This window comes from Dactylosporangium sp. CS-033363 (genome assembly GCF_050942475.1).
GTDB lineage: Bacteria > Actinomycetota > Actinomycetes > Mycobacteriales > Micromonosporaceae > Dactylosporangium.
The window spans coordinates 4,356,980-4,412,962 of record NZ_CP192032.1; the positions used below are offsets into that span (position 1 = coordinate 4,356,980).

Sequence of the window (55,983 nt, forward strand, 5' to 3'; positions counted from 1 at the left end):
TCGACGCCGTCGTCATCGGCGGCGGCGTCGCCCAGGCCGGTCCGGCGTTCCTGACCCCGCTGGAGCGGGCGCTGCGGGCCGAGGTGCTGCCCCCGCTGCGCGCGATCCCGATCCTCGGCGCCGCCCTCGGCGCCGACGCACCGATCGTCGGCGCCGCACTGCTCGCCGCCGACGCACTGGAGGACACGACCCGATGAACCACGACGAGTTCGCCGCGGCGGTCCGCGGCCGGCTGATCGTCTCCTGCCAGGCCGGCCCCGGGCACCCGCTGCGCGACACCGCGACCCTGGCCCGCCTGGCGCTCGCGGCGGCCGCGGGCGGGGCCGCCGCCATCCGCTGCGGCGGCGTCGGCGGCCTCGCCGACGTGGCCGCGATCGCCGCCGGCGTGACCGTACCGGTCATCGGGCTGACCAAGGAGGGCGACGACGGGGTCTACATCACCCCCACCGTCGCCTCGGCCGTCGCCGTCGCCGCGGCGGGCGCGACGGTCGTGGCCGCCGACGCCACCCTGCGCCCGCGGCCGGACGGCGCGCCGTTCGCGGCCACGGTCCGCGCCGTGCACGACGCGGGAGCCCTGGTCATGGCCGACGTGGCGACCCTGGAGGAGGGCATCGCGGCCGCCGCGGCCGGCGCGGACGCCGTCGCCACCACGCTTGCCGGCTACACGCCCCAGAACCCGCGCCGGGACGGTCCCGACCTGGGGCTGGTGGCCGCGCTGCGGGCCGCGCTGCCGGACGTCCTGCTGGTCGCCGAGGGCCGCCTGCACACGCCGGACCAGGCCGCCGCGGCCGTCGCCGCCGGGGCGGACGCCGTCGTCGTCGGCACCGCGATCACCGACGCGGCGTGGATCACCGCGGCCTTCGCGGCGGGCGTCCGCTCGGCCGCCGACCACCTGGCCTGATCCGGTACCGCCGGCCCCGGCGCCGGTCGCGCCGGTGGGCGGCGGGTCGCCGGGAGTGGCAGACTCGGGCGGGCCGGCCACTCCCGCACGGGCGGCCGGCGACGCGCCACAGGAAGGTACCCACCGGTGATCGCCCTGCCCGAAGCCGTCCAGCGGCTCGCCGACGCCGTCCACCGGGCCGGGCCCGATGACCTGGCGTCGCTGGCGAGCCAGGTGGGCGCGGACCTCGGCGCCCTGGGCATGACGGTGTACCTGGTCGACTACGCCCAGACCGCGTTCACGCCGTTCGCACCGCCCGGCGCCCCGCCGGGGGAGCTGGTGGCGATCGACGGGACCCTCGCCGGGCAGTCCTACGGCACGGGCACGATCCAGCATGCGGCGATCGGCGGGGTGTACCACGTCTGGGCGCCCCTGATCGACGGCGCCGAACGGCTCGGGGTCCTGTACACGGTCACGGCCGCGGCACCGGACGCGGCCGCGCTCACCGCCTACGGCACCGTCGCCGCGCTCCTCGCCGAGATCCTGGTGACCCGCCGCCGCTACGGCGACGCGATCGAGCGGACCCGCCGGCGGCTGCCGATGCAGCTCGCGGCCGAGATCATCTGGACCCAGCTCCCGCCGCTGACGTTCGCCAGCCGCGACGTCGCGGTCAGCGCCGTCCTCGAACCCTGCTACGACGTCGGCGGGGACGCCTTCGACTACGCGATCAACGACGGCATCCTGCACGTCGCGATGTTCGACGCGGTCGGCCACGGCATCGCCGCCAGCGCCACCACCTCGCTGGCGCTCAACGCCTACCGCAACGCCCGGCGGGTCGGCCTGGACCTGGCCGACACGTACCGGTCCATCGACAAGTGGGTCGCCGTCCAGCACCCCGACAGCTTCCTGACCGCCCTGCTGGGCGAGCTGGACACCCGCACCGGCGTGTACCGCCGCATCAGCGCCGGCCACCCGGGCGAGCTGCTGCTGCGCGACGACGTCCTGGTCCACCCGCTGCCCGCGCCGACCGCCATGCCACTGGGCCTCGGCCAGCTCACCGACCCCATCCCGGACGTCACCGAGACCGTCCTGCGGCCTGGCGACAACCTGCTGCTGTACACCGACGGCGTCATCGAGGCCCGCACCGCCTCCGGCGAGTTCTTCGGCATCGAACGGCTCGCCGCCTTCGTCGCGCGGGCCCTCGCCGACCACCACTCCACGGCGGAGACCATGCGCCGCCTGGTCCACGCCATCCTCGAGCACCAGCACGAGCAGCTGCAGGACGACGCCACGGCCGCGCTGCTCACCTTCCGCCCCGCCGCCGCCTGACCCGCGGCACGAACTGGGGAGCAGCGGTGGACAGAGCCGCGCGTACCGTCGATGCAAGACCGGCTGAGGAGGCCTCGGACATGACCGACCACGACTTCACCTCCGACCACATCGACGACCCCTACCACGCCCACACCTACGACCTGGGTGAGCAGCACCCCGGGCTGTCCGACCACATCGACCAGGCGTACACGCCGCACCACTACGGCCCCGAGGTCCACGAGCAGGACCTCAACCACGACGGGCGGGTCGACGTGGTCAGCGCCGACACCGACGGCGACGGCAAGGACGACGCCTGGCAGTACGACCTCAACGGCGACGGCACGATGGACATGACCGGCTACGACACCAACCACGACGGGTCCATCGACCAGAAGGAGTACGACCACAACGAGGACGGCCGCATCGACGAGGTGCGCCTCGACGCGGACCACGACGGGCACCCCGAGCTGCGCCAGACCGACACGAACAACGACGGCCGCCTCGACACGATGGACCGCGACAACAACGACGACGGCACCTACGACCAGCACGACCGCATCGACACCGCGAAGACCATGCCGCACTGGGGCCCCAACGCCACCTACGGCAGCGTCTGACCGACCGCGGCCTAGACCGGCGCGGTCTGGTGCAGCATGGTGAGGTCGACCGGGCGGCGCATCTTCTCCGGGACGTTGCGGATCACCGGGCGCAGCACCTCCAGCACCGTCAGGATCTCGCGGCCCACCTCGGCCGCGGTCCGGGTGGCGTCGACCGTGACGAGGATGCCGCGGAACGCGTACCAGGCCAGGATCGGCTCCGTCATCTCGTGGTAGAGCGCCAGCCGGCGCTGGATCGCCGGCTCGGTGTCGTCCGAGCGGTGCTCGATCGCGGCGCGGGCCAGCATGCGCCGGGTGACCGTCTCGTCGTCGGCGCGCAGGTGCAGGACCACGTCGGCGGCCATGCCGAGTTCCGAGGAGACGCGGTGGATGGTCCGCGCCTGCTCCATGGTGCGCGGCATGCCGTCGAGGATGTAGTCGCCCCCGGCCGCGATCGCGTCGCTGAGGGCCTGGTGGATGGTGTCGCACAGGATCTCGTCGGGGACGAGGTCGCCGCGGTCGAGGTAGTGGCTCACCTTGCGGCCGGTGTCGGTGCCGCGGCTGACGTGGTCCCGCAGGATGTCACCCGTGCAGATGTGGGGGATGCCGAGGTGCGCGGCGATGCGCGCGCTCTGGGTTCCCTTGCCGGCGCCCGGTGGTGCGACCAGTCCGATTCGCATGATGGTGTCGCGCTCCTCTTCCACAAAGCTTGTGCGAACGTTGAGTGATGCCGTCAACGCTAGGAACGCGCGGCTTGGCGGGCATCGGTGCCGCTGCCTAATGCGGGAAGGCCGGCGGTCTAGGCAGATCCCGGGAGTTGCCGATGACGAGCATTCCGACAGGTGGGCTGCTGTGCACCAAGCTGCTGGCGCCGCGGCCGTGGCCCGGGTGCCTGGAGCGTCCGGAGCCGACCCGGACCCTGGCGGCGCGCGCCGGGCCCGGGCGGCTCACGTTCGTGGAGGCGCCCGCCGGGTGGGGGAAGTCGACCGCGCTCGCCGCGTGGGTGCGGACCCTGCCCGGGGCCGTGGCGTGGTACTCCGTCGACGAGTCCGACAACGATGTCCGCCGGTTCTGGGCGTACGTGCTGGCCGGGATCGGCGGCGGGCTCGACTGCCGATCCCGGCGCCTGCTGGCCGCGCCCGGCACGAGTGTGCTCGACGACGTGGTGCCGGCGCTGGTCAACGAGCTGTGTGCGCGGGCCGCGCCGGTGACGCTGGTGCTCGACGACTACCACCTCATCGACGATCCATCCATCCACGCCTCCCTCGAGCGGCTCATCGAGCACCTGCCGCCGACGCTGAGCCTGGTCATCGGCAGCCGGTTCGGGCCGCCGGCCGCGTGGCCGATCAGCCGGCTCCGCGCGGAGCACGTCCTCGTCGAGGTCGGCCCCCGGGACCTGCGTTTCACCCGCGCCGAGGCGGGCGGGCTGCTCACCCAGGAGATCTGCGCCCGGCTGACCGACGCCGACGTCGACCTGCTGTACGAGCGGACCGAGGGCTGGCCCGCCGGGCTCCACCTGGCGGCGCTCTCCCTGCAGGGCTGCCCGGACCCGCACGGCCTCATCGCGGTCTTCTCCGGCACCGTCCGGCACATCACCGACTACCTCGTGGGGGAGGTCCTCGACCGGCAGCCGCCGCCGCTGCGGACGTTCCTGCGGCGGACCTCGGTCCTCGGCCGGGTGTGCGCGTCGCTCTGCGACCGGGTGACCGGCGGTGACGACGCCGCCGGGCAGCTGCACCGGGCCGAGCGGGAGCTGCAGTTCATGAGCGCGCTGGACAACGAGGGAACCTGGTACCGGTACCACCACTGCATCGCCGACGTGCTCCGGCGCGAGCTGGAACGGACGGAGCCCGAGCTCGTCCCGGTCCTGCACCGGCGGGCGGCGGCCTGGCACCAGGAGCACGGGCTGCCGGTCGAGGCCGTCCGGCACGCCCTGGCCGCCGGGGACCTCGACGCCGCCGGCGAGCTCATCGCCGCCGACTACTTCCGGGTGGCCAACGACGGCCATCTCGCGACGGTGCTCGGCTGGTTCGAGGCCGTCGGCGAACCGGCCGTGCGGGCCGACACCAGGCTGCTCGGGGCCCGCGCGATGACCGCGCTGATCGCCAACGACCTCAGCGTCGCGCAGTGCTGGATCGACCTGGCGGTGCGCGCTGACGCCGACGCCGGCGGGCCGTCGCGGGCCGACCTCGGGGCGAAGGAGGCGCTGGTCCGGCAGTTCCACAGTTACTCCAGCGGCGACATGGGCCGGGCGCTCGACTGGTCGCTGGAGGCCCTCGGGCGCATTCCGCCGAGCGAGGTCTGGTACGAGCTGAGCCGTTCGAACGCGGCGTTCGTCGAAACCCGCCTCGGCCATGTCGACGAGGCGATCGCGGGACACCGGCGCACCCTGTCGCGGGCCGGCGAGACCGGCCACCACCTGCTCGCCGTGCGGGCCATCGGCGGGCTGTGCGAGGCGTTCGCGCTGCGCGGCGAGCGCGACGCGGCGCGGGAGTGGCTCGAGCGCGCGGACCGCGACGAGCGCTTCGCCCTCCTGGACGAGCACTACCAGACCCACCGCCGGCACCTCGTCCGCGGCTGGCTCGAGCTCGCCGACGGCCGGGCGGAGCTCGCCGAGCCGGCGCTCACCCGGGCCTATCAGCTGGTCCGCCGGGGATCGGCCCGGCCGGAGTACGTCGAGGTGCTCACCAACCTGGCCTGCGCCCGCGACCAGCTCGGCCGGCAGGACGACGCGGCCGGGCTGCGGACCGCGGCGGATCAGATCCTCAGCACCTGCGCGCATCCGGGACAGCTGTTGAAGCCGCCCACCGGCGCGAGACCGCCGCTCACCCGGCGGGAGGTGACCGTGCTCGCCGTCCTGGCCACGGGCGCCTCCAACGGGCAGATCGCCCAGCGGCTCTACCTGAGCGACCGCACCGTCGAGGCGCATCTGCGCTCCATCTACCACAAGCTCGGCGTGCACAGCCGCAGCGCGGCCACCAGGTACGCCGTGGACAACAACCTCACATGAACGGGCGGGCACATCCTGGCCGACCGGTACTAGAGATTAATGTCCGGCTATGGTATGATATACGCGGGTGATGGCTACGGTGGCCGCATGCAGACACAGCCCGACGTTCCCGCGTTCCTCGCCGCCCTGACCGGTCCCGGCGCCGCGGACCTCTTCGCCGACCCGTTCCTGTTCGCCGACGCGAGCGGCGCCCGGCCGATCGCCCGGGCCGACTTCCTCGCCGGTCTGCCCCGCCGGGCCGAGATGTTCGCCGCCGCCGGCTACGGCCGGGCCCAGCTCACCGCCGTCGACCAGCAGCGCCTCGACGAGCACTACCTGCTGGTCCGCACCGACTGGACCCTGCCCAGCACCACCGGCGGCGACCCGGCCGACCTGTCGTCCTCGTACCTGATGTACGAGGACGGCGCCGCGCTGCGCGTCGTCGCCTACCTCAACCACAAGACCGTGCCCGTTCAGTGATCGCACGTCTCGGGCGGCGTGCTCGGGATGGTCGCCAGTAGCGTCGTGCCGGCCCCGGCCGGGCTGCTGACGGTGAACTGCCCGCCGAGGGCCTCGACCCGGTCCTGCAGCGCGGTGAGGCCCGCACCCCGCCCGGGATCGGCGCCGCCCACGCCGTCGTCCCGGATCGACAGGTGCAGCGCGGACTCGTCCGACACCGCCCGCACCTGGACCTCCGTGGCGCCGGCGTGCCGGGCCGCGTTCGTCAGCGCCTCGGACACCACGTGGTACGCGGCCACCTCCAGGACCGGCTGCATGCGCGGGCAGGCGTGCAGGTCGAGGTCGACCGGCACCGGGGACCGGCGGGCCAGGGCCTTGAGCGCGGACGGCAGGCCGCCCGCCGCCAGCATCGTCGGGTGAATCCCGCGGGCGACCTCCCGCAGGTCGTCCACGGCGCTGTTCAGGCCGGACACCGCGCGGGACAGGTCCCGCCGGGTCTGCTCCAGCTCCGGCGGCAGGCCCGCCTGGATGATCCCGAACTGCATGGCGACGGCCAGGAGGTGCTGCAGCGCGGTGTCGTGCAGGTTGCGCTCGATGCGCTCGCGGGCCTGGTCCGCCGCGGCGACCAGCCGGGCCCGGGACGCGGCCAGCTCGGCCCGGCTGTCGGCGTTGGCGATGGCGGTGGCCGCGAGGTCGGTGAAGGCCGCGATCCGTTCCGCGGTGCCGGCCGGCAGCGGCTCGGGCCGGGTCCACGCGACGGCCGCGACGCCCCACAGCCGCCCCTCGACCAGGATCGGCACCCCGACCGAGGAGCGCACACCCAGGTCGCGGGCGAACGCCGCGACGGGGCCCGGCATGTCCGCGAAGTCGTCGACCCGGGCGGCGCGACCCGTGTCCCGCACCTTGATCAGGACGTTGTCGCCCTCAAGGGTCCAGTGCGCCAACTTCGCGCCGGGGTCGGTGAGGCTGGTCGCGACCACGCTCGCCGCGTCGCCGGGCTCGTAGCGGCACAGCCAGGTGCTGTACTCCGGCAGCAGGCCGTGCAGCTCGTTCGTGATCGCGGTGAACACGTCGAGCGGGTCACAGCCGGCCGCGACGAGCTTCGCCACCCGGCCCAGCGCGGCCTGCTCGGCGGCCAGCCGGCGCAGGTGCTCACGGCTCGCCGCGAGCTCGCACCCGGCGTGCAGCAACGACGTCAGCGCGGGCACGACCCGCAGGCGCAGCCGCCGGACGGTCGGCTCGGGCAGGCCCGCCGGCACGACCAGGGTGCCGAGCCGGTCGGCCCCGGCCTGCAGCGGGAACGCCGTGTGCCGGTCGTCGGCGGGTACGGCGGTGCGGTGCAGGGCCGCACCAGGCAGGTTGAACGAGCGGGCGATGCACCGGGCGACCGCGGGCAGCGCGGCGGGGAGGTCCTCCGCGCGCAGCAGCAGCCGGGCCATCTCGGCGGTGCAGTCGGACTCCTCGGCGTGCGCGGCCCGCAGCCGGGCCAGGTGTGCCACCGCGCTCGTGGCCACCGCGAGGACGAGGAACATCACCAGCCCGACGATGTCGCGCACGTCGGCGACCGCGAACCGGCCCATGGGCTGGACGTGGAAGAAGACGAAGGCCAGGGTGCTCGCCGCCGCGGTGGCGATGCCGAGCCACATGCCCCACATCATCGAGGCGATCAGGACCCCGGCGATGTACACCATGCTGGGGTCGAACGGCGTGACGATCCGCCGCAGCGGATACACCAGGAAGGTCTCCGCGACGATCAGCAGGGCGGCAACCGTGATCCCCAGCCATCGCGGCGAGGTTGCCGGTCGCACCAGCCACGACAGCGAGCCGACGTGCACCGCAAAAAGTCTAGTCGGGGCCTCGGTTACCGGGCCGTGGCTGGGTAGTCGGCGGTGGGTCGAGAGGAGCGCCCGTGCCCGACGCGGAAGCGATGATCGCGGAGGCGGTGACCCTGGCGGCGGACCAGGGCGCCGACCCCGAGCTGGTCGCGCACTACTGGCGCCTGATCCCGGACGAGGAGCTCACCGGGTGCGAGGTGGCGGACCTCGTCGCCTCCGTGCGGGCCCACGTGGAGCTGGCCCGGCAGCGCTCGCCCGGCGAGGTGAAACTGCGCCTGGGCACGGGGCTGTCCGGCGGTACCGCGATCGACATCGCCACCGACGAGATGCCGTTCCTGGTCGACTCGGTCTCCAGCGCGCTGTCGGCGCGCGACCTCGACGTGCGCATGCTGGTGCACCCGCTCTTCGTCGTGCGGCGGGAGCCGCTGGGGGAGATCGAGCAGATCCGGGTCAGCAACGAACCGCAGGACGGTGCGCAGGGTGATGTCGTCGAGTGCTGGATGCACATCGAGGTCGACCGCATCCGCGACGAGGTCGAGCTCGAGCGGCTGCGCACCGGCCTGACCCGGGTGCTCGACGACGTCCGCGTGGCCGTCGAGGACTGGGCCGCCATGCGCCGGCAGGCACTGGCGCTGGCCGACGAGCTGGCGGGCGAGATGGCCGGCGCGCGGCCGCCGGTGCCGGACGAGGAGGTCACCGACGCCGTCGAGCTGCTGCGCTGGCTGGCGGACGAGCACTTCACGTTCCTGGGCTACCGCGAGTACGGGCTGGCGACCGGCGCCGCGGGGGAGCACGTGCTGCAGGCGGCGCCCGGCTCCGGCCTGGGCATCCTGCGCGCCGGCCGGATCCGCCCGCGCGTGCTCGGCCCGGTGCCCGCCGACGTGTACGCCCGGGCGCAGGAGCGGCGCCTGCTCGTCATCAGCAAGGCCAACTCGCGGGCCACCGTGCACCGCTCCACGTACCTGGACTACATCGGCTTCAAGGTGTTCGACGCCGACGGCACCGTGGTCGGCGAGAAGCGCTTCCTGGGCCTGTTCTCCTCCGCGACGTACCGCACCAGCGTCCGCGACCTGCCCGTCGTGCGCCGCAAGGTCGCCGAGGTGGTCGCGTCCTCCCGGCTGTCCCCGCGCAGCCACTCCGGCAAGGAGCTGCTGGAGACCCTGGAGACGTACCCGCGCGACGAGCTGTTCCAGATCACCACCGGCGAGCTGTACCGCACCGCGATGGGCGTCCTGCGGCTGGCCGGGCGGCGGGAACTGCGGCTGTTCGTGCGCCGCGACGCGTACGGCCGGTTCGTCTCCTGCCTGGTGTACCTGCCCCGGGACCGGTTCACCACGGCCAACCGGCTGCGCATCCAGCAGATCCTGCAGGCGGAGCTCAACGGGATCGGCGTGGACTACACCACCCTGGTCGGCGAGCAGAAGTTCGCCCGGATTCACCTCGTCGTCCGCCTCGACCCCGGCAACCCGCCCGGCGTCATCAACGTCCGCCGGCTCACCGAGCGGCTGTCCGACGCCACCCGGCTGTGGGACGACGACTTCCGGCTCGTGCTGGAGCGCGAGGTCGGCGACGAGCACCAGGCCAAGGCGCTGTACCGGCGGTACTGCCGGGCGCTGCCGGACACCTACAAGGACGAGCACACCCCGTTCGAGGCGGTGAAGGACATCGCCAAGCTGGAGCTGCTGGACGAGCCGGGGCAGCTGGCCATGCACGTGTACCGGCGCCGCCAGGCCGAGAGCGACATCCGGTTCAAGGTGTTCCGCCTCGCCGACCCGATGCCGCTGTCCGCCGTCGTGCCGCTGCTGCACTCCCTCGGCGTGCGGGTGACCGACGAGCGGCCCTACGAGATCGAGCGCGCCGGCGGTACCGTCCACCTCTGCGACTTCGGCCTGCAACTGCCGCCGGACGCCCGGGCGATCGTCGGGGTCCGCTGCCACCTGGAGAACGCGTTCTCGGCGATGTGGCGGGGCGAGACCGAGATCGACAACTTCAACACCCTGGTCTCCAAGGCCCGGTTCACCTGGCGCGAGGTCGTCATCCTGCGGGCCTACGCGAAGTACCTGCGCCAGGCCGGCGCGACGGTCTCGCAGGACTACATGGAGACCACGCTGCTGGCCTACCCGGCGATCGCCGCGAAGCTCGTGGACCTGTTCACCGCCCGCTTCGACCCCCGGCTGCAGCTGTCCGAGACCGCGCGCTCGGAGTGGTCGAAGAAGATGGTCGCGGCCATCAACGCCGACCTGGACGAGGTGACGAGCCTCGACCAGGACCGGATCCTGCGGTCGTTCCTGCACCTGATCCAGGCGACGCTGCGGACGTCGTTCTTCCAGCGGGGTGATGGTGGGCGGCCGAAGTCGTACACGGCGTTCAAGTTGGATCCGCAGTCGATTCCGGATCTGCCGGCTCCTCGGCCGCGGTTCGAGATTTTCGTGTACTCCCCGCGCTTCGAGGGTGTCCACCTGCGCTTCGGTTCGGTGGCCCGGGGCGGGTTGCGGTGGTCGGACCGGCGGGAGGACTTCCGGACCGAGATCCTCGGGCTGGTCAAGGCGCAGATGGTGAAGAACGCCGTGATCGTGCCGACGGGGGCGAAGGGCGGGTTCGTGCTCAAGCAGAACCCGGGGGACCGGGACGAGGCGGTGGCCTGCTACCAGCTGTTCATCTCCGCCCTGCTCGACGTGACCGACAACCTCGACGGTGGCAAGGTGGTGGCGCCGCCGGACGTGGTGCGCCACGATCCGGACGATCCGTATCTGGTGGTGGCGGCGGACAAGGGCACGGCGACGTTCTCGGACATCGCGAACGAGATTTCGGTGCGGTACGGGTTCTGGCTCGGTGACGCGTTCGCGTCGGGCGGGTCGGCGGGGTATGACCACAAGAAGATGGGGATCACGGCCAAGGGCGCGTGGGAGTCGGTCAAGCGGCATTTCCGCGAGCTCGGCGTGGACACCCAGACGACCGGGTTCACGGTGGTCGGCGTGGGGGACATGTCCGGCGACGTGTTCGGCAACGGGATGCTGCTGTCGGAGCACATCCGGCTGGTCGCGGCGTTCGACCACCGGCACATCTTCATCGACCCGAACCCGGACGCGGCCACCTCGTTCGCCGAGCGGCAGCGCATGTTCGCGCTGCCCCGCTCCTCCTGGGACGACTACGACCGGTCGGTCATCTCGCCCGGCGGCGACGTCTACCCGCGCACCGCGAAGTCGGTCGACCCCTCCGACGAGGCGCGGGCGGCGCTCGGCATCACCACCACCGGCCCGCTCACCCCGAACGACCTCGTGCACGCGATCCTGTCGGCCCCCGCCGACCTGTTCTGGAACGGCGGCATCGGCACCTACGTCAAGGCGACCGGGGAGTCCCACGCCGACGTCGGCGACAAGGCCAACGACCACGTCCGGATCAACGGCGCCGAGCTGCGGGTGAAGGTCGTGGGGGAGGGCGGCAACCTCGGGCTGACCCAGCGCGGGCGGATCGAGTACGCGCTGGGCGGCGGCCGCATCATCACCGACTTCATCGACAACTCGGCCGGCGTCGACTGCTCCGACCACGAGGTCAACATCAAGATCCTGCTCGACCGGGCGATCGCGGACGGGGTGCTCGACCCCCGGGAGCGCAATCCGCTGCTCGCGGCGACCACCGACGAGGTCGGCGAGCTGGTCCTGCGCGACAACTACGACCAGGCGACCGCGCTGGGCAACGCGCGGGCGCAGTCGCGGTCGCTGCTGCCGGTACACCGGAGGCTCATGTCCGATCTTGAGCGGCGCGGGCAGCTCGACCGCGCGCTGGAGGACCTGCCCACCGACGAGCAGCTCGACGAGCGCGCGGCCGGCGGGGTCGGGCTCACCTCACCCGAGTTCGCGGTGCTGCTGTCGCACGTGAAGATCATGCTGCAGCGGGAGATCCTCGACTCCGGCCTGGCCGCCGACGACTGGACCAACGACGTCCTGGTCGGCTACTTCCCGACCCCGCTGCGCCGCCGGTTCGCCGCGGCGATGGCCGAGCACCCGCTGCGCCGCAAGATCATCGCGACCCAGCTGGTCAACCGGGCCGTCAACTGCGGCGGCACATCGTTCTTCTACCGCGCCTCGGAGGAGGCCGGGACCGGCGCCGCGGACATCCTGCGGGCATCCGTCGTCATGCAGCAGGTGTACGGCCTGAGCGACCTCCGCCACGCCGCCGAGTCCCTCGACAACCAGGTCCCGACCGAGGCGCAGACCGCGGTCAACCTGGAGCTGCGGCGGCTGCTCGACCGGGCGGTACGCTGGCTGCTGTCCAACCGGCGGCTCCCGATCGACGTGCCCGGCGAGACGGCCCGCCTGCGCCCCGGCATCGCGCACCTCCTGCCGCGGCTGGAGACGCTGCTGCACGGCCAGGAGCGCGAGGCCTTGCACGCCAACGCCCAGCGCCTGCGGGACCTCGGCCTGCCGGGCGAGATCGCGGACCGCACCACCCGCATCGCGTACGGCTTCGGCCTGCTCGACGTCGTCGAGGTCGCCGCCCGGACCGGCCGGGACGTCGGCGAGGTCGCCGCCGTCTACTACGTGCTGTCCGACCGCTTCCGCGTCGACGACCTGCTCTCGCAGATCTCCGCCCTGCCGCGCGAGGACCGCTGGCAGACCCTGGCCCGCCGGGCGCTGCGCTTCGACCTGTACGCCGCCCTGGCCGCCCTGACCGCCGAGGTCCTCGACGCGACGGCGCCCGGCGCCGACGCCGTGGCCCGCGTCAACGAGTGGGAGCAGGGCAACATCACCTCGATCGCCCGCACCCGCGGCGCGATCGGCGAGTTCGGCGAGTCCCCGGGCGACCTGGCCGCCATCTCAGTGCTGCTGCGCCAGATCCGCACCCTCGTGCGGACCTCCGCCGCCTGACCGGGTGGGTTTGCCCGGACCGGCCCCGGGCAGGCTGGATCGGTGCCCGACCCTCTCCGGTCGTGCGGCGTTCAGCGAATTCTCATGTCGTTCGCGGACCCTGACCGCATGCGCGCTGGGCTCGTCCGCCGGCGGCCCTGGATGGGGCTCGTCATCACCCTCGGGGTGGTGACGCTCGCGTTCGTGCTGCTGCGCCGCTCCCTGCCGGAGCCGCGCGCCGTGCTGGCCACCCTGACCGGCGCCCGCTGGTGGTGGCTGGCCGCGGCACTGGCCTTCGCCGCCGGCTCGCTCGTCTGCTACGGCACGCAGCAGCGCCGGCTGGTCGCCGCGCTCGGCGGTGCGATGTCACTGCGCCGCGCGACCGGGCTCGCCCTGGCCCGCACCACCCTGTCCACGGCGATGCCGGCCGGTGGCCCGGTGTCGACGGCGTTCGCGGTGCGGCAATACCGAAACCACGGCGTCGGTACCGCACGAGCCCTCGCCGTCGCCGCCCTGACCAGCGTGCAGGCCAGCGCCGCGGTCGCGGTGCTCTACCTCGGCTGGATCGCCGTCGCCGGGCTCGGCCGCCTGGCCGTCGCGCTGGTCCTGGCCCTCCCGGTCGCGCTGCTCGCCCGCCGCGTCACCTGGCGGCGGCTGGTACCCCGCCGGCGGGTCGAGCCGGGGCCGCGCGGCCGCTGGGGCCGGCTGGCCGGCTTCGGGGCGGACGCGGCCCGCGCGTGCGGCTCGCTCACCCGCCGAGACTGGTTGGTGTCGGGCGGCTCGGCGGTCGGCCGGCGGCTGCTCGACCTGGCCTGCCTGGCGGCCGTCGCCGCCGCCTACCGCCTCGACGCCGGCGTGGTGGCGCTCGTCGGCGCGTACCTCGCCGGGCTGCTCGTCCGGCAGATCCCGCTCGTCGCCGGCGGGGCCGGGCTGGTCGAGGCCAGCCTGCTCGCGGCGCTCGTCACCGTCGGCGCGAACGGCTCGGCGGCGGCCGCGGTCGTCGTGGCGTACCGGCTGCTGTCCTGCTGGCTCGTCGCCCTGGCCGGGCTGCCCGCGGTGTTCGCCCTCGGCGTCACCTGGCCGGCCCCGGCCCTTCGCTCAGACCCGGCAGACGGTGCCGTTGAGCGCGACGGCGGTGGGCGGGGAGACGATCGGCTGGGAGGTCCCGAGGAACCCGGTGTGGAACGGCACGCCCGTGGCGAGGCTGCTGTTCCAGGGCGCGTTGCTGGCCACGGTCACCGTGCCGCTGCCGACCGGCTGCGTGAAGGTCACCGGCCAGCCGCTGGTGATCCGCTGCCCGGCGGTGAAGGTGAACGTGAGCGCCCACCCGCCGGTGATCGGGTCCCCGGTGTTGACGATGTCGATCGTCCCGGAGAAGGGGCTGAACGAGGCGACGTTGAAGTACATCCGGCACCCGGCGGCCGCGTACGCCGCCCCGGACCCGGCGAGGGCGGCGGCCCCGCTGAGCACGACGGCGGACCCGGCCAGCGCCGCGACTCTCGTGAAGGTCTTCATGGCGGCCGATCCTCTCGATCGCATGCGCACCTGTCGATGCGCTGAGGATACGGCCCGGACCGCCGCCCGCGAGCGCGTGCAGCGGTCCGGCGCCCCTTGACCGTGCGTCCGGTGTGGAACTTGCATCGGCTCACCCGCCGGTGCACGTCCACACGACGGGCAGCGGGGTGCCGCCGACCTGGCCGGCGAGCCTGGTGCCGTCGTCGCTCAGGGCGTACACCTCGCTGCCGCGCGGGTCGTCCCCCGCGTTCAGGCCCGGCAGTGTCACCTTGTCCGTCGCCGTGACGAGCCCCGAGGACCCGGCCATCCAGCCCCGGCCGTTGACCGCGGTGTACAGCCCCGGCGTGCCGGTCATGGCGCCGGTGCGCCGGTTGCGGACCACGCCCTCGAAGCGCTTGCCGCCGGGCTGGTCGTACAGGGCCTTGACGAGGACGTAGTCGCCGCGGATCGCGATGCCCCGGTAGTCCTTGCTCGTCGCGCCGTCACCGGTCGGGGCGGGCAGCGTCTCGACCCGGCCGTCGGGGTGCCACAGCACCGCGACGTTCTCCCAGCCGCCGCCCGATGCGGTGCCGACGATCGTGCCGTCCTCGCCGATGTCCGAGGCCGTGGTCTTCCAGCCCGGCACCGGGTTCGGCAGCGACACCGGAGCCGCGGCGGGGGAGTCCCAGCGGGCCGCCCCGTTCGCCGTCGAGCCGACCATCGTCCCCCGGTCGTTCAGCGCCACAACCCTGGCCGCGTTGCCCTTGAGCCGGGTCACCGTGCCGCCCTTGTACACCCAGGAGGCGAACACCTCGTGCACCAGGCTGGTGCCGACCGCGTCGCCGGTCGCGTTGACATCGGTCAGCATGGGGTCGTCGCCGGAGATGGCCACCGGATGGGGGACACCGTCGACCCAGATCACCGGACTGGGATGGTTGTCGTCCGGATACGTCCGGCCGGCGATGTACCGACCGCTGGCGTCGGCGCCGGTCACGACGCCCTTCGGCGGCTGACCGGCCGGGGTCGTCAGCTGTGCCGCGCGGCAGACCGGCGCCGCGCTCGCGGGTGCGGTCGGCGCGCCCGGCATCGAGTCGGCGGGCTGCGGCGCGGCGGGACCGCGCCAGCCCGTGGTCACCAGCCAGCCGGTGGCCAGGATGCCGAGCACGGCCGTGGCGACCCCCGCCGAGCCGGCCAGCCGCACCCGGCGGTGGTGGCGCTCCCCGTCGGCGACGGCCCGCATGACGTCCACCGCGGACGCGCCGGGCTCCCCGTCCAGGGCACGGAAGACCGCCACGCCGTACTGCTCGTCGGTACCCATCTGCCTCAGCTGTCCTTCCGTACGGTGATGTCGTCCCCCAGGACGCGGCGCAGCGTGGCCAGCCCCCGGGAGGACTGGCTCTTGACGTTCCCGGTCGAGCATTCGAGCGCGATGGCGACGTCCTCGACCGACATGTCGCACAGGAAGCGCAGGATGAGCACGGTCCGCTGCCGCGGCGGCACCTGCCGGAGCGCGGCCCGGACGGTCACCGCGTCGACCACGTGGTCGTGCGGCGACCGGCCCGGGTCGGGCCGGTCGGGGGCATCGCCGGTCAGCACCGCCCGGGACCAGGGGCGCCGCTTCTCGTCGACGAACGCCCGGACCAGCATCGTCCGCACGTACTGGTCGAGGTGCTCCACGCCGCCGACCCGCCGCCAGCGGACGTAGAGCCGGGTGATCGTCTGCTGCACGAGGTCGTCGGCGCGATGCCGGTCCCCGCACAGCACGTAGGCCAACTTGCGCAGCGCCGGCATGCGGCCGGTCACGTACTCGACGTACTGCTGCTGGATCTCGGTTCGCACCGGTAGGCATCCTTCCGCCCGCGTCCCGACAATAACGGCGCGCCCACCGCGGGAGGTTGCATCACCTTGCGACAAGGCTTCGGGCCCAGCGACCGGCCGGCGCGCTTACCGGGGGCGGTCGCGGGTAGACCCGCGCCATGTCGACCTCGGACGCGACGGCGACCGTCGTCGACCCGGTCGCGTTGCGGCGGACGATCGTCGCCACCGCGGCCGGGAACATGGTGGAGTGGTTCGACTTCGGGGTCTTCAGCTACATCGCCGTCACCCTCGGCGCGGTGTTCTTCCCCGAGGCCAGCGCGCCCGCCCAGCTGCTGTCGACGTTCGCCACCTTCGCCGCCGCGTTCCTCGTCCGGCCGCTCGGCGGGCTCTTCCTCGGGCCGCTCAGCGACCGGATCGGGCGCAAGCGGGTGCTGGTGCTCACCGTGCTGATGATGGCCTTCGGCACGTTCGCCGTCGGGCTGCTGCCGGGCTACGCGCAGATCGGGGTCTGGGCGCCGATCCTGCTGCTCGTGGCGCGGCTCGTGCAGGGCTTCTCGACCGGCGGCGAGTACGGCTCCGCGATGACGTTCATCGCCGAGCACGCCCCGGACCGCCGCCGCGGGTTCATGGGCAGCTGGCTCGAGTTCGGTACCCTCGCGGGCTATGTTCTGGGCGCGGCCCTCGTCACCTGGCTGACGGCGGTGCTCCCGCCGGAGGACCTGCTGGCGTGGGGCTGGCGGGTGCCGTTCCTGGTCGCCGGCCCGCTCGGGCTGGCCGGGCTCTACCTGCGGCTGCGGCTGGCGGAGACGCCGGCCTACGGGCACCTCGAGCGGCGCACGCCCCACCGCGACACGCGGATGTCGAACGAGCTCAAGCAGATCTTCCGGTACCAGCGGCGCCCGTTTCTGGTCTGCGCCGGTCTGGTGCTGGTGTTCAACGTGACCGCGTACATGCTGACGTCGTACCTGCCCAGCTTCCTGTCCGAGGAGATCGGCCTGTCCACGGCGACCGGGCTGGCCGTGGTGCTGGGCGTGATGGTGCTGCTCATGGCCCTGCTGCCGTTCGTCGGTCACCTCTCCGACCGGGTCGGGCGGCGGCCGGTGCTGCTCGCGGGGTGCCTGCTGCTCGTCGTCGGCGCGGTGCCCGCGTTCCTCGTCATCCGCGAGCGCACCGTGCCGTCGGCGGTGATCGGGTGCCTGCTGGTCGCCCTGATGTACGTCTGCTTCGACAGCACCATGCCCGGCACGCTGCCGGCGCTGTTCCCGACGGACGTGCGGGCGGGGGCGCTGTCCATCTCGTACAACATCTCGGTCTCGCTCTTCGGCGGGACGACCCCGTTCGTCACCACGGCGCTCGTCGACGCCACGGACAACCTGCTGGTGCCGGGCTTCATCCTGGCCGCGGGCGGGGCGATCGGCGCCGTCGCCGTCCTGCTCATGCCCGAGACGGCCGGCAAACCGCTGCCGGCCGCCCCGCCGGTGCTCGCCGCGCTAGGAGACCGCGCCTGACTGGGTGAGCAGGGTGGTGTACCAGCTGTCGGAGGGATGGTTCGTCGCCGGATAGTTGGCGATCGGGTTCGTCGCGTACGAGGCGCTGTCGAAGTCCCAGCCGCGCACGATGTGCCCGGACTGGCGGCTCGCCGTGATGAAGGTCTTGTTGGACGCGGTGGCCGCGTAGAACAGGGCGCCCTCCTGCAGGATGGCGGCGTCGCCGGACTGGTACTCGTCGAACGCCGTCTGCGGGTAGCGGATGCGGTCGGTGGCGATCGGGCCGGTGGAGTACAGCAGCGTCTGGGCGGGTGCGGCCCCGTCGGTGCCGGTGCGCACCGAGACCCGGGTGCCGGCGGCGTTGGTCGAGGTCGCCGCGTCGAACAGGGCGTCGGCGGTCTTCGCGTTCCCGCTCCACGCGACGGTGCCCGCGGCCGCGTTCAGGGTGCCGGTCCACGTCCAGTTCTGGCCGCCCGACTTGGCGCGGTGAATCTCGCGGAGGGTCGTGCCGCCGCCGGTGAAGCGGATCGTCGGGGTGACCCCGCTGTCGTACTGCCGGCTGGCCGACCAGGTGATCTCGCCGTCCGCGCCGAGGGTTCCGGTGTGGTACCAGAGCGTGTCGGCCGACTGCGACTTGTGCACCTCGACCAGCTGGCCGCTGTCGTTCAGGGCGATCGCCGGGGTGGTGCCGGTGTCGTATTTGCCGTGCCGCAGCCAGGTGATCCGGCCGTCGGTGCCGTAGGAGCCGGTCCAGTACCAGAGCGTCCCGGAACCGGAGTCGTGGACCTCCACGACCTGGCCGCGCGCGTTGACCGCGACCGCGGGGTGGTAGCCGACGTCGCGGCGGTACTCGGTGCGGGTCCCGGCGTCGCCCGACAGCAGCGTCAGCACCCGCCCGCGCAGCGACCCGATGGTGCCCAGCGCGCCCGGCACGTCCTTGGCCATCAGCAGCCGCGACCCGAACGCGTCGCGCAGCTCCTGGTTCAGGGCCAGGAGGTTGCCGGCGGCGTACGACGGGTTGTCGGTCAGGTTGTCCTTGAGGTCGAGCATGACCACGATCGGCGCGTGCGCCGGGTGGGCCGCAGACCACGTGTTGACCGTCTGCAGCCAGTCGCGCAGCAGGTTGGAGCCCGGGTTCCCGGTGTGGTCGACGGCGTCCCCGGGCCCGTTGTGCCCGATCGAGTAGTCGCGGTTGGCGGCGTAGTCGTTGTCGTGGATGTCGAACTCGATGAACCGCACGCCGCTGTCGAGCTGCGCGGTGATCGGGCCCTTGCTGCCGTCGACGTTGCCCGAGTAGCTGTTGTGGGTGGCCCGGAACACCGCCGACGCGAACGGCAGGCTGTCGCCGGGCGCGGCCGCCAGGCTCGCGACCGGCACGGCAAGTGTTGCGGCACAGGCGATGCCGAGCGCGGCCGCCAGACGAAACTTCATGGTTCATCTATGTCACGGGCACGGCGACGGCCTCAATGCGCGCCCGGTGAACGTTCAAGGTCCATCGTTTCGCCGGGCCGTTGTCGGAAATTCATTGATTATGGTGGATGCGGTAGATAGCCTCGGCGGACCTGATCAAAGGAGTGTCCGATGACGCATGGTCTCAGCCGCCGCGGTGTGCTGCGCGGCGCGGCCCTGACCGGCGGCCTGACGGTCGGCGGCGCGCTGTTCGCCCGGCCCGGCACCGCGTTCGCCGCGCCGGTGATCTACAACCCGTTCGCCGGGTACACCATCACCCAGACCTGGGCCCAGCACCGCGCCAACGGCTCGCTCGGCGGGATCGACTTCGCCATGGCGGTCGGCACCGCGCTGCCGGCCTGCGGGGCGGGGACCGTCACGAACATCCCGAACAACGGCACCGGCGGGCACACGGTGACCATCGCGCACGCGGACGGGTACAAGAGCCAGTACCTGCACCTGTCGGCCTTCGTGCTGGCCAACGGCACCGCGGTGGCCTCCGGCGCGACGGTCGGGCGGTCCGGCGGCGCGGCCGGGGCGCCCGGATCGGGCTCGTCCACCGGCCCGCACCTGCACTGGCACATGATCGATCCGAGCGGCGTGCGGATCAACCCGCTCGAGTACGTGGCGGCCCACCCGCCCGCCGCCGGCCTGCCCAAGACGGCCACCGAGACCTCCGGCACCCCCGACTCGACGTGCTACAAGCGGATGCAGAACTGGCTGCGGCTGACCAACGGCTACACCGGCCCGATCGACGGCGTCCCCGGCACCAACACCTGGGCGGCGCTGCAGCGGGCGATGCGCGGGTACGGGTACACCGGCCCGATCGACGGCGTCATGGGCCCGAACTCGTGGCGCGCCGTGCAGCAGCTCGCGTCCGGCTACGGCTACACCGGCCCGCTGGACGGCGTGATGGGCCCCAACTCCTGGCGCGGCTTCGCCCGCTTCCTGAACCAGGACCGCTGGAACTGAGGGCGCGGGCTCCGGACCGATGCATGAACCGACCGGCAGCGGGCACTGGCCCCTGACGGCGGTACGGCGGAGGGAACCGGACGATGGCGACCAGGGACGCGAACGCCGCCGGGCCGGGGCGCGGGGTGACGGTCGTCGGCGTGGACGGGGCCGCGGAGAGCGAGGTCGCCATCCGCTGGGCCGCGGCCGACGCCGTGTCGTCGGGCCGGCGGCTGCACCTGGTCCACGCCTGCACCGGCCCGCCACTGGTCCATCCGCCCGCGGGCCTCGCGATGCCCGTGCCCGCCCCGTCGCGCCCGCTGCCCCACGCCGAACGGCTGCTCGCCGCCGCGGCGGACCTGGCCCGGCAGGTCGGCCCCGACCTCATCGTCTCCGCGGAGGCCGTGGGCGGCCCGCCGGTCCCCACGCTGCTCGCCGCCGCCGCGGACGCCGTCCTGCTCGTCGTCGGCCGGCGCGGCGCCGGGACGCGCGGCCGGACCCTCGGCGGCTCCACCGGCGCCGAGCTCGCCGCCCGTGCGGGCTGCCCGGTCGTGGTCGTCCGCGAGCAGCGCCGACCGGCCGGGCCCGGCGCGGGGCGGGTGGTCGTCGGCGTCGACGGATCGCCGGCCTCCGCCGCGGCCATCGCCTTCGCCGTCGAGCAGGCGGCGGCGCGCGGCACCGGCGTGACCGCGGTCCACGCGTTCCAGGTGCCGGTCGATCCGATGCTCGGCCAGCGGCTGCCCGGCTCCTTCGACCTCGGCGCCAGGCACGCCGCGGCCGACCGGCTCCTGGAGGAGGCCGTGGCCGCCTGGCGACCCGGCGCCGACCTGCGGGTCCGGGCGGAGCTCGGCGGGGCCACCGGCGCCCTGATCCGGGCCGGGTCCGGCGCCGATCTGGTGGTGGTCGGGGCGGCCGGCCACAGCACCGTAGGCCGGCTCCTGCTGGGATCGGTCAGCCGGGCGGTCCTGCACCACGCGTCCGGCCCGGTCGCCGTGGTGCACCCGGCCCCCGGCGCGACGGCAGCGACGCTGCACCACCGTGCGCCGATCGGGAGGACGCCCGCCGCCCCCATAGGGTGGACGCATGAGTGACGACATCGACCAGCGGATCGAGCTGGCGGCCGAGCGCGGCGACCTGGACGAGCTGCGCCGCCTGGCCGCGGCCGGCAGCCGCGACGCCGAGGACCAGCTCGTCGAGCTCGCCCAGGAGCGCGAGGACCTCGACGAGCTGCGCCGCCTCGCCGCGGCCGGCAACCGGGACGCCGCCGACATCCTGCTGGAGCTGGACGAGGAGGCTTAGCGCAGCGCGGCCAGGGCCTCCCGCAGGATGCGGTCGCTGAGCTCGGTGCCGGCGGTGGCCCGGGCCAGGATCAGCGCGCCCACCGCCATGCTCACCGCCGCCGTCCCGCCGAGCTTGCCGGCGAAGTCCTCGACGCCCTCTGCGTACGTGGCCGTCAGCTCCGCGTCCGCGGCCGGCATGTCGCGGGCGAAGCCGGCGATCGGGCACCCGTCGCCCGGGTCGTCGCGGTGCTCCGCCGACAGGTAGTAGTCCAGGAAGCCGGGGCGGGCCAGCCGCTCGCCGATGTCGGACAGCCCCAGCGCCAGCGCCTCCACGGCCAGGGCGTCCTTCGACGTGAACTGCTTGTAGAAGCCGCCGTGGGTCAGGCCGGCGCCGGCCATCACGTCGGCCACGCTCACCTGGTTGACGCCGCGCTCGCGGAACAGCCGCGCCGCCGTCTCGACGACCCGGCGGCGGTTCTCCCGTGACTGTTCCTGTGACACCCGGCTCATGCTGCCATCTTAGATTACGACCCTAATCTAAGGGTACGGTCACCACCATGGGTACCGACCTCACGTACGCCGACGCGACCGCGCTCGCCGAGCTGATCCGCACCGGACAAGCGTCCTCCGCCGAGGTGGTGCGGGCTCACCTCGATCGGATCGAGGCCGTGAATGGGCGTACCAACGCGATCGTCACCCTCGCCGACGGCGCGCTGGACGCCGCCGAGGAGGCCGATCGGGAGCTCGCCGGCGGTGCCGATGTCGGGCCGCTGCACGGCGTGCCCTTCACCGCCAAGGACTCGTTCGACACCGCCGGGGTGGCGACCCAGCGCGGGTCGCCGATCTTTGCCGGGCGCGTGCCGGAGACCGACGCGACCGCCGTGGCGCGGATGAAGCGGGCCGGCGCGATCCTGCTGGCGAAGACCAACCTGCCCGAGTTCTCGTACTGGATCGAGTCCGACAACCTCCTCACCGGCCGGACCAACAACCCGTGGGACCTCGGCCGGTCCTCCGGCGGCTCCAGCGGCGGGGAGTCCGCGGCGATCGCGTCCGGGATGTCGCCGCTGGGGCTCGGCAGCGACCTGTCCATCTCGCTGCGCGGGCCCGCCGCCGACACCGGGATCGCCGCCCTCAAGGCGACCCACGGGCGCGTGCCGATGACCGGGATCTGGCCCCGGGAGCCGCGCCGCGACTGGCACGCCGGACCGATGGCCCGTTCCATCCGCGACCTCGCCCTCGCGTACGGCCTGCTGGCCGGACCCGACGGCGCCGACGGCTTCTCCGGCGTGGCGAGCGACTACGACACCGGCCTCGGTGCCGATCACAACAAGACCGTCAGGGTCGGCTGGCTGGTCGACTCCGGGCTCGGACCGGTCGACGGCGAGGTCGCGGCGACGGTCCAGGCGGCCGCGGAAGCGTTGCAGGGCGCCGGAGTCCGGGTCGAGCCCGTGCACATCCCGGCCCTCGAGCGCGACAACCCGCTCGACCTCTTCGCCCGCCAGCACGTCATGGAAATGAAGCCGCCGGTCCGCGAGGTCACCGCGGGACGCGAGGAGCAGATGTTCGCGTACTCCAGGACCCTGCTCGGCACCCCGGACACGTCCACAGTGGACTACGTCGACGCCGAGGAGGGCGTGGAGCGCCTGCGGGACGGCTTCGCGGACTACTTCCGCCGGTACGACCTGCTGCTGCTCCCGGTCACGACGATCCCCGCGCACGCCCACGGGCTCGGCACGTTCACCATCGACGGCCGGACGGTCGACGCGTTCCACGTGAGCTCGACGACCGTACCGTTCAACCTCACCGGGCTCCCCGCGCTGTCCATGCGCTTCGGCACCACCGGCGACGGCCTGCCGATCGGCGTGCAGCTGGTCGCCACGTGGCACGCCGAGTCCACCATCCTGCGCGTCGCGGCGCTGCTGGAATCCCTGAGCCCGGTCCGCGACGAGCACCCTCCCCTGTAGAACAAAGGACGCCGCATGTACAGCAAGGCCGACCTGACCGACGCCGTCACCCGCCTGTTCCGCGACAACGAGCGCGGCCCGATCCTGCCGATGCTCGCCGACGACGTCGTGCTGACGCTGCCCGCCACCCTGCCGTACGGCGGCGTCTACACCGGCCGCGCCGCGTTCGACGACTTCTTCGCGCACAGCCCGGGCGGCGGGCCGGTCTGGGCCTCGTTCGACATCGCGGTCGACGAGGTGCTCGCCGCCGACGACCACCTCGTCGCCCGGCTCACCAACACCGCCGTACCCCGAGCGACCGGCGAGCCTGTGGTCTTCCAGAACCTCTGGCTCTTCGGGCTCGCCGGCGGGCGGATCGTGCGGGTCCAGCTCTACGCCGACACCGCGGTGGTGGCCGGCCGCTAGGGCGTCACGTCCCGCTGGAACGCGAGCCCGATCTCGGCCGGCCCGGCCGGCACGAAGCCCGTCTTGAGCAGGACCCGCTGCGAGGCGACGTTCGCGCGCGAGGTGGCCGCGCGCAGGGTGCGCAGCCCGTGCTCGGCCGCCGCCAGCCGGCACAGCTCCCGCACGGCCACGGTCGCCAGCCCGCGCCCGACGGCATCGAGCCCGACCCGGTAGCCGAGGTTCGCCGCGCCGTCGCTCAGGTCGTAGAGGTTGAACCGGCCCAGGATCCCGCCGTCCTCGGCGACGAGCAGGTAGTAGGCGCACTCGCCGGCCTCCTGCTCGGCCAGGGCCGCGCGGTGGCGGTCGGCGAACTGCTCGAAGTACTCGTCGCCCCGGTCGGAGATGGTGCTGGTGAACCAGGCTCGGTTCGCCAGCTCGAAGGCGAGCACCGCCGGAGCGTCATCGGCGTGCAGCCGCCGCAGTTCAGGCACGGCCAGACCCTACCGTCCCGCCCGCCGGACGGCGCGGAGTTTGGGCGTGGGCGGGCCGGGCAGAGCCCCGGGACGTTCCGCCGCAGGAGGTCGCCCGATGCGAGTAGTCGTGAATCTCACCCGCTGCCAGGGGTACGCCCAGTGCGCCTTCCTCGCGCCGGAGGTCTTCCGGATGCACGGGAACGAGGCGCTGCTGTACGACGCGGAGCCCGACGAGGCCTTCCGCGCGCACGTCCAGCAGGCCGCGGCCGCCTGCCCGGTCCAGGCCATCCTCGTCGACCGGCTCGGCGCCCGGGAGGCGGCGCGGCCCGTCACGGCGGGCGAGGGACCCGGCCGCCTCGACGCCGGCCTCGAGGCGCTGCGCCGCGACGGGCGGATCGTCATCGTGGGCGCCTCCCTGGCCGGCACCCGGGCGGCGGCGGTCCTGCGCCGCGACGGCTTCCGCGGCCGGCTGACGCTCATCGGCGACGAGCCGTTTGGGCCCTACGACCGCCCGCCGCTGTCCAAGCAGGTGCTCGACGGCTGGCTGCCCGCCGACGGCACCGAGCTGCCCCGGCGCGAACAGCTCGACGCCGAGTGGATGCTCGGCACCCCGGCGACCGGCCTGGAGCGCGCCGCACGCCGGGTGCGCCTGGCCGACGGGCGCGCGGTCGACTACGACCGGCTGCTCATCGCCACCGGCGCCCGGGCCCGGCCCTGGCCCGACGCCGGCGAGGCGGCCCTCGACGGCGTGTTCGTGCTGCGCGGCCGGGACGACGCCGCGGCCCTGCGCCGCCGGCTCGACGCGCGTCCGGACCGGGTGCTGGTGATCGGGGCCGGCTTCACCGGCTCGGAGGTCGCCTCCGTCTGCCGGGAGCGCGGGCTGGCCGTGACCGTCGCCGAGCGGGGCGAGACGCCGCTGGTCGGCGCGCTCGGCGCGGTGGTCGGGGCGGTCGCCGCCGACCTGCAGCGGTCGCACGGCGTCGATCTGCGCTGCGGCGTCACCGTGTCCGCCCTGGAGGGCGACGGGCGGGGCCGGCTGCGGCGGGCGCACCTGTCCGACGGCACCACCGTCGACGCCGACGTGGCCGTGGTCGCGCTCGGCGCGGTGCGCAACACCGAATGGCTGTACGACTCGGGCCTCGCGGTGGCCGCCTGGGGCGTGGGCTGCGACGCCGGCTGCCGCGCCTTCGACGTCAACGGTCTCGTCACCGACGACGTGTTCGTGGCCGGGGACGTCGCCCGGTTCCCGCACCCGCTGTACGACTACGAGTTCCTGGCCCTGGAGCACTGGGGCAACGCGGTCACGCAGGCCGAGGTCGCCGCGCACAACATGATCAGCGCCGCCCCCGAGCGCTGGCCGCACCTGGCCACCCCGGTCTTCTGGTCCTCGCAGTTCGGCGTCAACATCAAGTCCGTCGGGGTGCCGACCTACGCCGACGAGGTGCTCATCGCCCAGGGCGACCCCGAGCGCCGCCGGTTCGTGGCCGTGTACGGCAAGGAGGGGCGCATCACCGCCGCGGTCGCCTTCGACCAGGGCCGGTGGCTGGAGCACTACCAGCGCCTGATCGAGCGGTCGGCGCCGTTCCCGCCGGACGCCCGGGCCGTCGACCCGCCGGCCGATCGCCGCGCCGTCCCGCCCGGCGTGCCGGACCGGGGCACCCGGGAGCTCGAGGCGACGGTCATGGTCACCGGGCACGCGCCCAGCGAGCGCCGGGCCGAGCTGGTCCACCACCACTGAAAGGGTCCACCATGGCCGACACGGCGCTCCTCGACCGCATCCTCGACCAGGCGGGACGGGCCGACCCGTACCCGCTCTACGCCCGCCTCCGCGAGACGCCGGTGCTGCGGCGGCCGGACGGCACCTACGTGGTGAGCACCTACCACGAGGTGGTCGCCCTGCTGCACGATCCGCGGGTCAGCTCCGACCCGCGCCACCATCCCGGCGGCGAGGCCCTGGCCGAGTCGGGCGAAGGGCTGCCGATGGAGTTCATCCGGCTCGACCCGCCGGCCCACGACCGGCTGCGCGACGCGGCGATGCGCCCGTTCGGGCCGCCGCAGACGCCCGGGCGCATCCAGGCCATGCGCCCGTGGCTGACCGGCCTCGCCGGCGAGCTGCTCGACGGGCTGGCCGGGCGGGGCGAGGCCGAACTGGTCGCGGAGTTCGCCTACCCGCTGCCGGTGGCCGCGATCTGCCGGCTGCTCGACGTGCCCCGGTCGGACCAGCCGCGCTTCAGCGCGTGGGCCGATGCGCTGATCCGCACCTTCGACCCGGCCACCGGCTCGTTCGTCGAACGCCAGCAGGCGCGCAACGCGGCCGTGGCCGACCTCGGCGACTATCTGGCGCGCCTGGTCGACGGGCGCGCGGGCCGTACCGGCGAGGATCTGATTTCCGGCATGCTCGCCGACGCCGGCCCGCACGGCGCGATGACCCGCGGCGACGTCGTCGCCACGAGCGTGCTGCTGCTCGTCGCCGGCCACGAGACCACCGTGAACCTGATCGCCAACGGCATCCTGACCCTGCTGCGCCGGCCCGAGCACCTCGAACGGCTGCGCGCCGACCCGGACCGCGTGGTGCCGCTCGTCGAGGAACTGCTGCGCTACGAGCCGCCGGTGCACATGCTCACCGGCCGCAGCGCGCTCGCCGACATCGAGATCCTCGGCACCACCATCCCGGCCGGCTCGGAGCTCATGCTCATGCTCGCCGCGGCCAGCCGCGACCCGGCCCGCTTCGCCGAGCCCGACGGCTTCGACCCGGACCGGCCCGACAACGAGCACCTCGGCTACGGCAGCGGCATCCACTACTGCTTCGGCGCCCCGCTGGCCCGGATCGAGACCCAGGTGGCGCTGCTGGCGTTCGCGGACCGGGTGAAGAACCCGCGGCTGGTGACCGACCCGCCGCCGTACCGGCCGAACCCGGCCCTGCGCGGCCCGAGCGAGCTGCGCGTGGCGTTCGACGGCTAGACGGCTAGACGGCGCGGCCGTAGCCGGGGCGGTCGGCGTGGTCGCGGCCGTGCTCGTCCCAGGTGTACAGGTGCAGGGCGAGGCCGTCCGGGTCGGCGAAGACCAGCAGCCAGCCGATCGAGGCCTCGATCACCGGCGAGTGCTCCACGCCGAGGCCGTCCAGGTGGGCGGCCCAGGCCTCGAGGTCGGCGCGGCCCCGCACGGCGAAGCTGACCGGGTCGAAGCCGGCGCAGCCCTCCGCCGCGGCCGGGTTGACGCGCAGGCCGACGCTCGTCGGGCCGAGGCCCGGTGCCTCGCAGACGAGGCCGCGGACCACGCCGTCGGCGTCGCGGAACTCCATGGCCGGGCGGAGCCCGAAGACCCGCCGGTACCAGTCCAGCGACCGGTCCAGGTCGGTCACCGGGATCTTCACGTGGTGCACGCCGGCCAGTTCGAGGGTGGGCATGGCGACCTCCGAATTTCGCTGCAGCAGTACTGCTGCTAATATGGACCGCATGCCCCCACCCGTCAAGCGTGCCGAGGCCGCGGCCCGGACCCGGGCGCGCATCCGCGAGGCGGCGGCCGCGCTGTTCGTCTCCCGCGGGTACGTCGTCACGACCATGCGCGACATCGCGCGGGCGGCGGAGGTGGGGGAGCGCACGGTGTACGCGGCGTTCCCGGGCAAGGCCGAGCTGTTCCGGCACGTGCTCGACGTGGCCACCGCCGGCGACGAGGAGCCGGTCGCGGTGGCCGACCGGCCCGAGATCCGCACCGGCGACCTGCCCACGGTGCTCGGCTACACCGCCGACCTGTTCGAGCGGGCCGGCGACCTGATCATGGTCACCGTCCAGGCCGCCGACGCCGACCCCGACATGCGCGCGGCCGCCGACGCGGGGGCGCGGGCCACGCGGGCGGTCTGGCTGACGCTGACCCAGTCCCTGCACGACGCGGGCGAGCTGCGGGCCGGGCTGAGCGCGCAGGAGGCCGCGGACATCCTCTACGCGCTCGCCTCGCCGCACACGCACCAGCTGCTGCGGCGGCACTGTCGATGGACCCCGCAGCGGTACCGCACGTGGCTCACCGAAACCGCCACCCAGCAGCTGCTACGGCGCGGTGGCGGCGACGATCTGCTCGGCTAGGTCCTGCCACTGGGCGAAGCCGTCCGGGCTCGCCGCGCCCTGCACCGCCTGCGCGGCCGCGCCGGCCGGCAGCTGCTCCCAGCCGTCGACCTGGACGAGCGCGGCGTAGAACAGCCCCGCGGCCGCGGCCGGGTCCATCAGCTGCGCCACCGTGCCCCGGTCCGCGCCCTGCTGGAACAGCCCGAGCCCGTCGCCGTCCGTGGTGGTCACGCCCTCGTTGGGCAGGTCCAGCGACTCGGGCACGGCGGCGTTGGCGAGGTTGTGCAGGTGGCTCTCCTGCAGCGCGGCGGCGACGGCCACGACGAACGCGCTGCTGGGCAGGCCGAGCTGCTTGCCCGCCGCGACGATCGTGGTGGCATTGGCCATCTCGACCGCACCGGCCGGAGCGCTGGGAGTCTCGCTCGGCGTCAGCGAGGGAGCGGCGGTCGTGGTCGAGGTCCGCGGTGGGGGTGGCGGCTGCGTCGTAGATCGCGCATGAGACGGAGACGGAGACGGCGGCACAGACCGGCTGGGCGTGTCGGGCGTGCGCGGCTCGGACCGGGACGCGCGGCGCTCGGCCTCGGCGATCCGGTTCTCGGCGCTGGAGGCGGACACCGCCGGCGCCGCGGCCGGGGCCGGGGAGGGCGGGGCGTCGGAGCCGGTGAACAGCAGCGGCACGCCGGCGACGGCCGCGAGCGCGATCACGACGGCGGCCGTGTACCGGCCGGTGACACCCCGGCGCGGAGCCGCATGACGGCCGCGGCGGGACTGCGAGCGGTGCTCCATGAGGTACCTCAGAACTGTCCACGAACAACGCGCGACCATAACCGCTGGTGGGACCCGGTCCGCTCGGCGCGGGGCGAAAACGGCCGGGGCGCCCGGTGCACCCGGCATGATGGCCACATGGCCACCGGCGGCAACGATCAGGAATCAAGAAGCACCAGGTCCCGGGCCCCAATAGGCTTCTCGGCATGACAGACATCGAGAACCTGGGCATCAAGACCGTGCTGCACCCCGTCTCCGACGTTGAGAAGGCCAAGGCGGTCTACACCGCGCTGCTGGGCATCGAGCCGCAGACCGACTCGGCGTACTACGTCGGCTACGACGTCGCCGGGCAGCACATCGGGCTGGTGCCGGGCGGGAACGGGGAGACGGTGCCGGTGTCGTACTGGCACGTCACCGACATCGCCGGCAAGATCGCCGAGATCACCGCGGCCGGCGGGGCCGTCAAGCAGGACGCCCGCGACGTCGGCCACGGCCGGCTCGTCGCGACCGTCACCGACGCCGACGGCAACGTGCTCGGCCTGCTCCAAGACCCGCAGTGAACCCCGAACCGCGCACGCGGCAGCAGCGCCAGGCCGACACGCAGAACCGGCTCGAGCGGGACGTCGACCTGTGGGTCGCGACGGCGTCGAGCGAGGGCGTGCCGTACCTGGTGCCGCTGTCCTTCGACTGGGACGGGCAGGCGCTGCTCATCGCCACGTCGGCGGACAGCCCGACCGGCCGGAACCTGATCGCGTCGGGCCGGGTACGGCTGGGGCTCGGGCTCGTCCGGGACGTGAACATGATCGACGGCGACGTCGAGGTGCTCGCGATCGACGCGCTGCCCCAGGACGCCGGCGACCGGTTCGCCGCCCGCAGCGGGTTCGATCCGCGCGAGCTCGGCGACCGGTACCGGTGGTTCCGCATCACGCCGCGCCGGGTCCAGGCCTGGCGCGAGGAGAATGAGCTGCGCGGGCGCGACGTCATGCGCGACGGACACTGGCTGCAATAGGGAGACGAGATGGCAAAGCACGTTGCTGACGGCCATGACCTGATCCGCGTGCATGGCGCGCGCGAGAACAACCTCAAGGACGTCAGCATCGAGCTGCCGAAGCGCCGCCTGACCGTGTTCACGGGGGTCTCCGGCTCGGGCAAGAGCTCGCTGGTGTTCAGCACGATCGCCGCCGAGTCGCAGCGGATGATCAACGAGACGTACAGCGCGTTCGTGCAGGGCTTCATGCCGACCCTGGCCCGGCCGGAGGTGGACCGGCTCGAGGGGCTGACCACCGCGATCGTCGTCGACCAGCAGCGCATCGGCTCCGACCCGCGCTCGACGGTCGGCACGGCCACGGACGCCAACGCGATGCTGCGCATCCTGTTCAGCCGGCTCGGCAAGCCGCACATCGGCGGGCCGAACGCGTTCTCGTTCAACGTGCCCTCGGTGCGCGCGACCGGCGCGATCACCGTCGAGCGCGGCAACCAGAAGACGATCAGGGCGGAGTTCTCCCGCACCGGCGGCATGTGCCCGCGCTGCGAGGGCCGCGGCTCGGTCACCGATCTCGACCTGACGCAGCTGTACGACGCGGACAAGTCGCTCAACGAGGGCGCGATCACGGTCCCGGGGTACAGCATGGAGGGCTGGTACGGCCGCATCTTCACCGGCTGCGGGTACTTCGACCCGGACAAGCCGATCAAGAAGTACACCAAGCGGGAGCTCAACGACTTCCTGCACAGGGAGCCGACGAAGATCAAGGTCGACGGGATCAACCTCACCTACGAGGGCCTGATCCCGAAGATCCAGAAGTCGATGCTGTCCAAGGACGTCGAGGCGATGCAGCCGCACATCCGCGCCTTCGTCGAGCGCGCGGTGACGTTCCAGACCTGCCCGGAGTGCGAGGGCACCCGGCTGGCCGAGGGCGCGCGGTCCAGCAAGGTCAAGGGCATCAACATCGCCGACGCGTGCGCGATGCAGATCAGCGACCTGGCCGAGTGGGTGCGCGGGCTCGACGAGCCGTCGGTGGCGCCGCTGCTGGAGGGGCTGCGGCACGCCCTGGACTCGTTCGTCGAGATCGGCCTCGGGTACCTCTCGCTCGACCGCCCGGCCGGCACGCTCTCCGGCGGCGAGGCCCAGCGGGTCAAGCTCGTGCGGCACCTCGGCTCGTCGCTGACCGACATCACGTACGTGTTCGACGAGCCGACGATCGGCCTGCACCCGCACGACATCGCCCGGATGAACGACCTGCTGCTGCAGCTGCGCGACAAGGGCAACACGGTGCTCGTCATCGAGCACAAGCCGGAGACGATCGCGATCGCCGACCACGTCGTGGACCTCGGCCCCGGCGCCGGCGCGGCGGGCGGCCAGATCTGCTTCACCGGCACCGTCAAGCAACTGCGCGCCAGCGACACCGCGACCGGCCGGCACCTCGCGGACCGGGTCGCCCTCAAACCGGACGTGCGCAAGCCGACCGGCACGCTGCCGATCCGCGGCGCCAACACCCACAACCTGCGCGACGTCGACGTCGACATTCCCCTGGGTGTACTGACCGTGGTCACCGGCGTCGCCGGCTCCGGCAAGAGCTCGCTGCTGCACGGCTCCATCCCGGCGACGGCGGGGGTCGTCGCGGTGGACCAGAGCCCGATCCGCGGGTCGCGGCGCAGCAACCCGGCGACGTACACCGGCCTGCTCGAGCCGATCCGCAAGGCGTTCGCGAAGGCCAACGGCGTGAAGCCGGCCCTGTTCAGCGCGAACTCCGAGGGCGCCTGCCCGACCTGCAACGGCGCCGGGGTCGTCTACACCGATCTCGGCATGATGGCCGGCGTGTCCTCCGTGTGCGAGGAGTGCGAGGGGCGGCGGTTCGAGGCGAGCGTCCTGCAGTACAAGATGGGCGGCCGGGACATCAGCGAGGTGCTCGCCATGCCGGTGACCGAGGCGGAGGCGTTCTTCGCCGCGGGGGAGGCCAAGCTGCCCGCCGCGCACGCGATCCTGGGGCGGCTCGCCGACGTCGGGCTGGGCTATCTGGGCATCGGCCAGGCCCTCACCACGCTGTCCGGCGGCGAGCGGCAGCGGCTGAAGCTGGCCACCCACATGGCCGACAAGGGCGGCGTGTACGTCCTCGACGAGCCCACCACCGGCCTGCACCTCGCCGACGTGGAGCAGCTGCTGGGCCTGCTCGACCGGCTCGTCGACAGCGGCAAGTCGGTGATCGTCATCGAGCACCACCAGGCCGTCATGGCGCACGCCGACTGGATCATCGACCTCGGCCCCGGCGCCGGCCACGACGGCGGCCGGATCGTGTTCGAGGGCACCCCGGCCGACCTGGTCGCGGCGAAGTCGACGCTGACCGGCGAGCATCTGGCGGACTACGTCCGCCGCTGATGCAACCGGATGGCCGGCTCGCGGGTCGCATCGGTATGCGTCTTTTCACGGGGGTCTGCTGCGTCCTGCTGCTCGCCGGCTGCTCCGCCACGGCCGAACCGGCGGGTCCGGCCAGTCCGGCCAGTCCGGCCGATCCCGCGCCGACCACGGCGGCATCGGTGTGCGGCGACCCGGAGCTCACCGGCAAGGCGGTGCGCTTCCCGGGCAAGACCGGCGCCGAGCTGGGCGGCTACCTGGTCGGCACCGGCGGCGTCACGCTCGTGCTCGCCCCGCAGGCCAGCGCCACGAGCTGCTCGTGGCTGTCGTGGGCCAAGGGCAAGGCGGCGGCGGGGTACCGGGTGCTGGCGTTCGACTTCAACGGCGAGGGCACCTCCCGCCGCGCCGACACCGGCAAGAACTCCGACGACGTGGCCGCCGCGGCCGCCTACGCCCGCACCGGCGGCTCCGGCAAGGTGGTGCTGATCGGCGCCTCCCGCGGCGCGACGGCCACCCTGATCGCGGCGGCCGCGATGACCCCGCCGCCGGCCGCGGTCATCAGCCTCTCCGGGCCCTCCAGCTACGGCGGGGAGAGCGCGCTGGACGCGGTGCCGAAGCTGACCGCACCGGTCCTGTACGTCGCGGCCAAGGGCGACACCGGCTTCGCCGACACCGCGCAGGCGATGCACGACGCCACCCCCGGCCAGTCCCGCAAGCTCGTGCTGGTCGAGGGCAGCCTGCACGGCACGGCCCTGCTCACCATCACGGCCGAGGGTGCCCCGGAGGCGACCAAGGCCGTCGACGACTACCTGCGCACCACCGCCCCGCCGGCCTGAGCGGGCCGGCGGGGCGGTGGTGCGATCGGTCAGTACACCTCGATGATGTTGTTGTTGATCCCGTCGAGGACGGCGGTGATCTGGGTGTAGCGCAGGGTCGTGCTCACGGTGACCGGCAGCGCGAGGGTGTCACCGGCGTAGGTGACGGCGCCGCCGACCGTGCTCAGGTGCAGCAGGCTCGCGTTGACGGACCGGATCGCCGTCGCGGCGTTGACGCGCTTGCTCGCCAGGTTGAGGTACGTGGTGAGCAGTTGCTGGCCGAGCACGCTGCGGACCGGGTTGAACACGTCCAGGCGGAAGGCCGCGGTGGCCTCGGCCGTGGACAGCGCCCCGTCCTTGTTGGTGTCGTAGCGCTGGTCGGTGGCCTGGATCCGGGCGAGCAGCTCCGGCGTCCACGCCGACGGGTGCAACGTCCACCACGCCAGGTTCACCGCGTTGCGGGTCGACGGGGTCACCGCCAGGGTGGTGGTGGCCGCCGCGGTCACCGGCGTGAACGTGCACGCCGCGGTCGCGTTGCTGTAGCGCACGGCCGAGTTCACCGGGTACGCCGTCCCGGTCGCGGCCAGCAGGCTGGACCGGACGGTGAACGCGATCGTCCGGTCGCCGGAGTTCGCCGGGACCGTCCCCACGTTCCAGGTCAGGGTCCGGCTGCCGTCGGCGTTGAGCGTCACCGTGCTCGGCTTCGGGCCGGCGCCCTGGTCGAGGGCGGTGCTGTAGTACAGGCCGGCCGGCACGGTCGCGGTGACCGCCACGCCCGAGGCCGCGCCGCCGCCGGTGTTGGCGTAGACGACCGTCTCGGTGATCGGGGCGGCGGCGTCCGCGGTGGCCGTGGCGCTCGACCGGACCGTCAGCTTCGGCGCGCGGATCACCGTTGTCGCGCTCGCCGTGTTGTCGCTGCGCAGCGGGTCGGGAATGCCGGCACTGTCGGTACCGTCGACGCTGATGCGGTTCGTGAGCGTCGTGCCGTCCGGGGTCCCGCACGGCACCAGGTAGCTGAACTTCGGCGCCACCGTGGTGGAGGCCCCGTTGCCCAGGTCGGCCAGGGTCCGCTGCTGGGTCGTGCCGTCGGGCATGGTGTCGGTCAGCGTGATGCCGGACGCCGGGCCGGGGCCCAGGTTGCGCACGCCCACCGTGTACGTGAGCGTGTCGCCGCCGGTCGCCGTGGCCTGGTCGGCCGCCTTGGTGACCGCCAGGTCCGCCTTCTGCGTCATCCTGCGCAGGTCGTCGACGGTCAGCTCCTGCGGGCCGCCCGGCCGGTCGCCGTCGGCGAAGTAGGTCGTGTTGAGCCGCGGGTTGTACTGCAGGCCGGCCCAGTCGTCGTAGCCGCTGTACTGCTGCGCCACCGGATCCTGCGGGCAGGCGTCGCCCTTGGCCTCGAACCAGTTGATGTCCGGCACGGCGACGTCGGTCTCGCCGGAGCCGTTGATGCCGTTCCAGTCCGTGTTGACGTTCGTGGCCGGGACGACCCGCTCCTTGCCGCCGACCGCGTAGACCAGGTTGCGGTTCGGGTTGTTGTAGACGCCCTTGGTCTCGTTCAGGTGCCCCTCGTCGAGCTTCGTCAGTAGCGCCGTGCCGCGGGCCGCACTGGCGTAGTCCATCGGGCGGGCGGTGTCGTACGTCGGGAACTGCAGCGTGTAGTTCATGATGCTCAGGTAGTTCGGCTTGCAGTTGATGTCCTCGTTGCCGCCGTGCCCGAGGCCCAGCGTGTGCCCGAACTCGTGCATGAACGTCGAGGCCTCGGCGACCCGCTTGCCGCCGGCGCGGGCGATGTCGTCGGCGTCCCAGGCCGAGCCGAGCGTGACGATGAAGTCGTTGCCGCCCCTGGCCGTGGCCGTCGAGTCGTACTCGGCGCGGCCCGAGGACCGCTTGGCCTCGCTGTAGCTGTTGGCGAAGATCATGTAGCGGTACACCTGGCGTTTGGCGTTGAGGATGTTCACGCAGTTCGGGCTGGCCCGGTCGGCCGCGGTGCCGAAGTGCCCGCTGCAGGCGCCGGCCGTCATGACGACCGGGTTGCCCGCCTTGAGGTCGTTGAAGTCGTCCTCGAGCCCCGGCCCGTCGGAGGAGAACTTCACCTCGAAGACGATCGGCATCTCCTCGTCCAGCGAGGCGTGCAGGTTGATGCCGAGGAAGTCCGTGCCGGTGTTGCCCTTCGGGTCGATCGGCGCCTCGTTGAACGCCTTGACCACGTCGGGCAGCACGTTCCCGTCGGGCTTGTGCCCGGCCATCCAGTCCGCCTCGACGAACAGGTCCTTGCGCCACGGCGTGGCGTTGTACGGCGCGTCGCCCAGCGCCAGGTCCACCGTGCCGTCGTTGTTGACGTCCAGCCCCCGGCCCGGCGTCTCCCAGGCGTTCATGATGCCGTCGCCGTCGCTGTCGGTGGTCTTCGCCAGGTCCAGGCACGCCGGAGTGGTGATGGAGAAGTACCCGCGCGCCGAGTCGGCGCCGCTGCCCTCGCTCACCCCGGCCAGGGTCGGCAGGTTCGCGCCCTGCTGCGTGGTCAGGTTCCCGCCGGTGAAGATGCACGTGTTCAGGTCGAACTTCAGGTCCAGGTAGTCCCCGCCGTTGACCCAGTGGATGACGTCGTCCTGGCTGGCGTCGTCCTGGTCCCACAGCTCGAGGTGGATGTCGACCGGGCTGCGGCTCATGTCGACCGTCGCCGTGCGGGTCCAGTTGGTGTTGAAGTCCGAGCCGTGCGCGCAGCAGAAGTCGTCGCTGCCGTCGTACAGCCCCTGGCCGTCGAGCTCGAACTTCGGGTAGTAGTCGTTGCCGCACGACTCCCCGTCGCCCTCGTCGCAGTGCAGTTCCTGGACGCGGTACAGGCTCACGGTCAGCTGGACCGTGTCGGCCGCGAACGCCGGGCCGGGCGCGGACGCCGCGACCCAGACGACGCTCAGCAGCGCCGCGAGGAGGATGTGTGTTGTGCGCATGTGCCCACCGCATTTCGGGTGTGTGGTGAAGGAACAACCGACCCCGGACGGATCACCCCGGGGCCGGCCTGATGCGGCGTTGTCGGGTTTGCGGCATTCCCCTGGTCAGACCGCCTGTTCTAGGCGGCCAGATCGACGGGCCGGCGGTCGCGGCGGCGGGTGGCCAGCCGGTTGCCCAGCCACACCAGGCCGAGGCCGACGGCGAAGATGACGGCGTTGACGACCGCGTACGGGAACATCGCGAACCCGGTCGGGTCGGCCGGGAACGCCGAGGTGTCGCCCTTGGTCCAGGCGGCGAGGAGCTCCGCCGTCTGGAACGTGAACACGAAGTTGTGGATCGCGATGTACGTGACGAACGCCGCGAGCCGGTGCTTGATGAGGAAGCCGATCGGGAACGGCAGCAGGACCATGAGGATGAGTTCCATGCCCCGAAATGCTCCGCGCGGACCGGCCTCAAGACTTCCCGGCGGGTACTGAATCGGCGGTGCGTGCTGGCACTGATGCCCTCCGGCCCCGGCGTCGGTCATGATGATCAGATGCCGGTCCTGCTGCCCGTGGTGGTCTACCTGGCCGGCGTGGCCGGGCAGTTCGCCGCGGTCGGCGACGGCGTGCTCACCACGGCCGTGGTCGCCGCGCTGCTCGGCGTCCCGGTCGCGGCCGGCGCGCTGCTCGGGGTCCGGGCCCGCTCCAGCCCGGTCGGCCCGGCCCTCGCCTGGGTCGGCGCCGCCCCCGCCGCCGCGTTCTGGGTGGAGACCTGGGGCCGGTTCGGGGAGAACGCCTGGGTCTGGAACCTGGCCGGGTTCGTCGCGCTGTGCCTGGTCTTCCCGTCCGGCCTGCCCGCCGGGCGGCGCTGGCGGTTCGTCGCCTGGGGCGGGCCGGCCGCCGGGGTCTGCGTCCACACGCTGCTGTCCTTCGGGGGCGTTCTGCCCCTGGCCCTCGCCGCCTACCTCGTCGTCCTCCTCGTCCTCGCCGCCGCCGTCACCGCGCTCGTCCTGCACTACCGCCGCGGCGACGAGACCACGCGGCAGCAGGTGCGCTGGCTGATGCTCGGCGCCCTGACGGTCCCGGTCCTGCAGGCGGCCGGGTGGGTCGCGCAGGCCCTCGGAGCGCCGCCGGACGTCGCGTACCTGGGCCTCTTCGCCGCGCTGCTGCTCGCGCTGCCGGCGGCGATCGTGGTGGCGGTACTGCGGCATGATCTTCTTGACGTCGACCGGCTCCTCGGCTCGACGCTCGCGTGGCTGCTCACCACCGCCGCCTCGGCCGGGATCTTCGCGCTGGTCGTGACGGTCGTCGGGGAGGCCACCGGCGCCGCGTTCGCGACCGCCTTGGTGCTGCTGCCCCTGCACCGGCGCATCGACGCGCTCGTCGGGCGGTTCGTCGACCGCGACCGCTATGTCGGCGATGCCCGGGTCCAGCGGTTCGTCCAGCAGGTGCGCGACGGCGAGGCCGAGCCCGAGGGCGCGGAGGCGGTGTTCCGCGAGGTCCTCGGCGACCCCGGCCTGCGGCTGGTGCTGTGGGTGCCGGGCGGCGAGAAGGACTCGTTCGCCGACCCCGACCGGGTCGTGCCGCTGCGCTCCGCCGGCACCGACGTCGGCGAGCTGGTCCTGTCGGCGGTCTCGACCCGCCGCCTGCGCCGCGCCCGCGAGGTCGCCCTCGCCGCCCGCCTGCCCATCGAGGTCAGCCGCCTGCGCCTGGAGCTGCGCGAGGCCCTGCGCGACGTGCGCGACAGCCGCTCCCGCCTGGTCGAGGCGGCCACCGCCGAGCGCCGCCGCCTCGAACGCGACCTGCACGACGGCGCCCAGCAGCAGATCGTCAGCGTCGGCATGCGGCTGCGCTCGACCCAGCGCGGCCTCGCCCCGGACAGCCCGGCCCACCGCGACCTCGACCTCGCCGTCGAGGCGCTCGAGGCCACCATCGCCGAACTGCGCCGCCTCGCCCACGGCCTGCGCCCGAGCCGCCTCGACGACGGCCTGCCCGCCGCCGTGCACGCCCTCGTCGCCGACGCCCCGCTGCCGGTGCGGGTCAGCGTCGAAGACGTCCGGACCACCGAGTCAGTTGCCACCACGGTGTACTTCGCGATCGCCGAAGCCTGGACCAACGCCCTCAAGCACGCCGACGCCACCTCGGCCGAGATCACCGTCGCCGCCACGGACGACGGCGCCCTGCTGGTGTCGATCGCCGACGACGGCATCGGCGGCGCCGGCGACCTGACGGCGGTGCGGGACCGGGTGGCGTCCCTGGGCGGCGGCGTGAGCGTGGAGAGCCCGCACGGTGGCGGTACCCGCGTCCAGGTCCACATCCCCGGGAGCAAGTAGATGCGCATCGTGCTGGCCGACGACTCCGTCCTGTTCCGCGAGGGCATCGTCCGCCTGCTCACCGAGGGCGGCCACGAGGTCACCGCGGCCGTCGGTGACGCCGAGGCCCTCCTGCGGGCCGTCGACGAGCAGCCCTTCGACCTCGCGATCATCGACATCCGCATGCCTCCCGACATGACCGACGACGGCGCCCGGGCCGCCCGCCGCCTGCGCGAGACCCACCCGAAGCTGCCGATGATCCTGCTCTCCCAGCACGTCGAGACCCGCCACTCGGTGGACCTGGTCGCGTCCGGCGGCTTCGGCTACCTGCTCAAGGACCGCGTCCTGCGGGTCGACGACTTCCTCGACGCGGTACGCCGGGTCGCGGACGGCGGCTCCGCCCTCGACCCCGAGGTGGTCGCCGCCCTGCTCGCCCCGACCCGCCTGCTCAGTGGGCGCGAGCGCGACGTGCTCGCCCTGGTCGCCGAGGGCCACTCCAACGCCGCCGTCGCCGCACGGCTGCACCTCGCCGAGCGCACGGTCGAGAGCCACATGCGCGCAATCTTCCAGAAACTGCGCATCCCCGACACCGGCGACCGCCACCGCCGCGTCATGGCCGTCCTCACCTACCTCAGTCCCGGCCCTTGACCTGGAGCGCGCTCCAGGTGCCAGGCTCGGGGGCATGACGACTCCGCTCGTGCTCGGCGCCATGATGTTCGGCACCACCGTCGCCGAGGACACCGCGTTCGCCCTGCTGGACCGCTTCGTCGAACGCGGCGGCGAGTGGATCGACACCGCGGACTGCTACGCCTTCTGGGCAAGCGAAAACGGCCGCGGCGGGTACAGCGAGCAGGTCCTCGGCCGCTGGCTCGCCGCCCGCCCCGGCGTGCGGGTCCGCATCGCCACGAAGCTGGGCGCCGAGCCCCTCGAACCAGGCTCCTGGCCCGACCGGCGCGCGGGGTTGTCGGCACACGCGGTACAAGCGGCGTTTGCGGGAAGCCTGGACCGCCTCGGCCTGGACCGCGTCGACCTGTTGTGGCTGCACCAGGAGGACCGCTCGGTCCCGATCGAGCAGACCGTCGAGGCCCTGGCGACGCTGCCCGCGGACCGCGTGGGCGTCTCGAACTTCCCGGCCTGGCTGACCGAACGCGGCCGCGTGCACGCCCGCTCCCTCGGCGCCCGCCCGTTCGACGCGATGCAGCTCAACTGCTCGTATCTGCGCCCCCGTCCGGGCACGCTCCCGCCGGGCGTCGTGCACCGCTTCGGCGTCCTGAGCGACGAGCAGTCCGACTACGCGGCGGAGCACGGCATGGAGGTGTGGGCGTACACGCCACTGTTGTCCGGCGCCTATGACAACCCTGCAAAACCCATCCCGGACGTGTACGACCACCCGGGCAACACCCTGCGGCTCGCGGCCCTGAACGCGGTGTCGGCGGAGACGGGCGCCACGCGCGGCCAGGTCGTCCTCGCCTGGCTGGTTTCGCGCGGCGTCCGGCCGATGCTGGGCGGCTCGAAGGTCCACCAGCTCGACGCCGCGCTGGACGCCATGGACCTCAAGCTGACCGAGGAGCAGATCGTTCGCCTGGACGCGGCCGACCACTTCGAGTGGGCTAGCCCGTACGCGGATGCTCCAGGAACTCCGCGCTAGGCGCGAAGAACAGCGACCCGGTGATGGCCGTCGAATAGTCCAGAATCCGGTCGTGCTTGGCGTTGTTGCTGCCGTCGCCGCAGAACATCTGCTCGAGCATCCGCTCGGTGACATCGGGCGTGCGGGAGTAGCCGATGAAGTACGTCCCGAACTCCCCGTCCCCGACCCGCCCGAACGGCATGTTGTCCCGAAGGATCTGCCGCTCGGTCCCGTCCGGGTCAATCACACACGTCATCGCGACGTGCGAGTCGGCGGGCTTGACGGCATCGTCGAGTTCGATATCGTCGAGCTTGGTCCGCCCGATGACCGCCTCCTGTGCCTCAACTGGGAGCGAATTCCAACTCTCCAGATCGTGCAGGTACTTCTGCACAACCACATAACTCCCGCCCGCGAACGCCGCATCCTCCGGCCCGACGAGCACCGCGTCCTTCGCCTCGGCCCCGACGGGATTCTCGGTCCCGTCCACGAACCCGAGCAGATCCCGGATGTCGAAGTACTTGAACCCGTGCACCTCGTCCCGCACCGTCACCGCCCCGCGGAGCAACGCCATGATCTCGGCGGCGAGCGCAAAGCAGAGATCGGGCCGCTGCGCGCGGATGTGCAAGAGCAGATCCCCGGGTGTACTGACGGCACGATGCCTGGCCCCGTGCAGCTCCCGAAACGGATGCAGCCCGGCCGGCCTCCCACCCACGAACAGCCGATCCCAGGCGTCCGACCCGATCCCGGTGATACAGCTCAGTCGTCCGGCCTGCGCTCTGAACCCGACGGCGCGCTGGAGCTTGGCCAGCTCGGGGAGCGCATCCTGCACCTGCGCCTCACCCCCGTGGTCGATGGTGACCACGAGGAAGAGCGCGGATCGGGTGAGCGGCCCGAGTACAGCCTGCGGAATGACCTCCGACACCGCTGCTCGCTACCCCGCCCGTTCGGCCTTATTCGTCGAGGTCGGCGGGCACTTCCTGGACGATCCGGCGACTTCTCGGCACGGGGAGGTCGTCCTCGGCGGGGAGGTCGAAGAGTTCCCTCGCGATCCGGCGGTTTCTCGCCACGAGTTCGCCGACCGCGTGCGGGTCGCCCTCCCGTTGTTCTTCGACGAGCACGACGGCAAGCAGAGCCCGTCCGCGCATGGCGGCGCTCTGGTAGTGCTCGGCCTTCACCTCGGCCTGCCGGGCGCGTGTCTCCACCTCCCGGAGACGGCGCTGGAACACGGTGGCCGCGGCGGTCGCACCGATGCCGACGAGGACCACGGCCGTGATGGCGCCCAGCATGAACAATGGGAGCAGCGCGTCGGTCAGCCGGTCGACGTAGGTCAGGGCGAGCAGGATCGGCAGCGCGGCGAGGCTCAGGATCGCCAGGATGATGCCGGTCCTGTCCGGCGCCGTCCGTTGGCGCTCGTCGTTCCGGTCCATGGGTACCTCCTGGACGGTCGGGTCGATCGGGAAACGCAGCACCCTGGCGCGGACAGCCGTGTGCCGCCAGCGGGTGAGGACGAACCGCAGCCGCCAGCGCAGCCGGCGCCAGTACGGCGCCGCGCTCAGGTCGAGGCTGGATGTGCCGGTGCGCGGGACGGACAGACCGGCCGATCCGGCGTCGGCCTCGGACAGCACCCGCATTCCGTCAGTGTTGAGCCGGGCCAGCTGGTCATCCAGGACGCGATCGGCGTGGATCGACTCTGGTGCTCGGTAGCGCGGCGGTAGCAGGTGGCCAAAGCGTCTGCTCCTCAGCAGGTTCAGGCGTCGACCCCGCCGAGCATCTCGGCCGTAGGTCCGGACGGCGAGCAAGGTGGCCAGGCGCACGGCGAGCTCGCCGCCGAACGTCATCGTCGGCTGGGCCGCTCCGCCGGTCCGGGCGAGCAACCGGCGCGCCAGCTCGAGGTCGCGGCGCTGCCAGGCGGCCTCGGCGGCCAGCACGAGCCCGTCGCCGCCGAGCTCCGTCGTCGTACCGGTGCGCAGGCACCAGTCGCTGAGCCGTCCCGTGTCGCGGGCCAGCGCGAACGCGTAGCCGATCAGCAACTGGGTGTACGACGCCGTGACCCACGCCAGCGGGTCGGCCGCGCCGCGGTCGCGATCCACCGCCCGGGCCGCCGCGGCGGCGAGGTCCGCGCTGCCGGCGAGGAGGTACTCCATGATCAGCCGGCCGCCGCCGTCGAGCGGCTCGACGCGTGGCCGCCGGGTCGCGTCCGGCGCGCGGTACCAGGCCACCCGGTGCGGCTCGGCCGTTGCGGCCGGTGGCAGGGCGAGCAGGCGGTACGGCGTGACCGGCGAGGCGACCCGGAGCCCGGCCGATGCGGGCAGTCCCGCGCTTTGCCGGACCTGCAGGGCTCCATCGCAGTGGACCGCCTCGAACGCCGCCCCGACCGGCGCGGCATCCCACGGCACGACGTCGATCGCCAGACCGCGGGGCCCGTCGACCGGCGCCGCCGCGCGCGGGTCGGGCCGCAGGTCGTGCGTGTCGAAGTACAGCTCCGGCGGCGGCGTCGGGCCCTGCACGGCCAGCGGGAGAAATCCCGGCACGGCGACCCGCGCCTCGAACGGGCCCTCCGGCAGGTCGACGGGCTCGCCGGCCGCCGCCACGACGACCCTCGCGCCGACGGCGATCCGGACCGGCGCGAACCGGGCCGGCACATCCTGGTCGGCCGCCGGCGGGTGCCCGGCCGTCGTCCACCGTACGACCGTCGGGCTCACGGCACATCCGCCCCGTCGAGCGCGTTGATCCGCCGCTCCCGGTCGACGTGCAGGTCGTACGACGAGCGCTCCAGGCCGTCGCCGGTGCGCCGGACGGACGTGACCCGGTACCGGCCGGCGGGCAGCCCGAGGCTGAGACTGGAGCCGATCGTCTGCTCGATCGGCGCGCCGCCGCTCGTGCCGGTGATGGTCACGCCGAGCGGTGCCTCGCCCGGCTCGTGGTCCCAGCGCAGCTCGACGGGGAACTCCGGGGGCGGCTCCGGGCGGTTGATGCCGGCGGCGGAGTCGCGCGGGTCGACGACGGGTTCCTCGCCGTCGGCCAGCGCCGGATTGAGCCTGCGCATGGCCGGGAGGAGCAGCTCGCCGAGGCGCCGGGCGGTCACCGCGAACATCCCGCCCGGCAGCAGTTCGCCCGCGGTGTGCAGCAGCCGGTTGCGGGCCTCGCCGGCGTCGAGACCGATCAACGCCCGGGACAGGATCGTGTGCTCGCGGCCGTATCCGGAGTAGGTCCGGGTGCCCATCCGCGCCATGATCGTCACCTGGTCGACGGCGCCCGGCCGGTCCCGCTCGTCGAGGTCGGGCGCGGTCAGGCCGACGTTTCCGGTGCGGTACACGGGGATCTGCTCGCCGCGCAGCGCGCACACGTCCCAGACGAAGACGTTCGACCGGGCCCGGCAGAAGGCGAGGCTCTCCTTGATGGCGGTCAGGTTCAGCGCGAACGTGTACGGCGACTCGGTGGCCCCGGCGGGGGACAGGAACGCCCAGCGCGCGTCGCGGGCGGTCGCGACCCCGTGCCCGGCGATGTACAGGACGGCGACGTTGTCCGGGTGGCGGTTGCAGTCCTCGGTCCAGTCGTCCAGCGCGTACTGCACCCGCTCGAGGGACGCCTCGTCGCTGTCAGGCACCGTCTGGTCCGGCATCAGCGACGTCAGCAGCCGCACCGTGCGCACCGGAACGCCGGTGGGATCGCGTAGCTCGCCGGCCACGAACCGGGCGAACCGTGCCGCCACGGTCGCGGCGCCGGGCAGGTTCGCCATCACCTGCGCGCCGCCCCGCCGCCGGCGGTCGTACCGGCTGATCCCGATGACGAGCGCGTGCACCCCGGCCGCGCTCTCGCCGGGCGCCGGGCAGGCGTGGTACAGCAGCGTCCGGCCGCTGTGCGGGCAGGGCCGCGCCCCAGGGATCGGGACCGGGCTCATCCCGGGCACTTGGTGACGCCGGTCAGCTTGCTGACGTCGGCCGCGGGGATCTGCTCGACCGCGCCGCCGGGCCGCCGGACCCGCAGCGTCCCGGCGTCACGGCTGTCGAGCAGCTCGCCGCAGACCTTGGAATCGTCCGTCCGCACGAGGCTGACCTGCGGCGTCGGCGCCGAGCCGCCGAACCACAGCACGCCGACGGCCCCGGCCAGCGCGACGACGCAGACGAGGGCGAGCCCCACGGCCTCCCGCAGGTTGTCGACGGCATTGCCCGTGTTGGTGAGCCGCCGCGCGAACCAGGTCCGCTGGCCGTCCGTCGTCGTCACGTCGAACTGCTTGGGCCAGCCGTACGCCGCGAGGTAGGACCGGACGACCGCGGACACACCGGCGAGGAACGCGAGGACCACGAAACCGGCCAGCAGCCCGGTGGCCACGGCGCCGAGCCCGCTGGTGGCGTCCTTGCCGATCGCGATGCCGCTCAACCCGAACAGCCCGAGCAGCGCCGTCACGCCGCCGACCCACTTCTCGGCGGCGCCCCGCACCGTCTTCTCGTCGTCCGGATGCGCGTCGGCGAGCGCCTGCGCGACGGCGAGGTGGGTGTCGCCGAACTCCTCCACGACCCGCGGGACGACCCCCTCCGGCCGGACCCGCATCAACCACCAGCGGCCGCAGTTGCGGTGGGCGGTCTGGCCCTCGTCGTGGGTCTGCTCGCAGCGGCAGTGCACGAGCTGGACGGCCGCGGTCTGCTCCGACGGCGCGACCGAGTGCGCGATCGCGGTCGAGATCAGTTCGTGGGTGGTCGTGTCCCGGCATTCCGGGCAGGCTCCGGTCGCCGTACCGGCGTTGTCGTCGACGGTCCAGTCAGCCAGCACTCCCGGAGTGAGCTCGGCCCGCTCGTACCGGTAGGCCGTGATCGGCTGGGTCACGCAGCAAAGTATGGATGGCGATCGAGCGGTTACGGAGCGCATCACTCGACCCGTGTTGGCTACCCGATCGTCATCCCGGGCTCATCCGGTCATCGCGCCCGGCCGTGCGAACGGATGCCGGACTCCGGGTCACTGGGTGCCGAGGACGTCCACCACGAAGCGGAGGGGGCCGGTGGGCTTGCCGGAGCTGGCGTCGTCGCCGTAGGCCAGGTTGGACGGGATGTCGAGCTGGACGCGGCTGCCGACCTTGATGCCGACCAGGCCCTGGTCCCAGCCCGGGATCACGTTGCCCGTGCCGAGGGCGAAGGAGAAGGCCTCCTTGCGGCTCCAGGACGAGTCGAACTCCTTGCCCGTGGTGTACGAGACGCCGACGTAGTTGACGGTGATCGTCTGGCTGTTCGCGGTGACCGGGCCGGTGCCCTCGATGAGGGTGTTCTTCACGAGGCTGGTGAGGCCGCCGCTGCCGGCCGCGACGGTCGGCTTGGTGGACAGGGCCGGGTCGGCGCCCGGGGGGACCGGCGGGAAGGCGCCGGTGCCGGGGGCGGTGCCCGGGGTCGAGTCGTCGTTCGCGCTCACCGACAGCCAGACCACGCCGGCGATGACGACGATGACGACGGCCGCCACGATGCCGGCGATGCCCCAGTCCCGGCGGCGTTTGGCCCGCTCAGCGGCCCGCTGCTGGGCGGCCCTGGCGGCGGCCTTCTGCTGGGTCTTGGACAGGTGGGCCGGGGCGGTGGCGCGATCGTTCACGCGCTACACGGTACGACATGGAAAGGATCAGAGGCGAAGGTCCCGCCAGGCCAGGTGGAGTCCCTTGCCGATGTCGATCGTGCGGCCCTCGATGCCGGGCTGGTCGTCGAGGAGGGACAGGAAGCCGGCGACCTCGGTGGGGTGGGACAGCACGTTGTCGATGGCCATCACGCCGCCCGGGCGCAGGACGCGCAGCGGGTGGGGCCACCAGCGCGGGTACTCGGTGCGCTCCGCGTCCAGGAACAGCAGGTCGACGCACGCGTCGGGCAGGCCGGCGAGGAAGCGGCCGCCGTCGCCGCGGTGCAGGCGTACCGTCTCCCGGCGCCCGGCCCGCACGAGGTTCGCCTCCGCGGCGGGGTCGGGGGCGACATCGACGCTCGTGAGGCGGCCGCCGGTGCGGGTGAGGGCGTCGGCGAGCCAGATCGTGGAATACCCGTTGGACGTGCCGATCTCGATCGCGTTGCGCACCCCGGCGATCTGCACGAGGGACCACAGCAGCCCGGCGCTGGCCGGCTCCAGGTTGCGGCGGGTCAGCAGCCGGTCGTTCTGGGTGGCGTCGAAGGCCACGCCGTCGGCGTACAACTCGTCCAGCAGGTCCCGCAGCGCCGAATCCATGGGCGAGAGGATAAGGGCAGGCCGGTCACCACGCGAATCGCTCGCGGTGCAGGCGCGGGCCGGGCACGCCGACGCGCCGCGCCGCGCGCAGAACCGCTTCGGTCCAAGGATCCGGGCCGCAGACGTACACGTCGTGGTCGGCCAGATCCGGCGCCAGTGAACGCAGCGCGGCGAGGTCGTCGTAGTCGCCGTAGCCGACGGGCAGCCAGGAGCCGGCCGAGGCGCGCGGGCCGACGAGCGGCACCAGCCGGACGCCGCGGTCGCGGGCGAGCCACTCCAGCTCGGGCAGGAAGGCCACGTCGTGCGGGTGGCGCGTGCGGTACACCAGCGTCGCCTTGCCCTGGCCGTAGGGCAGGTCCCACAGCAGGGCCAGCAGCGGGGTCACGCCGACGCCGCAGGCGAACATCGTGACCGGGCCGCCGGAGTAGGTGTCCTTGGTCATCCGGCCGTACGGGCCCTCGATGAGCACGCGGGTCCCCGGCCGCAGCGCGGCGACGCGCAGGGTGCCCGCGCCGATCACCTTCACCGTGATGCGCAGCCGATTGCGACTCGGCGGGCCGGACAGCGAGAACGGCTTGCCGTGCAGGACGCCGTGGCCGTCGAGGAAGCGCCACACGAAGTACTGCCCGGCGCGCGCGGGCAGCCGGTCGAGGCTGCGGCCGCGCAGGTACACCGAGACCAGCCCCGGCGCCTCCTCCACGACGCGGTCCACGGTGAGCCGGTGCCGCAGCGTCCGCCAGACCGGCAGCCCCAGCCGGAACACCACGGTGGACAGCGCCGCGGCCGCGTACATCGGCCACCAGAAGGCCTTCGCCGCCCGGGTGTCGAAGTCGCTGCCCAGCCACAGCTCGTGCGGGACGGCCAGGGCGATCCCGGCGTACGCGTACAGGTGCAGCAGGTGCCACGTCTCGTACCGCATCCGCCGCCGCACGAACCGCATCGAGGTCACCACCACGAGCGTGAGGGCGGCGAACCCGTGCAGCGCCGTCCACATCCCGGGGTACGACTCCAGGAACGTCCACAATTGACGGACCGGGTTCGTGCCGGACCGCTCGGCGTAGGCCACGAGCGCGAGCCCGACGTGCGCGACCAGCAGCACGAACGAGCCCCCGCCGGTCCAGCGGTGCCACCGGCCGAGCACGTCGCGGCCGAACGCCCGCTCGACCCACGGGATGCGGGCCAACAGCAGCACCTGCAGGAGCAGCAGGTCGGTCGACCACAGCGCGGCGAGCCGTCCCGCGGCCGCGAGCCCGCCCGGCGCCGTGGCCAGGCCACGCTGCCAGAGCCACGTCACAACGGCCAGGCTGATGGCCGCGAAGAGCTTCGCCGCGGTTCGCACGGCTGCTGACGGTACGAACGCGGCGGTTGTCCCGACAGCGTTTGTGAACTAGTCCTCGGATTGCCGAAAAGCGTTATCGGCCAACGGTTGGCAGCTTGGTCAATGGGCCGCTGCGGCGAGGGTGCTGTCGCGGCAGTCCAGCGGGAGGATCGTGTCGAGCGTGGTGCCCTCGCCCGGGGTGCTGCGCACGGTCATGCGGCCGCCGAGCGCCTCGCAGCGGTCCCGCAGGCCGAGCAGCCCCGAGCCCTTGGCCGCGTCCGCGCCGCCGAGGCCGTCGTCGCACACGGAGAGGTGGACCTGCTCCGGGTCGGTCTGCACGGTGACGCAGACGCTGGAGGCGCGGGAGTGCTTGGCCGCGTTGGTCAGGGCCTCGGACGCCACGTAGTACACGGCGATCTCGATCGGCTCGGACATCGGGTGCTCGACCCGCAGGTTGACCTGGACGGGCAGCGTGCTGCGCCGGGCGAGGGTCTTCAGCGCCGGGCCGATGCCGCCCTGGGCCAGGATCGCCGGGTGGATGCCGCGGGCCAGCTCGCCGAGGCTGTTGTAGATGCCGTTCAGGGCGTCGGCGGCGTGCGCGAGGACCCGCTCGCACTCGGCGCGGTTGCCGAGGTCGGCGGCCATCGCGGTACGCAGTTCGAGCACCAGCGAGACGATCCGTTGCTGGACGCCGTCGTGCAGGTCGCGCTCGATCTGCCGGCGGGCCTTGTCCGCCGCGGAGACCAGCCGGACCCGGGACGCCTCGAGCTGGGCCCGGCTGTCGGCGTTGGCGATCGCGCAGCCGACGAGCTCGGTGAAGCCGACCAGCCGCGCCTCGGCGTGGTCGGGGATGCCGAAGCGTTCGGTGGACATGACGATGGCCGCGCCCCACAGGCTGTTCTCGACCCGGATCGGCGCGCCCGCCCCGGCGTGGAAGCCGCGCTCGCGCAGGCCGGCCGCGAACGCGCCGGTCGCCTCGTCGTAGTTGGCCACCCGGGCGGGCCGCCCGGTGCGCCGGACGGCATTCGAGACGTTGTCGCCCTCGATCGGGACGCACTCGCCCAGGTTCATGTCGGCGCCGAACTGGTCGCGCCCGGCGAGACTCGTGACCGTGCCGTTGTCCTCGTAGCGCACGAGCATGCCGGCGTACCCGGGGAAGAGCCGCTGCAGCTCCAGGGTCACCGCCGCGAACACCTCGGCCGGGGAGCCGCCCGCCGCCACCAGCGTCGCGACCCGGCGCAGGGCCGCCTGCTCGGCCAGCAGCGCCTCGGTGTCCCGCTGGTGCCGGACCGCCTCGGCCGCCCGGCTGCGCGCCAGCCGGGACAGGCTGCCGACGAACAGGGCGGCCGCGCAGAAGGACAGCGAGATCTGCAGGTCCCGCTCGAGCGAGAACCGCGGCCCGCCGCCCACGGCCACCTCGTAGAAGTTGTGCGCGGCGGCGCTCATCAGCGCGGCCGCGACGCCGACCGCGGGTCCCCAGATCGCCGCCACCACGAGGATGCCGAGCAGGTAGATGCCGGCCCGCCGGGGCTCGCCGGGCGGCGCGGCGATCGCGAACGACACCAGCGTCTCGGTGGCGATCAGGACCGCCGCCGTCACGAAGCCGTAGCCGGCGGGCGGCGGGCGTTCCGGCAACAGCAGGGACGCCAGGTTCCGCAGCCGAGATCGGAATAGCTGCCGCATCCCTCATGCCTACCGCGATCCGGCGTTTCAAACCTCTACTTCAGTGCCTCCAGCAGCGCGGGCGGCGCGGGCTTGGCGCCGGCCGGGGCGGCGATGGTCACCGGGGCGCCGAAGTCGCTGTAGCGCAGGGTCGTCGTGTACGCCGGCATCTGGATGGCGGACGGCACGATGATCATCAGCGCGACGAGGTGGCCGTCGCCGACCGTGGCCCGGAAGTCGATCTGCTTGGCGGCGTCGCCGAGCTGCTGCATGGTCGCCTTGCCGGCCGGGGTCCTGGTCAGGTCCAGGATGCCCTTGAACGAGCCCGGCCCGGTCTTCTCGACGCTGACCAGCCCCGCGGGCAGCGAGGACAGGTTGGCCGGGTCGTCGGCGTTGATGCCGAGCTTGGTCAGCGAGCCGGCCTGCTGCCCGTCGATGTGCATCCAGCTGCCCGCCGCGGTCCCGGCGAACGCCATGTTCATCTTCAGGTACAGGTCGGTGCCGATCACCACCATCTCCATCGAGCCGGCGCCCTGCCCGAAGAACTCCGACTTCGAGCTGTTGGCGTGCCGGGCCGGGTCGATCTTGCCGGTGCCGCTGGACACCTTGTCGCCCTCGGAGATCACCTCCGTCGTGTACGACGAGGTCGTCCCGCTCGTCTTGGCCGTCGCGTCCAGCAGCTCGGTCCGCGCGTCGGCCGGCGCCGCGCTGGTCTTCCCGGCGGCCGCCGCGGCCGTCGAACCCGCCCCGGCCGGCGCCGCGCCGGGGCTGTCCGACTTCCCGCAGGCAGCGGTGCTGAGCAGCGCACACACCGCGACCCCGGCCAGCACAGCACGACTCGTACCCATGTATCCGCCCCCCGTGATCGACATCGGTGAGGCGATCATAATCACCGATGGCTACTACGGGCCTACCGGAAAGCCTCCAGGTGGTCGCGGACCCACTCGGCGTACGGGCGGGCCGGGTGGCCGGTCAGCTCCTCCACGGCGGGCGTCACCGCGGCCGGCCCCGTCGTCGTGCGCTCCATGGCGGCCAGCAGCCCGGCGGCGAAGTCCGCGTCCATGAACGCCGACAGCTGCCGCAGGACCGCGTCCGGGTCGGCGGCCTCGACGCGCAGGGGGCGTTCGAGGGCCTCAGCCAGTACACCCGCCTGGTCTTCCTGGGTCAGCGACTCCGGACCGGTCAGCTCGTAGACCCGCCCCGCGTGCCCCTCGCCGGTGAGCACGGCCGCCGCGGCCTCGGCGACGTCGCGCTCGTGCACCGCCGTGGTGGTGGCGGTGGGGTAGGGCACGCGGAGCACGTCGCCGTGCGGCAGCTGCTGGGCGAACGCGAACGAGTTGATGGCCGGGAACAGGATGCGCAACGCCGTCCACTGTGGAGTCGCGGCGGCCACGGCCTCCTCCAGCCGCTGGTGATAGGCGGTCTTGGTGGACGACGACAGGACCACGATCCTGCGCCCGGGAACCAGGTCGAGCAGCGGGGCCGGATCGAGGCCCAGCGGGAGCACGAGCAGGACCGCCGACACGCCTTCCACGGCAGCGGGCAGCGTCTCCGGTTTCGTCAGATCCGCTTGTACCGTCTGCACGCCCGCCGGCAGCGCGGCGCTCGACGGGTTCCGGGTGAGGGCGCGGACGGGCACTCCGCGCGCGGCGAGCGTCTCGACCGCCTGGCGGCCGAAGAAGGCGGTGGCACCGACAACAAGCATCATGCGGCTGACGCTACGGCCAGATGCGGACAGGTTCTGTCCGCATCTATCGCTGCACCGGTGCATTGAGACTTTTTCCTGGGAACGGCGCGGTGGCGGCCGCGGAAGTCTCAACCGGCGTTGCAGCAGTACGATGCAGATGTATGACCTTCGTACCTGACCTGCTCGCCTTCGGGGAGCCGACCCATCAGGAGCCGGCCTTCGGGCGCCGGCGCAACGAGATGCTCGCCGACCTGGCCGGGCGGGGCTTTCGCGGCATCGCGCTGGAGATCGACCGCGTGGCCGCGCTGGCCGTCGACGACCATGTGCGTCTCGGGGCCGGGGACCTCGACACGGTGCTGCGGGACGGCTTCTCGCACGAGTGGGGCGCCCTGGAACCCAACCGCGAGCTGGTCGTGTGGATGCGCGACTACAACGCGTCACGTCCCGAACACGAACGGCTGGCGTTCCACGGGTTCGACGCGCCCACCGAGAACATGAGCGCTCCGAGTCCGCGCGCTTACCTGGAGTACACGTGCGGCGTTCTGGGTTTGGATCATGACATCGCGGCGCTGGCCGGCGCCGACGAGCGGTGGTCGCGCACCGAGGCCGTGCTCGACCCGGCCCAGTCACCCGGCGCCACACCCGAGGCCTTCGAGCTGCGCCGGCTGGCCGACGACCTGTGGACCGAACTGCACATGCGCGCCACGCCGGCCGCTGCGTGGCGGCGGGCGCGCATCCACCTGCGCGCCGGGATCGGCCTGTTGCGCTACCACCGGGCCTGCGCCGTGCCCGGCCTCGACCACAGCGTCCGCGTGTCCCGGCTGATGGCGGTGCGTGACGTGCTCATCGCGGAGAACATCCTGGACCTCCGGGACACCCCGATCCTCTTGTACGGTCACAATCTGCACCTGCGCCGCACCCCGAGCCGCTGGCAGCTGGGCGACCTCGACCTGACCTGGAGCGGCGCCGGCACCATCGTCGCGCCGCTGCTGGGCGCGCAGTACCAGGTCATCGCCGGCAGCCTCGGCGCGAGCGCGGCGATCGGCCTCGGCGCCCCGGATCCGGACACCTACGAGGGGCAACTGCGGCCCGGCCTCACGGAGGCGGCGGACGTGCCTGCTGCGCGTACGCGCACCGACACGGAACCGCGCCAGGGGTACTTCCCGCTCGACGCCGACACGATCACCGGCGTCGACCAGATCCTGCACATTCCCTGACGCGGCCCCGTCGCTCAGCGTTGAGCTGAATTCGCGATCGGGTCCCGCCGGCCGGACGACAATCGATGTCATGAGCACCACTGCCGCCGCCGGACGGCTCGGCCGCAACGCGGACTTCGTGCGGCTGTGGCTCAGCCAGACCCTGTCGGCGACCGGCTCGCGGGTGAGCTACCTGGTGTACCCGCTGCTGGTGCTCACGATCACCGGCAGCGCCTCGGCGGCCGGCGTGGTCGCCGCGGTGGCCGCGCTCGCCGGGGTCGCGGTGCGCATCCCGGCGGGCGTCCTGCTGGACCGGGCGAACCGGCGAACGGTGATGTTGTACTCGGAGGCGGTACGGATCGCCGCGATGGCCGCCGCGCTCGTCGCGGTGGCCATCGACCGGGCCCCGCCGGCGCTCATCGCCGTCGTGGCGGCCATCGACGCCGGCGGCTCGGCACTGTTCGTCTCGGCCGAGCGGACGATCCTGCGCCACATCGTCCCACTGCACCAGGTGCCGGCCGCGACGGCGCGCAACGAGGCCCGCACGTTCACGGCCGAACTGCTCGGCCCGGCCCTGGGCGGCGCCCTGTACGGCCTGACCCGCGCGGCGCCCTTCGTGTTCAACATCGTCGCGTACGGCGTCTCGTTCGCGGCCGTCCTGGCCATCCGCAAACCGCTGCGGTCCGAGCCACCGCCCGCCCGGGAGGGCTGGGCCGCGTCCTTCGCCGGCGGGATCCGGTTCGTGGCGAGGGAGCCGTTCCTCCGCGCGCTGGCGACCGTCGGCCCGCTGCTCAACATGGCCTTCACGGGCATCGTGTTCGTGGTCGTGGTGGTACTGCACGACGCCGGCGCACCGCCGCAGGGCATCGGCCTCGCCATGGCCTCGGTGGCCGTGGGCGGCATTGCCGGCGCGGCGACAGCGCCCTGGCTGCAGCGGGCCCTGCGCCCGCGGCGACTCGTCGTGGGGCTGTCCTGGCTGAGCGCGTCGATGGCCGCGCTCTGCGTGCTGCTGCCGGCCGGGTACTGGGTGGTGGCCCCGCTGCCGGTGCTGGTGCTGCTCGCCCCGGCCACGACGGCCACGCTGTTCGGCCACCAGACCGCGGTGACACCGGACCACCTGCAGGGCCGCGTGGTTTCCGCGCTGGGGCTGCTGGTCACGTTGATGAATCCCGTCGCACCGCTGCTCGCGGGGTTCCTGCTGGCGCGGTGGGACAGTTCCGTGGCGTTCGGGGCGTTCGCGGGCATCTTCGCGATCGCCGCGATCGTCGTCACCGTGAGCAGGGGCATGCGCTCGCTCGAAGCCCTGGGGCTCCGGCGTTGTTCTCACCGGCAACTCGTCGATTGACGGGCGTCGCGTCACGCCCTGTAATGAGGCATGCTGCGCCGCGCCGGGATCTGGGTCCGCGACACCGTGTTCAGCGAGAACGCCGACCTCTACGTCATGGCCGCCGCGGCCTTGGTCTTCACCATCCTCGGCGCGACCGGCGTGACCGGTCTGAATGCCACGCTGTCGATGACGCTCGCCGTGCTGGCCGGGCTCGCGATCTCCATGATCCGGACCCGGCGGCACGTGGCGCAGCTGGCCGCGGCTGCGGCGGCCGACCCGTTGGGGGTGCTGCGGCCCGACTTTCCGCAGGACCTGCCCCGGCGCCGCGTCGCGGCTCGTGACCTGCTCTTCGTCGGCCTGTCGATGAGCCGGACGAGCACGACCTCGGCGGCGGGGTTCCGGGCCCTGCTCGCCCGGGGCGGCCGGATTCGTGTGTTGATGGTGGATCCCACCGACGACGCCGCCGTCGCGCAAGCGGCCGGGCGGCGCGGCGTCGAGGCGCTGCGGGCCCGGATCCTGGCGTCGCTGGAGACCCTGGCCGCCCTCGACCCGGGGCCGACCGGCTCGCTGGAGGTGCGCGTGTCGCGGACGGTGCCGGGAATCGGCGTCAACGCGATCGACGCCGGCACGCGCGACGGGCTGGTGGTTGTGCAGCACTACGAGTACCGCGCCCCGGAGGAGCCTGCGCCGATCATGCGGTTCACCGTGCAGGACAGCCCTTGGTACCGCCATTTCCTCGACGAGGCGGAGCGGCTCTGGGCCGACGGGCAGCCGTGGCCGCGGCCACCGGGCGAGGATCTGGACCGCCATCCGCGGCCGGTGTTCGCGGCGTCGTTCGGGCCGGAGCTGGCGGCGGCGATCGGGGCAGCCGAGGACCTGTTCGTGGTCGGCGTGGCCCGCAACACGTTCCTGACCGGACTGTTTTCCACGCTCCAGCGCCGGCTCGCGGCCGGGGCGCGGATGCGGTTCCTCGTCCTGGACCCGGACTCGCCGGCCCTGGCCGCGGCGGCCGAGCGGCACTACGCCGACCGCGACGCGGCCTCGATGCGCGCACGGATCGAGCATTCGTTGCGGTTGCTGCGGGCGCTGAGCGAACGCGCGGAGGGCCGGTTGGAGGTGCGGGTGACCGGCTACCCGCCCGCCGTCGGGATCGTCGCGACCGACCTCGCCGGCGAGGGTCGGCGGCCCGCGGTGTTCGCCGAGTACTTCGCGTATCGCATCGCCGAGGACCCGAAGTTTGCCCTGACCGCCTCGGACGGGTGGGTCTTCGAGACGTTCACCGCCGAGGCCGAGGCGCTGTGGGCCGCTGCCCGCGCGCTGGACTTCGCGGAGTGACGCGCGGGCACCGCCAGCCGTCCGTGCGCGGGGGGCGGTAACCGGTTGCCTGCGTTGTGTAGCCTCAATGTATGTCCACGGTGCGGATCAAGGTGGACCGTGGACGGCGGTTGCCCTGGCTGACGCCATGGCTTGCGGCCGGCCTCGGGCTGGCGGCGCTGGTGGTTGTCGCCGGCGGCGGGTATCTCCACAGGCGATTCGAGCCGGCCGTGGGTGCGCGGCCGTTGTTCCCGGCCTTCGATCCGATCGCGGCCGCCGCGAGGTCGGATCTGTTCACCAAGAACCCGCCGGTCGGTGCGCCCATGGTGGTGTCCGACCGCTCGTCGCAGCCGAACCTGCCGCCGCGGAAGCGGTTTTCGATGGTGGTCTGGTACTCGGCGGACGGCAAGTTCTGCGGATCGTGGGTGCGTCGCCCGGACGGCAATGCCGCGTTCTGCTCGTACGTGAACGTCGACGGCTCGCCCAAGGTCACCGACGAGCCCGGCATGATCATGTTCTCCACGCTGGGCGACCGGGGCTTCCTGTGGGTGGCCGGCAAGGTTCCGGCGGGCGTCACGTCGGTCACCGCCGTCAGTACCGCCGGGGTGACGTCGACCGCGCCGGTGCTGACCATGCCCGACTGGGCGCCCTTTTCGTTCTTCACGATGACGCTCTACTCGGCCGACCAGGACCTGGGCACCATTCGCTTCACCGGCGCCGTCGCCTCCGGGCAGGTGGTCACGACCAGGGATACCGACGACTTGGGTCGGTCCGTCTGACGCCGTAGCGCGGGCGGTACGCTCCCGCGGTGATTCAAGCGCCCGTGGAGTACAACGTCTGGTACATCATCGGTGTCTTCATCGCCAACGGGGTCGGCTGCGTGCTCGCGGTGTTCGCGCTGGTGCGGATGACCGACGAGCGGCGCTCGGTCGGCAACCGCGCGTTCCTCGTCGTCGCGGCCGCCTGGGGCCTGATCGAGACCGCGCGCGACGACGCGCTGTTCGTGCTCGCGACGGCGGTACACCTGCGCGACGACGGCGTGCGCTTCTTCCTCGCGCCCGGGCTGGGCCTCACGGTGCTGGCGATGCTCATCGCGATCGCCGTGCTCGGCATCGCCGCCGCCCGCCCGCGACCATTGTGGACGATCACCGCCGGCGTGACCGTCGGGCTGCTCACCGGGGCGATGGTGGTGCAGTCGGTGCTGTCGGCGCGGACCG

General features: G+C 73.2%; 49 protein-coding genes and 2 pseudogenes (2 of these 51 only partly in view). 29 read left to right on the forward strand and 22 right to left on the reverse strand.

Features of this window, described 5'->3' with window-relative positions; all coding sequences use genetic code 11:
• From ACQPZ4_RS20100 to ACQPZ4_RS20115, 4 genes are all read left to right on the forward strand, one after another.
• Positions 1 to 197: the 3' portion of an ROK family protein gene (locus ACQPZ4_RS20100; RefSeq protein ID WP_433063224.1), read on the forward strand. It extends 649 nt beyond the left edge of the window; only the last 197 of its 846 coding nucleotides appear in the window; its start codon lies beyond the left edge, outside the window; it ends in the stop codon at positions 195 to 197.
• Positions 194 to 901, forward strand: coding sequence for a putative N-acetylmannosamine-6-phosphate 2-epimerase (locus ACQPZ4_RS20105; RefSeq protein WP_433063227.1), 708 nt, complete (start codon positions 194 to 196; stop codon positions 899 to 901). The genes ACQPZ4_RS20100 and ACQPZ4_RS20105 overlap by 4 nt, the downstream gene beginning before the upstream one ends.
• 126 nt (positions 902 to 1,027) lie before the next feature.
• Positions 1,028 to 2,209: a PP2C family protein-serine/threonine phosphatase gene (locus tag ACQPZ4_RS20110; protein ID WP_433063229.1), complete on the forward strand. Its 1,182-nt coding sequence runs from the start codon at positions 1,028 to 1,030 to the stop codon at positions 2,207 to 2,209.
• An 80-nt stretch (positions 2,210 to 2,289) separates the two neighbouring features.
• The gene (locus ACQPZ4_RS20115; protein ID WP_433063232.1) at positions 2,290 to 2,808 is read left to right on the forward strand and encodes a hypothetical protein; all 519 of its coding nucleotides are present in this window, start codon (positions 2,290 to 2,292) and stop codon (positions 2,806 to 2,808) included.
• 11 nt (positions 2,809 to 2,819) lie between these two features.
• Here the strand turns inward: ACQPZ4_RS20115 and ACQPZ4_RS20120 are convergent, their stop codons facing one another.
• Complete coding sequence (locus ACQPZ4_RS20120; protein ID WP_433063235.1) at positions 2,820 to 3,467, reverse strand: adenylate kinase; 648 nt, start codon at positions 3,465 to 3,467, stop codon at positions 2,820 to 2,822.
• 143 nt (positions 3,468 to 3,610) lie between these two features.
• Between ACQPZ4_RS20120 and ACQPZ4_RS20125 the strand changes: the two genes are divergently transcribed.
• Together ACQPZ4_RS20125 and ACQPZ4_RS20130 are read left to right on the forward strand one after the other, a co-directional pair.
• Positions 3,611 to 5,797: a LuxR C-terminal-related transcriptional regulator gene (locus ACQPZ4_RS20125; RefSeq protein WP_433063238.1), complete on the forward strand. Its 2,187-nt coding sequence runs from the start codon at positions 3,611 to 3,613 to the stop codon at positions 5,795 to 5,797.
• Positions 5,798 to 5,884: 87 nt separating this feature from the next.
• Positions 5,885 to 6,256, forward strand: coding sequence for a hypothetical protein (locus tag ACQPZ4_RS20130; protein WP_433063241.1), 372 nt, complete (start codon positions 5,885 to 5,887; stop codon positions 6,254 to 6,256).
• Here ACQPZ4_RS20130 and ACQPZ4_RS20135 read toward each other — a convergent pair.
• Entirely contained in the window at positions 6,250 to 8,070 is a 1,821-nt protein-coding gene (locus ACQPZ4_RS20135; protein WP_433063243.1) for a DUF4118 domain-containing protein, read from the reverse strand. The two genes, ACQPZ4_RS20130 and ACQPZ4_RS20135, sit on opposite strands and share 7 nt — an antisense overlap.
• 74 nt (positions 8,071 to 8,144) lie before the next feature.
• On the opposite strand from ACQPZ4_RS20135, the pseudogene ACQPZ4_RS20140 reads away from it, so the two are divergent.
• Positions 8,145 to 12,938: pseudogene (locus tag ACQPZ4_RS20140) on the forward strand (NAD-glutamate dehydrogenase); the annotation flags it as partial.
• A gap of 141 nt (positions 12,939 to 13,079) precedes the next feature.
• Positions 13,080 to 13,952: pseudogene (locus ACQPZ4_RS20145) on the forward strand (lysylphosphatidylglycerol synthase domain-containing protein); the annotation flags it as partial.
• A 63-nt stretch (positions 13,953 to 14,015) separates the two neighbouring features.
• On the opposite strand, the gene ACQPZ4_RS20150 reads toward ACQPZ4_RS20145, so the two are convergent.
• The 3 genes from ACQPZ4_RS20150 to ACQPZ4_RS20160 are packed head-to-tail and all read right to left on the reverse strand — an operon-like array spanning position 14,016 to position 16,250.
• Positions 14,016 to 14,558, reverse strand: a complete 543-nt coding sequence (locus ACQPZ4_RS20150; protein WP_433066586.1) for a cellulose binding domain-containing protein — start codon at positions 14,556 to 14,558, stop codon at positions 14,016 to 14,018.
• A 4-nt stretch (positions 14,559 to 14,562) separates the two neighbouring features.
• A complete protein-coding gene (locus tag ACQPZ4_RS20155) occupies positions 14,563 to 15,729 on the reverse strand; it encodes a hypothetical protein (protein WP_433063245.1) in 1,167 nt (388 codons plus the stop codon).
• 5 nt (positions 15,730 to 15,734) lie between these two features.
• Positions 15,735 to 16,250, reverse strand: a complete 516-nt coding sequence (locus tag ACQPZ4_RS20160) for a SigE family RNA polymerase sigma factor (RefSeq protein WP_433063247.1) — start codon at positions 16,248 to 16,250, stop codon at positions 15,735 to 15,737.
• Positions 16,251 to 16,387: 137 nt separating this feature from the next.
• On the opposite strand from ACQPZ4_RS20160, the gene ACQPZ4_RS20165 reads away from it, so the two are divergent.
• Positions 16,388 to 17,737, forward strand: a complete 1,350-nt coding sequence (locus tag ACQPZ4_RS20165; protein WP_433063250.1) for an MFS transporter — start codon at positions 16,388 to 16,390, stop codon at positions 17,735 to 17,737.
• Here ACQPZ4_RS20165 and ACQPZ4_RS20170 read toward each other — a convergent pair.
• The gene (locus ACQPZ4_RS20170) at positions 17,720 to 19,147 is read right to left on the reverse strand and encodes a hypothetical protein (RefSeq protein ID WP_433063252.1); all 1,428 of its coding nucleotides are present in this window, start codon (positions 19,145 to 19,147) and stop codon (positions 17,720 to 17,722) included. The genes ACQPZ4_RS20165 and ACQPZ4_RS20170 overlap by 18 nt on opposite strands.
• 150 nt (positions 19,148 to 19,297) lie before the next feature.
• Between ACQPZ4_RS20170 and ACQPZ4_RS20175 the strand changes: the two genes are divergently transcribed.
• The 3 genes from ACQPZ4_RS20175 to ACQPZ4_RS20185 all read left to right on the forward strand — a co-directional run bounded on the left by ACQPZ4_RS20175 (position 19,298) and on the right by ACQPZ4_RS20185 (position 21,415).
• Entirely contained in the window at positions 19,298 to 20,137 is an 840-nt protein-coding gene (locus ACQPZ4_RS20175) for a peptidoglycan DD-metalloendopeptidase family protein (RefSeq protein WP_433063255.1), read from the forward strand.
• 83 nt (positions 20,138 to 20,220) lie between these two features.
• Positions 20,221 to 21,207 carry a universal stress protein gene (locus ACQPZ4_RS20180; protein WP_433063257.1) on the forward strand — a complete coding sequence of 329 codons (987 nt, stop codon included), beginning with the start codon at positions 20,221 to 20,223 and terminating at the stop codon, positions 21,205 to 21,207.
• Positions 21,200 to 21,415 (forward strand): hypothetical protein, encoded by a 216-nt coding sequence (locus ACQPZ4_RS20185; RefSeq protein WP_433063259.1) that lies wholly within the window; start codon positions 21,200 to 21,202, stop codon positions 21,413 to 21,415. The genes ACQPZ4_RS20180 and ACQPZ4_RS20185 overlap by 8 nt, the downstream gene beginning before the upstream one ends.
• Here the strand turns inward: ACQPZ4_RS20185 and ACQPZ4_RS20190 are convergent.
• A complete protein-coding gene (locus tag ACQPZ4_RS20190) occupies positions 21,412 to 21,906 on the reverse strand; it encodes a TetR/AcrR family transcriptional regulator (protein WP_433063262.1) in 495 nt (164 codons plus the stop codon). The genes ACQPZ4_RS20185 and ACQPZ4_RS20190 overlap by 4 nt on opposite strands.
• A gap of 47 nt (positions 21,907 to 21,953) precedes the next feature.
• On the opposite strand from ACQPZ4_RS20190, the gene ACQPZ4_RS20195 reads away from it, so the two are divergent.
• Complete coding sequence (locus tag ACQPZ4_RS20195; protein ID WP_433063265.1) at positions 21,954 to 23,360, forward strand: amidase; 1,407 nt, start codon at positions 21,954 to 21,956, stop codon at positions 23,358 to 23,360.
• Between the two features lie 15 nt (positions 23,361 to 23,375).
• Complete coding sequence (locus tag ACQPZ4_RS20200; protein WP_433063268.1) at positions 23,376 to 23,765, forward strand: nuclear transport factor 2 family protein; 390 nt, start codon at positions 23,376 to 23,378, stop codon at positions 23,763 to 23,765.
• On the opposite strand, the gene ACQPZ4_RS20205 is transcribed toward ACQPZ4_RS20200, so the two are convergent.
• Entirely contained in the window at positions 23,762 to 24,235 is a 474-nt protein-coding gene (locus tag ACQPZ4_RS20205) for a GNAT family N-acetyltransferase (protein WP_433063271.1), read from the reverse strand. The two genes, ACQPZ4_RS20200 and ACQPZ4_RS20205, sit on opposite strands and share 4 nt — an antisense overlap.
• 97 nt (positions 24,236 to 24,332) lie before the next feature.
• Between ACQPZ4_RS20205 and ACQPZ4_RS20210 the strand changes: the two genes are divergently transcribed.
• Positions 24,333 to 25,955: an FAD-dependent oxidoreductase gene (locus ACQPZ4_RS20210; RefSeq protein WP_433063273.1), complete on the forward strand. Its 1,623-nt coding sequence runs from the start codon at positions 24,333 to 24,335 to the stop codon at positions 25,953 to 25,955.
• 11 nt (positions 25,956 to 25,966) lie between these two features.
• Positions 25,967 to 27,178: a cytochrome P450 gene (locus ACQPZ4_RS20215; RefSeq protein WP_433063276.1), complete on the forward strand. Its 1,212-nt coding sequence runs from the start codon at positions 25,967 to 25,969 to the stop codon at positions 27,176 to 27,178.
• 4 nt (positions 27,179 to 27,182) lie between these two features.
• Here the strand turns inward: ACQPZ4_RS20215 and ACQPZ4_RS20220 are convergent, their stop codons facing one another.
• On the reverse strand, positions 27,183 to 27,623 hold the full coding sequence (locus ACQPZ4_RS20220; protein WP_433063278.1) for a VOC family protein: 441 nt from the start codon (positions 27,621 to 27,623) through the stop codon (positions 27,183 to 27,185).
• 49 nt (positions 27,624 to 27,672) lie between these two features.
• Here ACQPZ4_RS20220 and ACQPZ4_RS20225 point away from each other — a divergent pair, with 49 nt between their 5' ends.
• Positions 27,673 to 28,296 (forward strand): TetR/AcrR family transcriptional regulator, encoded by a 624-nt coding sequence (locus tag ACQPZ4_RS20225; RefSeq protein WP_433063281.1) that lies wholly within the window; start codon positions 27,673 to 27,675, stop codon positions 28,294 to 28,296.
• On the opposite strand, the gene ACQPZ4_RS20230 is transcribed toward ACQPZ4_RS20225, so the two are convergent.
• Positions 28,261 to 29,061 (reverse strand): hypothetical protein, encoded by an 801-nt coding sequence (locus ACQPZ4_RS20230; RefSeq protein WP_433063283.1) that lies wholly within the window; start codon positions 29,059 to 29,061, stop codon positions 28,261 to 28,263. The genes ACQPZ4_RS20225 and ACQPZ4_RS20230 overlap by 36 nt on opposite strands.
• A 185-nt stretch (positions 29,062 to 29,246) precedes the next feature.
• Between ACQPZ4_RS20230 and ACQPZ4_RS20235 the strand changes: the two genes are divergently transcribed.
• From ACQPZ4_RS20235 to ACQPZ4_RS20250, 4 genes are read left to right on the forward strand one after another with little or no spacing between them, the layout of a single operon-like run.
• Positions 29,247 to 29,600: a VOC family protein gene (locus ACQPZ4_RS20235; RefSeq protein ID WP_433063285.1), complete on the forward strand. Its 354-nt coding sequence runs from the start codon at positions 29,247 to 29,249 to the stop codon at positions 29,598 to 29,600.
• The gene (locus ACQPZ4_RS20240) at positions 29,597 to 30,049 is read left to right on the forward strand and encodes a pyridoxamine 5'-phosphate oxidase family protein (RefSeq protein WP_433063288.1); all 453 of its coding nucleotides are present in this window, start codon (positions 29,597 to 29,599) and stop codon (positions 30,047 to 30,049) included. The genes ACQPZ4_RS20235 and ACQPZ4_RS20240 overlap by 4 nt, the downstream gene beginning before the upstream one ends.
• A gap of 9 nt (positions 30,050 to 30,058) precedes the next feature.
• Positions 30,059 to 32,413, forward strand: coding sequence for an ATP-binding cassette domain-containing protein (locus ACQPZ4_RS20245; protein WP_433063291.1), 2,355 nt, complete (start codon positions 30,059 to 30,061; stop codon positions 32,411 to 32,413).
• Between the two features lie 35 nt (positions 32,414 to 32,448).
• Positions 32,449 to 33,225 (forward strand): alpha/beta hydrolase family protein, encoded by a 777-nt coding sequence (locus tag ACQPZ4_RS20250; RefSeq protein ID WP_433063293.1) that lies wholly within the window; start codon positions 32,449 to 32,451, stop codon positions 33,223 to 33,225.
• A gap of 29 nt (positions 33,226 to 33,254) precedes the next feature.
• On the opposite strand, the gene ACQPZ4_RS20255 is transcribed toward ACQPZ4_RS20250, so the two are convergent.
• The gene (locus ACQPZ4_RS20255) at positions 33,255 to 36,152 is read right to left on the reverse strand and encodes a hypothetical protein (RefSeq protein WP_433063295.1); all 2,898 of its coding nucleotides are present in this window, start codon (positions 36,150 to 36,152) and stop codon (positions 33,255 to 33,257) included.
• Between the two features lie 119 nt (positions 36,153 to 36,271).
• Positions 36,272 to 36,577, reverse strand: a complete 306-nt coding sequence (locus ACQPZ4_RS20260; protein WP_433063298.1) for a hypothetical protein — start codon at positions 36,575 to 36,577, stop codon at positions 36,272 to 36,274.
• Between the two features lie 111 nt (positions 36,578 to 36,688).
• On the opposite strand from ACQPZ4_RS20260, the gene ACQPZ4_RS20265 reads away from it, so the two are divergent.
• The 3 genes from ACQPZ4_RS20265 to ACQPZ4_RS20275 are packed head-to-tail and all read left to right on the forward strand — an operon-like array spanning position 36,689 to position 40,094.
• The gene (locus ACQPZ4_RS20265; protein WP_433063300.1) at positions 36,689 to 38,467 is read left to right on the forward strand and encodes a histidine kinase; all 1,779 of its coding nucleotides are present in this window, start codon (positions 36,689 to 36,691) and stop codon (positions 38,465 to 38,467) included.
• The gene (locus ACQPZ4_RS20270; RefSeq protein ID WP_433063302.1) at positions 38,468 to 39,094 is read left to right on the forward strand and encodes a response regulator transcription factor; all 627 of its coding nucleotides are present in this window, start codon (positions 38,468 to 38,470) and stop codon (positions 39,092 to 39,094) included.
• A 34-nt stretch (positions 39,095 to 39,128) separates the two neighbouring features.
• Positions 39,129 to 40,094 carry an aldo/keto reductase gene (locus ACQPZ4_RS20275; RefSeq protein WP_433063304.1) on the forward strand — a complete coding sequence of 322 codons (966 nt, stop codon included), beginning with the start codon at positions 39,129 to 39,131 and terminating at the stop codon, positions 40,092 to 40,094.
• On the opposite strand, the gene ACQPZ4_RS20280 is transcribed toward ACQPZ4_RS20275, so the two are convergent.
• The 10 genes from ACQPZ4_RS20280 to ACQPZ4_RS20325 all read right to left on the reverse strand — a co-directional run bounded on the left by ACQPZ4_RS20280 (position 40,057) and on the right by ACQPZ4_RS20325 (position 50,950).
• Positions 40,057 to 40,995, reverse strand: a complete 939-nt coding sequence (locus tag ACQPZ4_RS20280) for a Dyp-type peroxidase (protein ID WP_433063307.1) — start codon at positions 40,993 to 40,995, stop codon at positions 40,057 to 40,059. The genes ACQPZ4_RS20275 and ACQPZ4_RS20280 overlap by 38 nt on opposite strands.
• Before the next feature lie 28 nt (positions 40,996 to 41,023).
• A complete protein-coding gene (locus ACQPZ4_RS20285) occupies positions 41,024 to 42,775 on the reverse strand; it encodes a hypothetical protein (RefSeq protein WP_433063310.1) in 1,752 nt (583 codons plus the stop codon).
• Positions 42,772 to 43,974, reverse strand: coding sequence for a hypothetical protein (locus tag ACQPZ4_RS20290; protein ID WP_433063313.1), 1,203 nt, complete (start codon positions 43,972 to 43,974; stop codon positions 42,772 to 42,774). Before ACQPZ4_RS20290 ends, ACQPZ4_RS20285 begins: the two co-directional genes overlap by 4 nt.
• A complete protein-coding gene (locus tag ACQPZ4_RS20295; protein ID WP_433063316.1) occupies positions 43,971 to 44,897 on the reverse strand; it encodes a hypothetical protein in 927 nt (308 codons plus the stop codon). The genes ACQPZ4_RS20290 and ACQPZ4_RS20295 overlap by 4 nt, the downstream gene beginning before the upstream one ends.
• A 129-nt stretch (positions 44,898 to 45,026) precedes the next feature.
• Entirely contained in the window at positions 45,027 to 45,647 is a 621-nt protein-coding gene (locus ACQPZ4_RS20300) for an FKBP-type peptidyl-prolyl cis-trans isomerase (protein WP_433063319.1), read from the reverse strand.
• A gap of 27 nt (positions 45,648 to 45,674) precedes the next feature.
• A complete protein-coding gene (locus ACQPZ4_RS20305) occupies positions 45,675 to 46,262 on the reverse strand; it encodes an O-methyltransferase (RefSeq protein WP_433063321.1) in 588 nt (195 codons plus the stop codon).
• Positions 46,263 to 46,287: 25 nt separating this feature from the next.
• On the reverse strand, positions 46,288 to 47,601 hold the full coding sequence (locus ACQPZ4_RS20310) for a ferredoxin reductase family protein (RefSeq protein ID WP_433063324.1): 1,314 nt from the start codon (positions 47,599 to 47,601) through the stop codon (positions 46,288 to 46,290).
• Positions 47,602 to 47,700: 99 nt separating this feature from the next.
• Positions 47,701 to 49,263, reverse strand: a complete 1,563-nt coding sequence (locus ACQPZ4_RS20315) for an ATP-binding protein (protein ID WP_433063327.1) — start codon at positions 49,261 to 49,263, stop codon at positions 47,701 to 47,703.
• A 35-nt stretch (positions 49,264 to 49,298) separates the two neighbouring features.
• Complete coding sequence (locus tag ACQPZ4_RS20320) at positions 49,299 to 50,114, reverse strand: hypothetical protein (protein ID WP_433063330.1); 816 nt, start codon at positions 50,112 to 50,114, stop codon at positions 49,299 to 49,301.
• Between the two features lie 38 nt (positions 50,115 to 50,152).
• Positions 50,153 to 50,950, reverse strand: coding sequence for an NAD(P)H-binding protein (locus tag ACQPZ4_RS20325; RefSeq protein WP_433063333.1), 798 nt, complete (start codon positions 50,948 to 50,950; stop codon positions 50,153 to 50,155).
• Positions 50,951 to 51,090: 140 nt separating this feature from the next.
• Here ACQPZ4_RS20325 and ACQPZ4_RS20330 point away from each other — a divergent pair, with 140 nt between their 5' ends.
• The 5 genes from ACQPZ4_RS20330 to ACQPZ4_RS20350 form a co-directional block, all read left to right on the forward strand.
• Positions 51,091 to 52,146 carry an erythromycin esterase family protein gene (locus tag ACQPZ4_RS20330; protein WP_433063336.1) on the forward strand — a complete coding sequence of 352 codons (1,056 nt, stop codon included), beginning with the start codon at positions 51,091 to 51,093 and terminating at the stop codon, positions 52,144 to 52,146.
• A gap of 70 nt (positions 52,147 to 52,216) precedes the next feature.
• Entirely contained in the window at positions 52,217 to 53,470 is a 1,254-nt protein-coding gene (locus ACQPZ4_RS20335; RefSeq protein ID WP_433063339.1) for an MFS transporter, read from the forward strand.
• A gap of 30 nt (positions 53,471 to 53,500) precedes the next feature.
• Positions 53,501 to 54,787, forward strand: a complete 1,287-nt coding sequence (locus ACQPZ4_RS20340) for a hypothetical protein (protein WP_433063341.1) — start codon at positions 53,501 to 53,503, stop codon at positions 54,785 to 54,787.
• Positions 54,788 to 54,858: 71 nt separating this feature from the next.
• Positions 54,859 to 55,545: a hypothetical protein gene (locus ACQPZ4_RS20345; RefSeq protein ID WP_433063344.1), complete on the forward strand. Its 687-nt coding sequence runs from the start codon at positions 54,859 to 54,861 to the stop codon at positions 55,543 to 55,545.
• Positions 55,546 to 55,574: 29 nt separating this feature from the next.
• Positions 55,575 to 55,983, forward strand: the 5' portion of a protein-coding gene (locus tag ACQPZ4_RS20350) for a hypothetical protein (protein WP_433063347.1). 344 nt of this gene lie beyond the right edge of the window; only the first 409 of its 753 coding nucleotides appear in the window; the start codon lies at positions 55,575 to 55,577; the stop codon falls past the right edge of the window.

Coding starts and splice junctions, on each gene's coding strand:
- ACQPZ4_RS20220 (WP_433063278.1), bottom strand. CDS start 27,623: ATGCCCACCCTCGAACTGGCCGGCGTGCACCACGTGAAGATCCCGGTG.
- ACQPZ4_RS20215 (WP_433063276.1), top strand. CDS start 25,967: ATGGCCGACACGGCGCTCCTCGACCGCATCCTCGACCAGGCGGGACGG.
- ACQPZ4_RS20340 (WP_433063341.1), top strand. CDS start 53,501: ATGCTGCGCCGCGCCGGGATCTGGGTCCGCGACACCGTGTTCAGCGAG.
- ACQPZ4_RS20345 (WP_433063344.1), top strand. CDS start 54,859: ATGTCCACGGTGCGGATCAAGGTGGACCGTGGACGGCGGTTGCCCTGG.
- ACQPZ4_RS20315 (WP_433063327.1), bottom strand. CDS start 49,263: ATGCGGCAGCTATTCCGATCTCGGCTGCGGAACCTGGCGTCCCTGCTG.
- ACQPZ4_RS20270 (WP_433063302.1), top strand. CDS start 38,468: ATGCGCATCGTGCTGGCCGACGACTCCGTCCTGTTCCGCGAGGGCATC.
- ACQPZ4_RS20115 (WP_433063232.1), top strand. CDS start 2,290: ATGACCGACCACGACTTCACCTCCGACCACATCGACGACCCCTACCAC.
- ACQPZ4_RS20105 (WP_433063227.1), top strand. CDS start 194: ATGAACCACGACGAGTTCGCCGCGGCGGTCCGCGGCCGGCTGATCGTC.
- ACQPZ4_RS20325 (WP_433063333.1), bottom strand. CDS start 50,950: ATGATGCTTGTTGTCGGTGCCACCGCCTTCTTCGGCCGCCAGGCGGTC.
- ACQPZ4_RS20245 (WP_433063291.1), top strand. CDS start 30,059: ATGGCAAAGCACGTTGCTGACGGCCATGACCTGATCCGCGTGCATGGC.
- ACQPZ4_RS20290 (WP_433063313.1), bottom strand. CDS start 43,974: ATGAGCCCGGTCCCGATCCCTGGGGCGCGGCCCTGCCCGCACAGCGGC.
- ACQPZ4_RS20265 (WP_433063300.1), top strand. CDS start 36,689: ATGCCGGTCCTGCTGCCCGTGGTGGTCTACCTGGCCGGCGTGGCCGGG.
- ACQPZ4_RS20190 (WP_433063262.1), bottom strand. CDS start 21,906: ATGAGCCGGGTGTCACAGGAACAGTCACGGGAGAACCGCCGCCGGGTC.
- ACQPZ4_RS20125 (WP_433063238.1), top strand. CDS start 3,611: ATGACGAGCATTCCGACAGGTGGGCTGCTGTGCACCAAGCTGCTGGCG.
- ACQPZ4_RS20225 (WP_433063281.1), top strand. CDS start 27,673: ATGCCCCCACCCGTCAAGCGTGCCGAGGCCGCGGCCCGGACCCGGGCG.
- ACQPZ4_RS20200 (WP_433063268.1), top strand. CDS start 23,376: ATGTACAGCAAGGCCGACCTGACCGACGCCGTCACCCGCCTGTTCCGC.
- ACQPZ4_RS20175 (WP_433063255.1), top strand. CDS start 19,298: ATGACGCATGGTCTCAGCCGCCGCGGTGTGCTGCGCGGCGCGGCCCTG.
- ACQPZ4_RS20255 (WP_433063295.1), bottom strand. CDS start 36,152: ATGCGCACAACACACATCCTCCTCGCGGCGCTGCTGAGCGTCGTCTGG.
- ACQPZ4_RS20320 (WP_433063330.1), bottom strand. CDS start 50,114: ATGTCGATCACGGGGGGCGGATACATGGGTACGAGTCGTGCTGTGCTG.
- ACQPZ4_RS20130 (WP_433063241.1), top strand. CDS start 5,885: ATGCAGACACAGCCCGACGTTCCCGCGTTCCTCGCCGCCCTGACCGGT.
- ACQPZ4_RS20150 (WP_433066586.1), bottom strand. CDS start 14,558: ATGCAAGTTCCACACCGGACGCACGGTCAAGGGGCGCCGGACCGCTGC.
- ACQPZ4_RS20195 (WP_433063265.1), top strand. CDS start 21,954: ATGGGTACCGACCTCACGTACGCCGACGCGACCGCGCTCGCCGAGCTG.
- ACQPZ4_RS20305 (WP_433063321.1), bottom strand. CDS start 46,262: ATGGATTCGGCGCTGCGGGACCTGCTGGACGAGTTGTACGCCGACGGC.
- ACQPZ4_RS20250 (WP_433063293.1), top strand. CDS start 32,449: ATGCGTCTTTTCACGGGGGTCTGCTGCGTCCTGCTGCTCGCCGGCTGC.
- ACQPZ4_RS20230 (WP_433063283.1), bottom strand. CDS start 29,061: ATGGAGCACCGCTCGCAGTCCCGCCGCGGCCGTCATGCGGCTCCGCGC.
- ACQPZ4_RS20330 (WP_433063336.1), top strand. CDS start 51,091: ATGACCTTCGTACCTGACCTGCTCGCCTTCGGGGAGCCGACCCATCAG.
- ACQPZ4_RS20180 (WP_433063257.1), top strand. CDS start 20,221: ATGGCGACCAGGGACGCGAACGCCGCCGGGCCGGGGCGCGGGGTGACG.
- ACQPZ4_RS20165 (WP_433063250.1), top strand. CDS start 16,388: ATGTCGACCTCGGACGCGACGGCGACCGTCGTCGACCCGGTCGCGTTG.
- ACQPZ4_RS20170 (WP_433063252.1), bottom strand. CDS start 19,147: ATGAAGTTTCGTCTGGCGGCCGCGCTCGGCATCGCCTGTGCCGCAACA.
- ACQPZ4_RS20275 (WP_433063304.1), top strand. CDS start 39,129: ATGACGACTCCGCTCGTGCTCGGCGCCATGATGTTCGGCACCACCGTC.
- ACQPZ4_RS20185 (WP_433063259.1), top strand. CDS start 21,200: ATGAGTGACGACATCGACCAGCGGATCGAGCTGGCGGCCGAGCGCGGC.
- ACQPZ4_RS20155 (WP_433063245.1), bottom strand. CDS start 15,729: ATGGGTACCGACGAGCAGTACGGCGTGGCGGTCTTCCGTGCCCTGGAC.
- ACQPZ4_RS20235 (WP_433063285.1), top strand. CDS start 29,247: ATGACAGACATCGAGAACCTGGGCATCAAGACCGTGCTGCACCCCGTC.
- ACQPZ4_RS20210 (WP_433063273.1), top strand. CDS start 24,333: ATGCGAGTAGTCGTGAATCTCACCCGCTGCCAGGGGTACGCCCAGTGC.
- ACQPZ4_RS20335 (WP_433063339.1), top strand. CDS start 52,217: ATGAGCACCACTGCCGCCGCCGGACGGCTCGGCCGCAACGCGGACTTC.
- ACQPZ4_RS20260 (WP_433063298.1), bottom strand. CDS start 36,577: ATGGAACTCATCCTCATGGTCCTGCTGCCGTTCCCGATCGGCTTCCTC.
- ACQPZ4_RS20120 (WP_433063235.1), bottom strand. CDS start 3,467: ATGCGAATCGGACTGGTCGCACCACCGGGCGCCGGCAAGGGAACCCAG.